This window comes from Stenotrophomonas sp. WZN-1, from assembly GCF_002192255.1.
Lineage (GTDB): Bacteria > Pseudomonadota > Gammaproteobacteria > Xanthomonadales > Xanthomonadaceae > Stenotrophomonas.
Genome location: NZ_CP021768.1, coordinates 1,792,736 through 1,848,554 on the forward strand (window position 1 = coordinate 1,792,736; position 55,819 = coordinate 1,848,554).

Sequence of the window (55,819 nt, forward strand, 5' to 3'; positions counted from 1 at the left end):
GAAACGCTGGGTGCCGGCAAGTCGTATCCGATTGCCGACAACAGCACCGATGCCGGCCGTGCCAAGAACCGCCGCGTCGAAATCCGCGTGATTCCCCTTAAGCAGTAACGCTACGCGTTACTGCTTGAGCCGGTCCGGCCATCGGCCGGAACGAAAATGCCGCCCTTGCAGGCGGCATTTTCTGTAGGTGCCGAGCTTGCTCGGCACGCCGATAGCCTCTGTAGAGTCGAGCCATGCTCGACTCCGCCAAGAGCAGTCGAGCATGGCTCGACTCTACAAAACCCGGCTACGCCGCCGAAGCGGCGACCTTCTCCAGGATGCGCTTGCCGCTGCTTTCCAGCGCGGCGTCTTCCTTTTCCTTCTGCTGCTGCGCCAGCTTCGCACCCGGGCACTGCGCCAGCATGTAGTTGGCGTCGAAGTTGAGCTTTTCCACCAGGAAATCGACGAACGCACGCACCTTCGGCGAGACCAGGCGGCCACCGGCGAACACGGCGTTGAAGTCCACTTCCGGGCCGGTCCAGCCGGCCAGCACGCGCCGTACCATGCCCGACTCGACGAACGGCTTGGCCATCACATCACCGGTCAGCAGCAGGCCTTCGCCACACACCAGTGCGCCATTCAATGCGGACATGTCGTTGGCGGTCATCAGCGGGGTGACCGGGAAGTCACGCAGTTCGCCGCCGTTCTCGCCCAGCTGCCAGGTGAAGCGCGGCGAATTGCCGGTGTGGTACGGCTTGCGCATTGCCAGGATGCGATGGAACTGCAGCTCTTCCGGATGCAGCGGCTCGCCATAGCGCTCGATGTAGGCCGGGCTGGCGAACACCTGCGTGCGCAGGCTGCCGAGCTTGCGCGCGACCAGGTTGGAATCGGGCAGGGCACCGACACGCAGCGCCAGATCCGCCTCACCGGCGATCAGGTCCAGCTTCTCGTTGCCCATGTGCATGTCCAGGCGGATCTCTGGATACTGCGCATGGAACTGGCCCAGCAGCGGGGCGATCCAGGTGATGCCGATCGAGTAGGGCACGGTGAAGCGCAGCCAGCCGCGCGGGCCGGACTGCAACTGGCTCACCGCGCTCTCGGCTTCTTCCAGCTCGCGCGCGATGCGCTGGCAATGCTCGTGGTAGATCGAGCCGGCTTCGGTCAGGCCGAGGCGGCGGGTGGTCCGGTGCAGCAGTCGCGCGCCCAGGCGCGTTTCCAGCTCCTGCACTTTGCGGCTGACCGTGGTCTTGGGCAGGCCGAGCGATTTGGCAGCGGCAATGAAACTGCCTTGCTCGACCACTTTGACGAAGATCAGCGTCTCGTTGAGATCGTGGGACATGGTCGGGGATCCTGGACGTCGGGGATGGGACAATCGTGACAGAACGATTGGACCGGGAGCGGGATGATTATTCCCCTTAATCAGGACTAATCAAGTAAAGGTTTGAGGTCTATCGTGGCGCCATTCGTGAAATGGAGCCCCCTCGCCATGAGCCTGCGCAACATTCTTGCCCGCTTCCGGCATGCCGGCCAGAACGCCCTGGACCTGGCGATGACCGTCGAAGCCCGTCCGAGTTCCTTGGTACACAAGGACTTTCGTGAGTTTACCGCGCCCATGCGTCAGCAGCGTGGCGGCGTCATCCGCCTGGTCCCGCACAAGGGCGACCGACTGCGCCGAATTGGGACTATCCCGGATTTGGGAGGAAATGTCCCGTGAATGGGATACTGACGCCCGAAGTTCTGGTCCTCGGTGGCACCGGTGCCGTGGGCCAGGGCGTGGTCGGCGCCCTGCTGGAGGCCGGCAGCCCGGTGCTGGTGGTCGGGCGCGATCCGGGCCGGCTGGCGGCGCTGCATGAGCAGTTCGCCGATGAGCCGGGCCTGGAAACCGTGCTGGGTTCGCTCAGCGATGACGGCTCGGCACGTGCGCTGGCCGAACGCATCGCGCAGCGGCCGCGTCCGTTGGCTGCAGTGATCGCCGCAATGGGCGGTCCCTACCGTCGCGGCCGCGTGGTCGACCGCAACGGCGACGAGCTGCTCGGCGCGCTGCAGGCCGACCTGATGCCGCACGTGCACGCAGTGCGTCATCTGCTGCCGCTGCTGCAGGACAACGTGCATGCGCGGCGCTACGTGATGATCGGCAGCCCGGCCGCGGTCAAGCCATGGGCCGGTTACGGCGAAAGCTCGATCACCGCCGCGGCGATGCGCATGTACGCGCAGGTGGTGCACCAGGAAGCGCAGGCGATTGGCGTGCGTGCGCAGATGCTGGAAGTCTGCAGCCCGGTGTGTACCCCGGCCAACGCGGCCAACGCCTGCATCGAGTGGCCCAGTTCGCTGCTGGTCGGCCGGCGCGTGGTCTCCCTGCTCGATGGGTGCCGCGACAACCGCGCCATCGTCCGTTGCGACAGCAGTGATGCCGAACTGCCGCGCGGCCTGCTGCACCTGGAAGTTCCTCCGCTTTGGCGCGACACCGCTGGCGTCGCTTGACCTCGACCATGGTTGAGGTCGCAGTATGCGCCGCCGATTTTCGCAACACGTTCTCATATAGCTGTACCACCCCTCCGTACGGATGCATGCCATGACTTCCCCCAACACCACCCCACATCGTTTCGGCCATCGCATCGCGATGGTCGGCGTGTCGATCCTCGCCGCGGCCGTGCTTGCAGCCTGCAGCGGCGGCCATGCCGAAGAAGCCGGTGCTCCGCCGCCGCCGCAGGTCAGCGCCGCGCCGGTGCTGGTCAAGCAGGTCAGCCAGTGGGACGAGTTCAGCGGCCGCGTCGAAGCGGTACAGAGCGTTGAACTGCGCCCGCGCGTGTCCGGCTACATCGACAAGGTCAACTACGTCGAAGGCCAGGAAGTGAAGAAGGGCGAAGTGCTCTTCACCATCGACGCGCGCAGCTACCAGGCCGAATACGATCGTGCCGCCGCCGAGTTGGCCCGCGCCCGCACCCAGGCCACGCTGGCTCGCAGCGAGTCCGAGCGTGCCAAGCGGCTGTCCGAGCAGCAGGCGATCTCCACCGAGACCGCCGAGCAGCGTCGCGCTGCCGCCGACCAGTCCGGTGCCGCCGTGCAGGCCGCGCAGGCCGCGTTGGATGCGGCCCGCCTCAACCTGGAGTTCACCAAGGTGCGCGCACCGATCGACGGCCGCGCCGGCCGCGCGATGGTCACCGCCGGCAACCTGGTCACCGCTGGCGACAGCGCCAGCGTGCTGACCACGCTGGTCTCGCTGGACACCGTGTTCGTCTACTTCGATGCCGACGAAAGCACCTTCCTGCGCTACGCACAGATGGCACGCAAGGGCGAGCGCCCGAGCGAGCGAGACAGCGAACTGCCGGTGAAGGTCGGCCTGTCGGGTGAGGAGGGCTACCCGCATGCGGGCAAGGTCGACTTCCTCGACAACCAGGTGGCGCGCAGCACCGGCACCATCCGCGTCCGCGCACTGCTGGATAACGCCGACCGCCAGTTCACCCCGGGCCTGTTCGCCCGCGTGCAGTTGCTCGGCAGCGGCCAGTTCCAGGCGCTGCTGATCGACGACAAGGCCGTGCTGACCGACCAGGACCGCAAGTACGTGTACGTGGTCGACAAGGATGGCAAGGCCCAGCGCCGCGACATCCAGCTCGGTCGTACCGCTGAAGGCCTGCGCATCGTCGAACACGGCCTGGCCGCCGGTGACAAGGTGATCATCGACGGTGTGCAGAAGGTCTTCATGCCGGGCATGCCGGTGCAGGCCAAGGCGGTGGCGATGCAGCCACAGGCTGCGAAGCCGGCACCGGGCCGCGATGCCACCGCCGCGCTGAACCACTGATCCGCCGTCTCCTGATCCGCGTCCCCGCTTAGCTGCCGGCGCCAGCGGCAGCCTTCCCTGCCTTCGTCATCCCGGCGAGGGGCAGGGTGGCTGTTGCCCGCCGAATGCCTTTCCCAGGAATTCCTCCATGGACTTTTCCCGTTTCTTCATCGACAGGCCGATCTTCGCGGCGGTGCTGTCGATCGTGATCTTCGCCGCAGGCCTGATCACGATTCCAATCCTGCCGATCAGCGAGTACCCCGAAGTGGTGCCGCCGTCGGTGGTCGTGCGCACGGTATATCCGGGCGCCAACCCCAAGGTCATTGCCGAGACCGTTGCCACGCCGCTTGAGGAGGCCATCAACGGCGTCGAAGGCATGATGTACCTGAAGTCGGTGGCCGGCTCGGACGGCGTGCTGCAGATGACCGTCACCTTCCGCCCGGGTACCGATCCGGACGCGGCGGCAGTGAAGGTGCAGAACCGCGTGGCGCAGGCGCAGGCGCGCCTGCCCGAGGACGTGCGCCGGCAGGGCGTGACCACGCAGAAGCAGTCGCCGACCTTCCTGATGGTGGTGCACCTGACCTCGCCGCAAGGCAAGTACGACACCCTGTACCTGCGCAACTACGCCCGCCTGCACGTCAAGGATGCGCTGGCGCGTATTCCGGGCGTGGGTGATGCACAGATCTTCGGTGGCGGTGACTACGCCATGCGCGCCTGGCTGGACCCGGACAAGGTGGCTTCGCGCGGCCTGACCGCCAGCGACGTGGTGCGCGCGATGCGTGAGCAGAACGTGCAGGTTTCGGCCGGCCAGCTCGGTGCCGAGCCGTTGCCGAACAGCCAGTTCCTGACCCTGATCAACGCGCAGGGCCGCCTGAAGACCGAAAAGGAATTCGGCGACATCGTGCTCAAGAGCGGCACCGATGGCGAGATCGTGCGCCTGGCCGATGTGGCCCGCCTGGAACTGGGCGCCGGCGACTACACCCTGCGCTCGCAGCTGGACGGCAAGAACGCGGTCGGTATCGGTATCTTCCAGTCGCCGGGTGCCAATGCACTGGAGATCCGTGACCAGGTCATCTCGACGATGGACGAGATGCAGAAGACCATGCCGGCCGACGTGAAGTACGAAGCGGTGTATGACACCACCATCTTCGTGCGCGACTCGATCAAGGCCGTGGTCTCCACGCTGCTGGAAGCCATCGCCTTGGTGGTGCTGGTGGTGATCCTGTTCCTGCAGACCTGGCGTGCCTCGATCATCCCGTTGATCGCGGTGCCGGTGTCGGTGGTGGGTACCTTCGCCGCGCTGTACCTGCTGGGCTTCTCGATCAACACGCTGAGCCTGTTCGGCCTGGTGCTGGCGATCGGTATCGTGGTCGACGACGCGATCGTGGTGGTGGAGAACGTCGAGCGCAACATCGAGGAAGGCCTGTCGCCCACCGCGGCGGCTCACCAGGCCATGCGTGAGGTGTCCGGCCCGATCGTGGCGATCGCGCTGGTGCTGTGTGCCGTGTTCGTGCCGATGGCCTTCCTGTCCGGTGTCACCGGCCAGTTCTACAAGCAGTTCGCGGTCACCATCGCCATCTCCACGGTGATCTCGGCGATCAACTCGTTGACCCTGTCGCCGGCCCTGGCCGCGCGCCTGCTGAAGGCCCACGGTGCGCCGAAGGATGGCCCGAGCCGCCTGATCGACCGCCTGTTCGGCTGGGTGTTCCGTCCGTTCAACCGCTTCTTCAAGTCCAGCTCGGAGAAGTACGAGCGTGGCGTGGCCCGCATCCTCGGCCGTCGCGGCGCGGTGTTCGTGGTCTACGCGATCCTGCTGGTCGGGACCGGCGTGATCTTCAAGCTGGTGCCGCCGGGCTTCATCCCGACCCAGGACAAGCTGTACCTGATCGCTGGTGTGAAGCTTCCGGAGGGTTCGTCGATCGCGCGTACCGATGAAATGCTGCGCAAGGTCGCCAAGATCGCCCAGGAAACCGATGGCGTGGCCCACACCATCTCGTTCCCGGGTTTGAACGCGCTGCAGTTCACCAATACGCCGAACACCGGTGTGGCGTTCATTCCGCTCAAGCCGTTCGCCGAGCGCCATGGCCGCACCGCCGCGCAGATCAATGCCGAGATCAACCAGAAGATCGCCGGCCTGCAGGAGGGCTTCGCGTTCGCGATGATGCCGCCGCCGATCCTCGGCCTGGGCAACGGCAACGGCTACCAGATGTTCATCGAGGACCGCGGCAACCTGGGCTACGGCGCGCTGCAGAACGCCGTGCAGGCAATGCAGGGTACCGTCGCGCAGACGCCGGGCATGGCCTTCCCGATCAGCAGCTACCAGGCCAACGTGCCGCAGCTGGATGCCGAAGTGGACCGCGTCAAGGCCAAGGCACAGGGCGTGCAGCTCACCGAGCTGTTCGACACCCTGCAGACCTACCTCGGTTCGGCCTACGTCAACGACTTCAACCAGTTCGGCCGTACCTGGCAGGTGATCGCCCAGGCCGATGGTCCGTTCCGCGAGACGGTCGAGGACATCGGCAAGCTGCGTACCCGCAACGACCGCGGCGAGATGGTGCCGATCGGTTCGATGGTCACCATCAAGCAGACCTTCGGCCCGGACCCGGTGCTGCGCTTCAATGGCTACCCGGCAGCGGACCTGGCCGGTGAAGCCGACCCGCGCCTGCTGTCCTCGGCCGAGGCGATGAACAAGCTGACCGAGATCGCCGGCAAGGTGCTGCCGGTGGGCATGACCACCGAATGGACCGACCTGAGCTACCAGCAGGCGACCCAGGGCAAGGCGGCCTTCATCGTGTTCCCGGTGGCGATCATGCTGGCCTTCCTGGTGCTGGCTGCGCTGTACGAGAGCTGGTCGCTGCCGCTGGCGGTGATCCTGATCGTGCCGATGACCCTGCTGTCCGCACTGTTCGGCGTGTGGCTGACCGGTGGCGACAACAACGTGTTCGTGCAGGTCGGCCTGGTGGTGCTGATGGGCCTGGCGTGCAAGAACGCGATCCTGATCGTCGAATTCGCCAGAGAGCTGGAGATGGGCGGCAAGGGCATCGTTGAAGCCGCGCTGGAAGCCTGCCGCCTGCGTCTGCGTCCGATCGTGATGACCTCCATCGCGTTCATCGCCGGCACCGTGCCGCTGGTGCTGTCGCACGGCGCGGGTGCCGAGGTGCGCTCGGTAACGGGTATCACCGTGTTTGCTGGCATGCTGGGCGTGACCCTGTTCGGCCTGTTCCTCACCCCGGTGTTCTACGTGGCCCTGCGCAAGTTCGTCACCCGCAACGGTGGCGGCCAACTGGTGCAGCACGGCGAGCCGACCATCCATCACTGACATGGAACTCCACCGGCACCGGTGCCCCAACCGGTGTCGGATTTCCCCCCTCCAAAGGCATGACTCCATGAACACCCATCAGAACAAGATCGCACTGGTCACTGGTGCCACCCGCGGCATCGGCGCCGAGACCGTGCGTCAGCTGGCACAGGCCGGCGTGCACACGCTGCTGGCCGGCCGCAAGCGCGAGACCACCGTGGAGCAGGCGCTGAAGCTGCAGGCCGAGGGCCTGCCAGTGGAAGCGCTGCAGCTGGACGTGACCGACGGTGCCAGCATCGCCGAGGCCGTGCAGCAGGTGCGCGAGCGCCATGGCCGTCTCGACATTCTGGTCAACAACGCTGGCGTGCTGCTGGAAAACCCGGCGCAGCGGCCCTCCGAGCAGTCGCTGGACACCTGGCGCCGCACCTTCGACACCAACGTCTATGCGCTGGTGGCGGTGACCCAGGCGTTCCTGCCGCTGCTGCAGCAGGCCAAGGCCGGCCGCATCGTGAATGTCTCCAGCATCCTCGGCTCGCAGACCCTGCATGCCGATCCGGCGTCCGGCATCTACGACATGAAGGTTCCGGCCTACAACGCCTCCAAGGCAGCGGTGAACAGCTGGACCCTGGCGCTGGCGCACGAACTGCGCAGCACGCAGATCAAGGTCAACACCGTGCATCCGGGCTACGTGAAAACCGACATGAACGGCGGCCACGGCGAGATCGAAATCGCCGAGGGCGCGCGTTCCAGCGTGCAGATGGCACTGATCGGCCATGAAGGCCCGAATGGCAGCTTCACCTACCTGGGCGAGGTGCTGCCATGGTGATCCGCACGTTGGCGATGGCCGTCTCCAGCCTGGTGCTGGCAGGCTGTGTCAGCGTCGGCCCGAACTACAAGGCCCCGGTGCAGGAACCGGTGGTCCTGCAGAGTGCACAGCAGCCGGTCTTCAGCACTGTCTCGCCGGTGGCCAGCTGGTGGGCGCAGTTCGATGATCCGGTGCTGGAACAGCTGGTGCATGGCGCACTGTCGGACAACCTGGACCTGCGCGTGGCCGTGGCCCGCGTCAGCCAGGCCCGCGCGGTGTTCGTCGAAAGCCGCTTCGACCAGGCTCCGCACATCACCGCTGGCGGCAGCTACGACCGCCGCAAGCAACCCGATCCGCAGCTGGGTGGGCAGCGGGTGTTCAGTGAAAGCTACCAGCTCGGCTTCGACGCCGGCTGGGAGCTGGATCTGTTCGGCCGCAAGCGCCGCGCTGCAGAAGCCGCGCGTGCCGACCTCGGTGCCGAGCAGGCCAACCTGGCCGACGCGCAGGTACTGGTCGCCGCCGAAGTGGCACGCAACTACTTCGAGCTGCGCGGCACGCAGAAGCGCATCGCGGTGGCCCAGCACACGCTGGAAAACCTGCGCGATACGCAGAAGCTGACCGAGGCGCGCTGGGAGCTGGGCGCCGGCAGCGAGCTGGATGTGCAGAGCAGCCGCGCCCGCCTGAAGGCGATCGAGGCCGACATTCCGCTGCTGGAAGTGGCCGAGGCGCAGTCGCGCAATCGCCTGGCCGTGCTGCTGGGCCAGCGCCCGGAAGTGCTGACCGACATGCTCGCGCCGCATGACGTGCCGGCCTTCGCCAAGGCACTGCCGCTGGGCGATACCCGCGAACTGCTGCGTCAGCGCGCCGACGTGCGCGTGGCCGAGCGTCGCCTGGCGGCCGCGACCGCACGCGTGGGCGTGGCCACCGCGGACCTGTTCCCGCGGCTGTCGCTGTCCGGCTTCGTCGGTTTCCTGGGTGGCGATGCCAGCGGCCTGGTCAATGGCAACAACAAGGCCTGGTCGCTGACCCCGTCGTTGAGCTGGGCCGCATTCGACTTCGGCACCGTGCGTGCGCGCCTGCGTGCCAGCAAGGCTGAAGCCGAAGGCGTGGCCGCGCAGTATGAGCAGGCGGTACTGCTGGCGCTGGAAGACACCGAGAACGCGCTGACCCGCTATTCCAAGCAGCAGGCGCGGCTGGCAATCGTGGTCGAGCAGGCGCAGGCGGCACGGCGTGCCGAATCGCTGGCACAGATCCGCTATCGCGAGGGCTCGGAAGACTTCCTGACCCTGCTGGATGCGCAGCGCACGCAGCTGGCGGCCGATGACGCATTGGCGGCGGCCGAGTCCGAAGTCAATGTCAGCGTGGTCGGCGTGTACAAGGCGCTGGGCGGCTGGGGACAATCACCGCAGCAACCGAGCGTGGCGCAGGTGCAGTAACCGCAGGGGACGGAGGCCGTGGCTTCCGTCCCCTTCTTCTTTCAGGGCCACTGATTGGCCGGCTCCTCGCGCTCGCGCATGCGCACGATGCAGAAGCGATGGCCGGTCGGTGCTTCCATCACCCACCAGCGTTTGACGAAGCCTATCCGGCGCGCGCCGAGCTTCTCCAGGCGGTCGGCCTCGGCGTCGATGTCGTCGCTCTCGATGTCCAGGTGCACCCGTGATGGGTGATCGACCCGCTGGACTTCCACGTTCAAGCCTGCCGGTGCACCCAGCAGGTCGGCATACTCGGCGCCCCCTTCGACACGCGCCGCCTGTGCCTGCAGGCCGAGCGCGGCGGCCCAGAAGCGGGCACCTTCGTCGGCGGGAATGTCCTGGCAGTCGATGATGAATCCTGCCAGCCGGCTCTGGTGTGCCATGTCCTGCTCCGCAGTTTGGGGTGCGAGGCAGGGTAACGCAGTACGTTCCGGGAGCATCTTCACGTCTGTGACGTTTCTGACTCTGCCGAAACTGGAGCCCGACGTGTAACTAGTGGGTCAGGCACTTGGGAGGACAGGCGATGGCGGACGGAAGGCGGGATACCCAACGGATGTTGTTCGGCGATCCGGGCCCGCCGGGCGCGGGACTGTCGGTGGCGGTCGTGGTGCTGCTGGTACTGGCAACGATGGCTGCCGCGGTCGGTTTCCTGCGCCTGCAGGATTCGATGCTGGGGCTGGGCCTGATCGGCGTCGCCGTGTTCCTGGCGATCGGCGCCCGCATCTGCCAGGCGCGCGATCAGCATCAGGCGTTGTATCGCCTGCTGTCACGGCAGCCGCCGCTGTAGCTGCGGCTGCCGTGAGGGGTCAGTGCTTCGGCCAGTCCAGTTCGACCACCAGCGGGAAGTGGTCCGATGGCAGCACGCCATCGATGCGGCGGTCATCGGTCAGGAAGCTGCGCGCATGGAAGCCGCGCACCAGCACCCAGTCCAGCTGCGCGGTGGCCTTGCCGGTGAAGTCGTGGAAGGTCAGTCGCGGGCCCTGCGGTGCCTTCACCTGGGTACGGGTGTCGTGCAGCAGATGGGTGAATGCCTTGTAGGTGTCACCGCCGGGCTCGCTGTTGAAGTCCCCGGTCAGCACCACCGGCAGGTCGGCAGGCAGGCTGGCCACGCGCTTGCCGATCAGCTCGGCACCCTTCACCCGGCGTGGTTCGTCCTCGTCACGGTAGGGCAGGTGGGTATCCATGAAATAGAAGCGGCGGCCGTCGTCGATGCGGCGGAACAGCGCCCAGGTGACCATGCGCGGGTACAGGTTGCCCCAGGTGATGCTGCCGGGCACATCGGGCGTATCGGACAGCCAGAAGTTGCCTGATTGCTCGACCGCCAGCACCGTGCTGTCGTAGAACACGCCCATGTGCTCATCGCCGCTGCCGCCGCGGCGGCCCTCGCCGAACCAGCGGTAGCCGGGCAGGTGTGCGGACAGGTACTCGGCCTGCTCCTGCACCAGTTCCTGGGTGCCGATCACCGCCGGGTGCGCATCGAGGATGACCTTCACCATCGCGTCGCGACGGTCGGGCCATCGCTTGCCGGGCTCGGTATCGGCCGGGGTGCGCACATTGAACGACATCACCTTCAACGGCGCGGGGGCCGCAGCCCATGCGCTGGTCACAGGCAAAGCAAGTGCCAGCAGTGCAGACATTACGGGGCGACGAAAACGCGACAACATCGTGGAATCCCTCCATTCCATGAAAACGGTTTCACGGAGCATCGCACGGATTGCCGGTTCATGGCTGTGCGTGCGTTGGCGGTATCCGCCGGTCGCCGCAGCGTATTCAGCAGGGCCTTGACGGCGCATTGACCCGCCCGCCCGGGCCTGCGTGCTAGAACGGCGCTGCCGGCCATTGAACCCGGCACCGCAGCAACCATCAACGGAACCACAAGGAGCTGTGCCATGTCACGATTGATTCGCGCCCTGCAGGTGTCGCTGAACCTGCGTTCGGACAATTCCACGCAGTGCATCCGTTCCAAGTATCGCTACTGGAATATCTTCTGACCGGAAGGACTCCACGTAATCGATGACATCGCCAGGGAAGGTCGATGATCTTCCCTGGCATTGGAGGCAGGGCATGGATGAGCGGGCAGCGGTTGCGGAAGTGGTTTCCATCGACGACCTGCTCGAACGCGTGCGTCGCGAAGGGCCGGTACTGCGCTTCAACAATGATGTTGTCGGCATCTTCGACCCGGCCCTGGCGGTCAGGATCGACAAGGCCAACACCGACCAGCACACCGTACCGGATTCACTGATTGATTTTCTCGGCCTACGCAGTGGCAGCGACCGGGTTGCGTGGCGCGAGGTGCGGGCATTGCTGAGTGAGCAGGCCGGGCGGCTTGCCAGTCCCGGCCACATGCGCGACCTTTACACGCGCATGCACGGCTTCCTTGCCCAGCGCGCGGACAGGCCGCACGACCTCAGCGAACTGAGCTGGTGGACGATCTCGCAATCGCTGTTGCCGCTGCTGATCGATGGCCTCAGTCGTTCCGATGTCGATGCGCTCATCGGTGAGCAGAAGACCCGATACAACGCGATCGTGCTGCAGAACTTCTCGTTCTGGCGGCGGATCATCGACTTCCATCTTTCCCGCCGTGCGGCCCGCACGGTGTCGCGGCACATCCGGCGTCGTGCGCGCGAGACCGTGCCGCGCGAGGACTTCCTGCAATCCCTGCTGCCGCTGGTGCAGCGGGTCGGGGTGGACCGTGTTGCCTATCTGGTGTCGATGGTGCTGGCCGGCATGTCGGGCCTGCCGGGCATCACCGCGGCCAGCCTGCTGTACGCGATGCACCGTTTTCCGCACTGGCACGTGCGCATCCGTGAGGAAACCTCGGCGCTGAGCCTGGAGCAGCTGTACGCGCTGCCGATCAAGTCACTGCCGTGCACGTCGCGCTTCGTCAAGGAAACTCTGCGGCTGTGGCCGGGACTGTTCGCCCTGCATCGTCCGGCCTCGCACGATATCGATATCGAGGGCGTGTGCATCCGCAAGGGCGGGGCGTACGAGCTGTCGTCCTACTTCCAGCATCACTCGCCGGAGTACTGGCAGAACCCGGACAGCTTCGATCCTGATCGCTGGTTGCCCGAGCGACGCCAGGCCAACAAGGGCGCCTACGTGCCCTTTGGATTCTCCTCGCGGGCCTGCATCGGCAGTGCGGTCGGCCACGCGCAGCTGTTGCTGTTCTGCGCGCTGGTGACCCGCGATTTCGAGTTGACGGTACAGGATGAGCCCACGCCGTGGATGCAGCTGGAAGGCTTTGCCATCCCGGTCGATTTCATCGGTACGTTGACGCCGCGGCACACCTGACAATATCTGTGCTGCTTGGTTCAGTCCTCAATCTCACCACGGCGGCCTGCCGCGCGCACCGCCTGCGCGGTAGTGGCCACGCCGAGCCGTTGCCGCGCTCGCCGTAGATGGTTTTCCACCGTGCGTGCGGACAGCCCCAGCGTGGCCGCGATTTCGGCCTGGCGCCGACCAGCAGCCACCCAGCGCAGCACCTCGCGTTCGCGTGCGCTCAAAGCGCCTGTGGGAACATCCGCCGGCGCTTCGGCAAGCCGCCGCGCGGCACGGAAGGCTGACGCGCCGACCATTTCCAGCCGCAGGTGCGCGCTGGCGGACGCATCAATCGAGGTGCCGGCGAAGCTGACCGCACCTTCCAGGCCGGTCGGGCCGAACACCGGTACCTGCAACCCATGCAGGCCATTGCCACGCGGCTGCTTCACCACCTGGTAGCGTTCGCCGCGCACGCCCTGGCGCTTGCTCCAGAAGAACGGCGCAGTGCTGTCCAGTACATGGCGGTTGACCGGACAGGCGTGCAGGTACCGGGTGAGATCGGTATCACTGCCGTTGCCGAACCAGTCACCCTCGATCCAGTACACGCGCTGCGCGTCGCGCTCCAGCCCGGTTCCGGTGGCGAACACCAGCAGGCGGTCGTAGCCCAGTGGCGAGGCGGCGGCGCGCAGCACGCTGCCGACCGCGGCCAGTGACCGCGCCTGTTCCAGTTCCAGCAGCGCGGGCACCAGCGCAGGCATTGGCTCAGCGCCCGGCCAGCGCGTCGAGCAGCGTGCGCGCGGCCAGCTTGCCCAGCGCATTGCCGGCCAGCGGGCTGTCGCCGGTCAGCAGCAGGCGATCCTGCAGCACGCTGCCATCAATGCCCTCGTTGACGATCTGCACGCCCTGCTGGGCCAGGCGTTCACCGAAGAACCAACGCAGCTGCCCCGGCATGTAGCCGATCTCCGGTGTCTGCCGGTCCATCGCGTCGGGGAAGGCACAGATGCGGTAGCCGCGGAACAGCGAGCCACCTTCGGCTTCATCGACGCCCGCTGCCAGCAGTGCTGCCGGGCCATGGCAGAGTGTGATGATGTGGCGCTGGCCAGCCATGGCCCATTGAAGCGCGGATTTCACTGCCGTGCTTTCAGGCAGGCCGATCAGTGCGCCATGGCCACCCGGAATGAAGATGGCGGCATAGTCCGAGTCGGCGCCCAGGCCAGCCACCACCTCGTCCAGCTGCAACGGCTGGCGGAAGCGCGCCTCGTAACGTTCGTACAGGGCGCCGATCTCGCGGTCCTCGCGCGGGAAGGCCCACCATTCGAACTTGACGGCGTTGCCGGACAGCGTCGCCACGTCGATATCGAAGCCAGCCTTGTCCAGGTGGTACATCGGCAGCAGGGTTTCCACCGGGTGGTTGCCGGTGGAGAACAGGTGGCCATTGGCGGTCGGCAGATAACGCTCGTCGGCGGCGATCATCAGCACCTTCCAGCGGCCATCGCGGCGCGCATCCGGATACTCGGCGCCGGACAGGTCGCTTTTGGGCGAGGTGAACTGCGACAGCGAATACGGAGACGGGAAGAAGGCATCGCGCTCGGCCGGATCGGGGCTGGGCTGGCGGCTGGGCTCTTGCGTGTTCATGCGGACCTCCGTTGGGGGAAAGTGAGCCCAGCATAGGAGGCCACGTGCGCAGGCGCGATGAGGGATTCCCCTCAATGGACCATCACCCGGATGCTGCATCGCGGCAGCGGCCCGGTTGGACAGCAGGATTATGTCGTGTTATCTAGCCGGTGCCGGGATAATCCCGGCATAACCACACAGCAAGCAAAGGAATGAAAATGAAAAGATTCGCCCGAGCATTGCGCGTCACTCTGAATATCCATCCGAACGAGAAGAGCAGTGTGTGGAATACTTGGCCGCTCTGGGTCGAGTTCTGATCCTGCGGGGCAACCCCGCGATTGAGCGGTAGCAAGACGAAGGGACTCGTCTTTCGAGTCCCTTCCTGCCGGAGACGCACTGCATGCAAGGGATGTCGAATGAAGGCAGCGCCATTGCTGCCGAGCGCCTGGCTGCGCGCGTGGAGCGCGAAGGACCGGTGCTGAAACTGGAAACCGGCGGCATCGGGGTGTTCTGCCCGGAGCTGGCTGGCAAGGTCGACAAGGAGAATTCCGAGCACCTGTTCGTGGTCGAGTCGCTGGCCGACCTGTTCCGCCGGCACGAACGCGTACGCTGGACCGAAGTGCGCAGCCTGATCGCCACGCGCAGTGCTGAGCTTACCGGAGCGCAGACCCTGGAGGCGCTGCAGTCGCGCATGCGGCGGGCGTTGGACGCACTGTGCGGGCGCGAGCTGGATGCCACGCCCGCCGTGTGGAAGGTGATGGCGCATCCGCTGGTGCCACTGGTGATCGACGGGCTCGACGCGCGCGGCACCGCGGCCATCGAACGCGCTCTGCATCTGCGCTACACCACCCAGGTCGAGCAGGTCATCCATCGGCGTCATCTGCTGCGCAACTTCCTCATCGGTCGTGGCGAATCGCGGGCAATCGCCGCCGAACTCAAGCGCCGGGTCCGCAGCGGACGTTCGCCGCTGGACTACGCGCAGTCATTGCTGAGCCTGCGCGAGCGCATCGGCCTGGACAAGGTCACCTACCTGGTCACCGTGCAGCTGATCGCCATTTCCGGCGTGCCCGGCATGATGGCCGCCTGCCTGCTGCTGGCGATGCAGATGCATCCGCACTGGCGCCAGCGCATCGAGGAGGAATTCGCACCGCTCTCGGATGCAGAGATCCATGCGCTGCCGATGGCCAGGATTCCCTGCACCATGCGCTTCCTGAAGGAAGTGATGCGGTTGTATTCCACGCCCTTCAACAACCGTCGCGTGGCCGCCTGCGATCTGCAGGTGGAAGGGCAGGCCATCGCCGAGGGCACGGTGTTCGAGCTGAGCTCGTTCATCCAGCATCGCTCGGCGAAGTACTGGGATGACCCGCTGCAGTTCGATCCCGATCGTTGGCTGCCGGAGCGGCGCAAGCGCACCGCCGGCATCTATGTGCCTTATGGCTTCCCCACGCGTTCCTGCGTGGGATCGGCGGTCGGCAACGCGCAGCTGGTACTGCTGTGCGCGCTGCTGGCGCGCGAATTCCGTTTCACGCCCAGTGCCGGCTACCGGCCCGAAGTGCGCATGGAGGGCTTCGCGATTCCCGCAGCACTGCACGGCACGTTCTCGCGGCGCACGGCAGGTGCCTGATCTGTCGGGGCCGGCGGCTTACTTTCCCGTTCGTCCGTGTTCCTGCATGTCCTCATGCAGGATCCGCCGCAGCTCGACGATGGCTGGCGTGGCTTCCTGCACGCTGTGCCCGGACACGATCACTTTCTCCGATTCCGCGTGCGGCAGGTGCGAGCTCCAATAGGGCACCAGCCCGTCGTCGGTCTTTTCCAGCGGGCCATCGGCCTTGGCGCGGGCGATGATCGAGTGGTAGTGCACCTTCGGTGACATCGGCAGGTCGGCCACGGCGCGGACGAACGGATCGTCCTTGTCCAGGTTCTGGATGCTGTTCATCTGGTAGCCGTGCTTGCCATCGTTTCGATCGATCTGGCCGTCGTTGGCCAGTGTCGCCACGTCTTCCAGCACCGTCAGTGGCAGCCGCACCAGGCGGCCGATCCAGCGGCCGAGGCGGGTGCCGGCCACGTCGGTGCCGCGATGCGGCGTGGCGATGAATACCACCCGCGATACTTCCGGTTCCGGCAGGAAGGTCAGCACCGGCGCGCCCTTGGTGCGCAGCAGCTCGCGCTGGGCGGGCGTCATCTGCGCGGTGGCGAGCAGGGTGTCGACCAGGTGGTCGCCGGAGGAGGACACCATCAACCGCGCGATCATCCCGCCCATGCTGTGCCCGACCAGCACCATGTCATGCGAGGCCTGCGCCTTGCCGCTGGGGTCGAAGTGCTTGAACACTTCGGCCAGCGTGTGGCGCATCGCATCGTGGCTCATCGCGATGGGCATGTTGGTCGGGTAATAGAACTGCCAGACCTGGAAGTCCTGGCGGATCTCGTCGTCGCGCATCAGTTCGTTGGCGACGTTGACCCAGGCCTCCGGACTGCTGGCCAGGCCATGGATCATCAGCAGCACGCGGCGGTTCGGGTCGTAGGGCTGCATCATGTACAGATGCGGCGTGTCGATGCCGCCCTTGCCACCAAACAACGAGCGCAGCGACTGGTGGCTGAAGTTGGAGCGTGCCAGCCACAGTGCATAGCCTGCAGTGAAGTTGGCCGCCAACGGCACCTGCTGGCCGTGCAGGGTCACTTCCGAGACCTGGTAGGGATCGTGGATCTCCAGTTCCGGCTCGTCGTCATGCAGCACTTCCCACAGATTCTTTCCCGAGAAGCGCAACAGCACCGTCATCGAAGGCGAGGGCATCTCGCTCCAGCTCTGGGTGGCCGAGGTGCTTGCCTGCGCGGTGGATGTCGTTGCTGAAGGCGTGGTGGCCACGCTGCCGGCCGGGTCATCCATCACCGCTACCAGTTCGGCGCCGAAGCCATCGCGTCGATGCACGCTGCGCAGCGTGCCGGTGAACGACAGCGAGGCGGCCGGCACCAGTTCGGTCGGGGTGCGCGTGTCCAGCGGCGATGCTTCGCCTGAAGGCGCCAGCACGAAGGTCCAGCGGCCCAGCTGGAAATGGCTGGCCTGGCCGTGCACGCGCCCGGTGGCATAGGCGTTGTACAGCTGCACCGAGGCTTCCTGCACCGCCAGGTTGTAGTAGTCGCGCACCTGGGTCTGGCGGTCTTCGAAACCACGCTGGTTGGCGGTGCGTTCGGTGAAGAACAGATAGGCATAGGCCTGGCGCGCGACCTGCATCCAGGCGTCCAGGCGCGGCTGGAAGTCGGCATCCAGCTCGGTGATCGCAGTCTTGGCGCGGCCGGATGCCGAGTACTCGCGCTTCGGCGCCGGCAGGGTCATCGCATACTGCAGCCACAGCTCGGCCAGGCTGGAGCGCTTGTCTTCCTCGCGCACCACGATGCTGCCTTCCATCGCCTCGATGCAGGGCAGGCCCGGCTTGGCGCAGACGCCTTCGTCGAGGCCCGCCACCCGCAGGGTCTCCATGGTCGCCGCGCTGAGCTTGCCGGACGTGAGAATGTCACCTCGCTTGAGCGCGATGTACTGGCCGGGCGTGACCGAGGCGACCTGCACCGACGGCCCGAACTGGCGCAGCGTCGCGCAGCCGCCCAGGGTGAGCAGAACGGTGATGATGAGGGTCGTGCGGCCGATGAAGCCCAAGCCCGTGGTAGCCATACGATGCTCCTGCGCGGTGGCGCCACTCTAGCGGCCGTCCTGTCAAAGCGGAATAGACTGGGCGTTCGGTCTGGGCCGGGCCGCCGTGGGCGATTCAGGCATTCCCGTGTGACACTGCGGTGAATGGTAGGAACACGGTGATCGCGATGGCCTGGCTGGAAACCCGCATTCCCCCGCCCGTGCTGATGCTGCTATGCGCCGCTGCAGGCTTTGCAGCACGCTGGCTGCTGCCGGGATTCCACCTTCGGCTGCCGGTCGCCGGTTCTACTGGCAGGCGTGACGATGATCCTTGGAGTGGTGCTCAACCTGCTGCCCAAGCTGTCCTTCCGGCGCGCCGGTACCACCGTCAATCCTCTGCGGCCTTCGGCGTCGAGCGTGCTGGTTATCAGCGGAATCTACCGCCGCACGCGGAATCCGATGTATCTCGGCCAGGCGTTGGTCCTGTTTGGTGCCATGGTGTACCTGCAGAACCTGATCGCGCTGCTGGTGGTGCCGCTGTTCCTGGTGTACATCACCTGGCAGCAGATCCTGCCGGAGGAGCGGGCACTGATGGCCCGCTTTCCCGAGGCGTACGCGCAGTACCGTCATCGCGTGCCGCGCTGGCTGTAGCGTCGGCTACGCCATCAGCGGCTGATCTGGCACTTCACCGCTGCCGAATAGCCCTCGTAGTCGTCGCCTGCGATCACGTGCAGGGTGTGGCGCTTGTCGATGCGCTTCACATACGACGGCTCTTCGGTGTTGGCATGCTCGTTGACCTCGGTCACCGACCAGGCCTTGGCCAGGCGCTTGGAATCGACGCCGTTCAAGTACACGAAGAGGCTCTTCTCGCCTTCGGCCACGTTTACATCGGCACTGCTGACCGTGCCGCCAAACAGCGCGACCGGCTTGTCTTCCGGCTCGAACGTGCCGCCTGGCTTTTTGGCCAGGCCGGCGGCCTGAAGTGCATCGATGGCCTCGGCGGCACTGAAGTTCGAGCCGGCCTTGCAGGCCAGCAGCGCTTCCAGCGTGGCGGTGCCGGGGGGCGCGATGGCCGGGGCCGCAGCGTGCGTGGCTGGGGCTGCGGCGAGGACGGAAAGGAACAGGGACATCGTGAGGCCAGCTTTCATGGCAGATCCTTCTGATGGGGGCAGGAGTCAGAACGCTGGTTCGATCACCGGGAACTCTTCAGCGGAGGAGTAGAGGCGATAGGCCTGTGTGGCGCCGGCGCGGACGTTGATTTCGGTCGAGCGCCGGCGGGAATTGTTGGTCTTCTCCGACTGCAGCACGCCGCACAGGCCCCGTCCCTGGACAGGCGTGGCGGTCAGTACGTGGCGCCCCTCGGCCAGGACAAGGGACAGGCGCTCGGCGGGGTCGAGATGTGCGGCCATCTTGCCGTCGACCATGACCCCCATGTAGCAGCCGCTGCCCACGAATCCAACGTCGCGGGTGACCGTGATGGTGCCCGTGGGTTCACCCTGCGCGTCGATCGGGAAAATGCGTGCGGCCGGAGCGTCCTTGATCTGCTCGGGGGATGCCTGCTTGGTAGGCATGCAGCCGGACAGTGCGGCAATCAGCAGGGCAGGGACGAGCAGCTTCTTCATCACAGTTCTTCCTTGGCGGAGATCGGGGTCTCGATGGCCGGAATGATGCAATGAAAAGGGTTTGGAGTTACAGCCTTCCAGACGGGCAGGCACAAAAAAGCCGGAACCCCATCGACAGGAGATCCGGCTTCTTGCGGCCTCGACAGGCCATACAGATGGTGGAGGTGGGCGGAATTGAACCGCCGTCCGAAGGCACTCCATCCCCAGCACTACATGCTTAGCTCACCGTTGGATCTCGTCCCCGAACAGCACGGTGCGCAAAGCGCATCCGGGAACCAGCCTGTTGTGTTCTAGTGCCGGACTGACAGGCAGCCACCCAGCGCGATTCCATGATAGTGACTCTACACCGCGAGCATGGACACAAGCGGTTTCGAGGCTTAGGCCTTAAGCGGCCAGAGCGTAGTTGTCGTCGTTGGCAACTAGAGTTTTGCAGCTGGATTTACGAGGAAAGCTACCCCCTCGGCATGCGCCAGGCGACTTCACAACCCCCGTCGAAACCAATGCACCCCCGGTTTCTACAGTGCTGCAAGGTACAGGGCCGATTCCGTGTCGCCACGGGCAGGGCCTGCCCAACGATGCGAATGGTACGGCAATCTTCCTGAACAGTCACGCGGTCGGGCTTCACGTAGAGGCAGCAGGCCGACCCCGATGAGCGAGGCTGGAAGTTCGCCCTGGCCGCGTTGATTGGTGGTGGCCGCGACCCGGCGGTACCGGCGCAGGTGTACATTCCCGGCCGCGCGGCGGGCCACCTGGCGCCCTGCCGTGCGTGGTCGACTCGAATCCGTGGGTGCTTCCCCAGGATTGCGCGATGAGCGTTTTCATCAGTGCCGGCAAGATGCGGTTGCGATGGATAGGGGTGCTGGCCGTGAGTGGCCTGGCACTGCAGGCAGGCGCTGCCGCAGCTGCGGATTCCCCGCGCGCGTCGGTGGGAGGGCGTACGGCCCCTCACTGGAGGTGCATCAGCGTTGGATGCTGCGGCCGGCGCGAGCACGGGTGATAGCATCGAGACTTCCGATCTGCAGCTTTATGGAAGGAAGCCATGTCGCTTGAAATCGCCGTAACGGATGAGCCCAGCGACGAGGCGCTGGACCTGATCGGCAGTGGTCTGGACCAGTTCAATCTGGACGCCGCCGGGTATGCAGATCGACGCACGCTGGCGGTACTGGTCACCGATCCAGCCAGTGGCAGGGTGGTGGGAGGCCTTACCGGGCGGACTTCGTTGGGCCTGTGGTTCGTGGATCTGTTTCATCTACCACCGGCATATCGCGGCAACGGGCTGGGTTCGCGCGTGCTGAAGGCTGCAGAAGATGAGGCGCGCCGGCGCGGTTGTCGTTCCGGAGTGCTCTACACCATCAGTTTCCAGGCGCCGGACTTCTATGTGAAACAGGGATGGGCTGTGTTCGGTGAAGTGCCATGCGATCCGCCGGGGACGCGCAGGATTTTCCTCAGCAAGGATCTGACGCGGTCGTGAACCACGCGCGGGCCGTCAATTTGCAACGTGTTGCAGTGCGCCGGTCATAGCGGATTGGTAACTTCATTGGCACGAATTTGCGACACACTGACAACCACCATCCGAGCCAGGGCAGACACGGAGACTCTGGGTGACCGAGGCAAGCCAACAACGCAGCCTGCGACAGCTGGTCGGACCCGTCGGGGCCGACTACCAGCGGCGGGCGTTGCCCCCCGGCTGGGTGTGGGCCGTGCTGGGCGTGTTGCTGGCGGCCACCTGGTTGAGCGAGCTGCCGGCCACGGCGGCCGCGGCCCTGGTGGCCAGCGCGGTGGTGGTGCATTGGCCGCAGCGCGGCCGTACCCACTGGCTGGGCTGGCGCCTGCCCGCACTGGCAGTGATGGCGGCCCTGCTGTGGGGGCCAGAGGTGCTGTCGCAGTGGTTTGAACATGGCCTGGCCGTGGTCCTGATGTCGCTGGCCAGTCTCAGCATCGGTGTGCATGTCTGGCAGTCGCGGCAGCTGGCGCGGCAGTTGCAGGGCGCGGCCGATTCGCTGGATGACGCCCAGTTGCTGGCCCTGTTGCCGGCCGACGCGGCCCGGATGGCGCAGCGGTGGCGCGCCGGCGATGACCGTCATGCGCCGGAACTGGCGGTGGTGATGCACCTGGCCGTGATGCACGCGGCGCTGGCACCACGCATGCGCGGGCGGGGCCTGCTGGCAGGCTGACCGGAAGGCAGCGCCAGCGCCAGCGCCGACGCGACTACGAGCCCGACAGCTGTTTGCGCAGGTAGATGCGCTCGTGCCCGGGCGGGCAATCGGGCAGCCGCCCATAGACGGTGTAGCCCTGCCGCAGGTAGAAGGCTTCTGCCTGCCAGTCGAAGGTATCCAGCATCACGTTGAAGGCGCCCTGCTGGCGTGCGGCGGCTTCTGCCTCCGCCAGCAGCCACTGGCCGATGCCTTGCCCGCGCAGTTCTGGATCCACCCACAGCACGTGCACCTGCAGCCAGCCGGCACAGACGTCGGCCAGCACGCCACCGCGCAGCGCGCCGTGCTGGTCATGCCAGGCCAGGCGGATTGGAATCTCATCGAACGCATCGCCGCCGTGGGCCTGGTTGAAGGCCAGCAGGCGCGCGCACAACGTGCGCGTTTCATCGGCGCTGGCAGTCACCATGGCGCCGATGGGGGTGGTCATGCGTCGCGGTTGCCGCGACGCATCACACGCTGCTTCTCGATCGCCCAGTCGCGGTCCTTGGCGGCATCGCGCTTGTCGTGGGTCTGCTTGCCCTTCGCCAGCGCGACTTCGAGCTTGATCTTGTTCTTGCTCCAGTACATCGCGGTGGGCACGATCGTGTAGCCATCGCGCTCGACCTTGCCGACCAGCTTGTCGATCTCGCTCCGGTGCAGCAGCAGCTTGCGCTCGCGCCGGTCATTGGCCACCACGTGGGTGGAGGCCTGGATCAACGGGGTGATCTGCGCGCCGATCAGGAAGATCTCGCCGTGCTTCACATAAGCGTAGGCGTCGATGATGTTGCCGCGGCCGGCGCGGATCGACTTCACCTCCCAGCCCTGCAGGGCCAGGCCGGCCTCGAAGCGCTCTTCGATGTGGTACTCGTGGCGGGCACGCTTGTTCAACGCGATGGTTTTGTTGGCCGTCGCGCTCTTTGCTTTATCCTTGCCGCTGTTCTTGCTCATTTCCGTATTGTCTCCGATTCGGGCCCGCCCGGTCGATTGCCGAAACGTCCTGTATTCATGCCTACTATCCGCCGCAGCGCCCTGGTCGAACATTCGGCCGCGCGCATGTTCGACCTGGTCAACGACGTCCAGGCCTATCCGCGCCGTTTCCGCTGGTGCTCGGCTGCCCAGATCCTGGAGCAGGGCGAGGACCGCCTGGTGGCGCGCCTGGACCTGGGCCTGGGCTCGTTCAGTACCTGGTTCCAGACCGAGAACACCCTGCAGCGCCCGCACAGCATTGATATGCAGCTGCGCGATGGCCCGTTCAAGCAGTTGCACGGCCGCTGGGAATTCCATGCACTGGCCGAGGATGCCTGCAAGGTCACCCTCACCCTGGAGTTCGAGCCCAGCTCGCGCCTGCTCGGTCCGGCCCTGGCGATCGGCTTCCAGGGACTGGCCGATCGCATGGTCAACGATTTCGTCCGCGTGGCCGACGAGGCCTGATCGATGATCGAGGTCGAGGTGGTACTGGCCTGGCCGCAGCGCGTGTTGGCGCGCCGCTTGCAGCTGGAAGAGGGGGCGACCGTGGCCGACGCCATCGCCGCTGCTGCATTGGAAGGCAGTGCCGACTGTCCGGCTGCAGCCGTGCATGGCGTGCTGGCACGTCCACAGCAGGTGCTGCTGGAGGGTGACCGCATCGAGCTGCTGCGCCCGTTGCTGGCCGATCCCAAGGACAACCGCCGGCGTCGCGCGCTCGGCGGTTGATCCCGGCAACCCGTCCTTGCGGACGGGCAGGGGCCTCAGCGGCCCTTCTTCTTCTTGTCCTTCGGCAGGTTACGGCCGAACTGGCGCACGGTCTGCTGGGCCAGGGCCTTGTCGTTACCCGGGAAGTAGTCGCCTTCCCAACGGGTCACGGCGTCATTCTCGAAGAACACCACGAAGTTCTTCACTTCGGTACGGCCCAGGCGGTTCACGCGCTGGCTGGAGGTGTAGTCCCAGCGCTGGGCGTGGAACGGGTCGGGAATGGACGGGGTGCCCAGCAGCGCGGTGACCTGCTGCTTGCTCTGCCCGACCTGCAGCTTGGCCACGGCATCTTCCCGGATCAGGTTGCCCTGATAGATGGGTTGCTTGTAGATGATGCCGCACCCGGTGGTGGACAGGGCGACGGCGGCGACCAACAGGAGATTGCGCATCGGGACTGGCGGTTGGGGAAATCAAACCGATGATACACTCCCGGCGTGCCACCGCGACCCAATCCGAGGCAGCTGGCGCTAAATCGCCAATGAACGGAGACCTATGGAAACCCACGACCTGCGTAAAGTCGGCCTGAAGGTGACCCATCCGCGGATGCGGATCCTGGCGCTGCTCGAGCAGCGCAATGCCCAGCACCACATGACCGCCGAAGACATCTACCGCCAGCTGCTGGAGCACGGCGACGAGATCGGCCTGGCCACGGTGTACCGGGTGCTGACCCAGTTCGAGGCCGCCGGCCTCGTGCTCAAGCACAATTTCGAAGGCGGCCAGGCCGTCTACGAGCTGGACCGTGGCGGCCACCACGACCACATGGTTGACGTGGACAGCGGCAAGATCATCGAGTTCGAAAGCCACGAGATCGAGGAGCTGCAGCGCAAGATCGCGGCCGACCACGGTTACGAGCTGGAAGAGCATTCGCTGGTGCTGTACGTGCGCAAGAAGCGCAAGTAAGCCGTTCCAGCCAGCTGGATGCGACGAAACCCCGGGCTTGCCCGGGGTTTTTCGTTGTTCACAGTAGATCCACGCCATGCGTGGAGGGCCCCATCACCACCTCCAGATCCACCGCCTCGGCCATGGCCCGGTTACCCGCATCGCCCGGATGCAGGTGGTCGCCGGAGTCGTAGGCGACGGCCATCCGTGACGGATCGGCAGGGTCGCGCAGCGCCGCATCCAGGTCGATCACCGCATCGAACGGGCTGTCGCTGCGCAGCCAGGTATTGAGCTGTTGGCGCAGGGCCTCCTTTTCCGGCTGGTAGTAGTTGTCCAGCGGTGTGCCGGGCAGGGCGCCGGCGAACGGCGTCAGGGTGGCGCCGAGGATGCGCAGGCCCCGCCGATGGGCCTGTTCGGCCAGGGCGCGATAGCCGGCCTGCAGTTCGGCCAGGCTGGGCCGGGGCTGCGCGCGGGCAAAGGCGGTGCCGGGCCAGCTGATGTCGTTGATGCCGATCAGCACGATCACACTGTCCACGCCGGGCTGATCCAGTGCGTCGCGCTGCAGGCGGGCCAGAACCGACTCGCCCATGCCGTCGCGCAGCAGCCGGCCGCCGGAGATGCCGGCGTTGACCACCGCCACGCCCCTCGGTGCCAGGCGTGCGGCCAGGTGGTCGGTCCAGCGCTGGTCCAGGTCGAGGCTGGCGGTGGCGCCGTCGGTGATCGAATCGCCGATCACCACCACACTGCGCGCGCTGGCGGCGGCCTCGACCTCGATCCCGGTCAGGAACAGGCGTGCGGTCGTGGAACTGGAACCCTGCAGGTTGCGCGCGCGGGTCTGGTTGCCGCTGGCGATCCAGCTGGTCTGGCGCCCCTCCCAATGGAAGGTCTGCAGTGGCGTCGGCCCCGGCACAAAGACATTGACCTGCAACGCCTGGCGATTTTCCGTGGCCAGCGCCAGTGGATCGCTCAGCCGCTCCTGTCCGGGCTCGATCGATACGCCGGGCTGGCCGTCGAAGCTGAGCGGCTGCGGGGAGGCGCCTGCGTGGGCGGCCACGCTGGCCGCGCCGATCCGCAGCGGTTGGGTGCCGTAGGCATTGCTCAGCCGCACCCGCAGCCGGGGCCCGCCCAGGCTGATGCGTGCGGTCTGGCGGAAGGTCTGGTCCTGCAGCGTGGCCGGGACCAGGGTCGGGAACAGGAAATCGGCGCCCCAGACCGGTTGCGGACTGGCCTGCCAGCTGGCGACCCAGTGCTGGTCCGGGGCGGCGCTGGCTGCGCTGGACAGGGCGATCAAGGCGGTCGCGGTGAGCTGGCTGAAGCGGTTCATCGGGCAATCCCGGGAGGAGGGAGGGCCATGGTGATTCCCCGTCCATCTGTGAACTAGACTGCGCATGGATAATCATCTGTGAACTGGATTCATCGCCATGGCGCGACCCGACATCAACCGATCCGGCGAACTGGAAGTGTTCGTGCGGGTGATCGAGACCGGTGGCTTCTCCGCCGCGGCCCGCACCCTGGACATGACGCCCTCGGCGGTCAGCAAGCTGGTGGCGCGGCTGGAGCAGCGGCTGGGTACGCGCCTGCTGCAACGCTCCACCCGCCAGTTGCAGCTGACCCCGGAAGGCTGCGCGTTCTACGAGCGCGGCCTGCGCGTGCTGGCCGACCTGGAGGAGGCCGAGCGCTGTGCCAGTGCCCATGCCGAGCCGCGCGGACGGTTGCGGGTCAACTCCAATGTGCCATTCGGCCAGCATTTCCTGTTGCCGCTGCTGCCGGCGTTCCTCGAACGCAACCCGCAGGTAGGCGTGGACCTGACCCTCAACGACGAGGTGATCGACCTGCTTGAGCAGCGCACTGACGTGGCGGTGCGGGCAGGCCCGCTGAAGAGCTCCAGCCTGGTGGCGCGGCGGCTGGGTGCGACGCGGATGATGATCGTGGCTGCGCCGGCCTACGCGCAGCGGCATGGGCTGCCGCGCACGGCCGAGGAACTGCAGTCGCACAACCGGCTGGACATCGGCCATGCGCGTGCGATGCAGGGTTGGCCGCTGTTGCAGGACGGTCGCGAACGCATGCTGCTGCCCAGTGGCAATGCGCGCGCCAGCAACGGCGATGCGCTGCGCCAGCTGGTGCTGGGTGGGCTGGGCATGGCGCGTTTGGCAGCGTTCCAGGTGCAGCAGGATATTGCCGCCGGGCGCTTGCTGCCGGTGCTGGAGGAAGCCAACCCCGGTGACCTTGAAGAGGTGCACGCGGTGTTCCTGGGGCAGGGCGGCTACCTGCCGCTGCGGGTGCGCGCCTTCCTCGATTTCCTGGTGGAGAACGTCGATCTGACGCAGCCACGGGGGTAGTGCCAGCCGCTGGCCGGCAACCTCACGATCTTCGCCGCCCCGCATCGGGCTGCCGGCCGGCGGCCGGCACTACCGCGCGGAAGCCGGGCCCATGCTCGGCTCGGCCGGCATCAGACCTGCAGCAGCTTGCGGGCGGCGGCGCGCGCTTCCTTGCTGACTTCCACGCCGCCGAGCATGCGCGCCAGTTCTTCCTCGCGCGCCTTGCTGTCCAGCTTTTCCACTGCGCTCTGGGTCATGCCTTCCACCGGGGCCTTGCTGACGCGGTAATGGGCATGGCCCTTGGAGGCGACCTGCGGCAGGTGGGTCACGCACAGCACCTGGCGCTTCTCGCCAAGTGCGCGCAGCTTCTGGCCGACGATGTCCGCCACCGCGCCACCGATGCCGGAGTCGACTTCGTCGAACACCATGGTCGGCACCGCATCCAGATCCAGCGCGGCCACTTCGATGGCCAGCGAGATGCGCGACAGTTCGCCACCCGAGGCCACCTTGCGCAGGGCGCGCGGCGGCTGGCCGGCGTTGGCCGCCACCAGGAATTCCACGCGCTCGGCACCCTGCGGGTCGGGCTTGCCGGCGTCCTGCGGTTCCAGCTCGATCAGGAACTGGCCGCCGCCCATGCCCAGCTCGGCGATGATGCCGGTGGTGGTGGCCGACAGCTCGGCAGCGGCCCTGCGGCGGCTGGCGGTCAGTACCTCGGCCTGCACGTGCCAGGCCGCAGCGGCCTTGTCGATCTCGCCGGCCAGGCGCTGCAGGCGTTCGTCAGCACCACGCAGCTGTTCCACTTCGGCATGCATGCGCTCGCGCTGGGCGCCCAGCTCGTCCATCGGCACGCGGTGCTTGCGGGCCAGGTCGTGCAGGCGGCCGAGGCGACGCTCGTTCTCCTCGAACTGCTCCGGGTCGGCGTCGAGGTCGTCATGCACGCGGTCCAGCAGCGACAGGGCTTCGTGCAGCTGGATCGAGGCGTTTTCGATCAGGCCGTCCACCTCGCCGAGGCGCGGGTCGTGTTCGATCAGGCGCGACAGTTCGTGGCGCACCTGCTGCAGCAGGTCCAGCGCGGAACTGCCGTCGTCACCATTGAGCTGGTTGCTGGCCGCCTGGCAGGCGCTCAGCAGGGCGCTGGCATGGGCCTGGCGGCGGTGGCTGGCACCGAGTGCGACGATCGACTCTGGTTCCAGGTCTTCGCGGTCCAGCTCGCGCAGCTGGTGTTCCAGGAAGCCGATCCGGTCACTGACGTCGCCCTGTTGCGACAGCGCCAGCGATTCGTCGACCAGCGCCTGCCATGCGGCAGCGGCGCGGCGCACCTGGCGGCGCTCGACCGCGTTGCCGGCATAGGCATCCAGCAGGGCCAGCTGCGATGGGCGCGCCAGCAGGGCCTGCTGTTCGTGCTGGCCATGGATCTCCACCAGCAGAGAGGCCAGGTCGCCCAGCTGCGCCAGGGTCACCGGGCGGCCATTGATCCAGGCCCGCGAGCCGCCGTCGGCACGGATCACCCGGCGCAGCTGGCATTGTTCCTCGTCGTCCAGCTCGTTGTCGGCCAGCCACTGGCGCGCAGCCTGCAGCTGCTCCAGCGCGAACTCGGCCGAAAGCTCGGCGCGCGCGGCACCGTGGCGGACCACGCCGCTGTCGGCGCGCAGGCCGGACAGAAAGCCCAGGGCGTCGACCATCAGCGACTTGCCGGCGCCGGTCTCGCCTGAAACCACGGTCATGCCTGGCCCGAACTCCAGTTCGGTGGCGCGGACGACGGCGAAATCCTTGATCGAAAGATGTCTGAGCATGGGTAAGGGGGTGTCAGCAGCCGCGCAAAGCTAGCACGCGGGCGCGGGAGGTCCAATGACTTGCCAAGGCGATGCGCCGCCATTATCTAGTGTCCGTGTCTCACAGGTTGATTCCATGCACGGTTCTCCCGACCAGCTTGCCCCGCGTGCGCGCCATCTGTTGCGCACGCTGATCGCGCGCTACATCCAGGACGGTGAGCCGGTCGGCTCGCAGACGCTGGCGCGCGTGGCCGGCCTGGAGGTCAGCCCGGCCACCATCCGCAACATCCTCGGTGACCTGGAAGACCTGGGGCTGCTGGCCTCGCCGCATACCTCGGCCGGGCGCATCCCGACCGCGCATGGTTACCGGGTGTTCGTCGACAGCCTGTTGCAGATGCAGCCGCCGGGCGAGGGCGAGCTGGCCAGGTTGCGCCAGGAACTGGCCGGCGGCGGCAGCACCCAGGCACTGCTCGGCAGCGCCTCGGAGCTGCTGTCGGCGATGAGCCACTTCGTCGGCGTGGTCAGCGCCCCGCGGCGCGAGCAGTTCGCCTTCCGCCAGATCGATTTCGTGGCGCTGGACGGGCGCCGGGTGCTGGCGATCCTGGTGTTTGCCGACAACGAGGTGCAGAACCGCGTCATCGAGACCCGCCAGGAGTTCGCGCCGGGGCAGCTGGAACAGGTGGCCAACTACCTCAATGCCCATTTCGCCGGCCTGCCGATGGCCGAGATCCGTACCCGCCTGCTGCTGGAGCTGCGTGATGCCCGCTCGGAGCTGGAGCAGCTGCTGGCGCACAGCATCGAACTGGCCGAGCAGGCCCTGCAGCCGGCGGCCGACGACATGCTGGTGGCCGGCCAGACCCGCCTGATGGGGGTGCAGGACCTGTCCGACCTGGAGCGCCTGCGCGAGCTGTTCGAGCTGTTCTCCAGCAAGCGCGAGATCCTGCAGTTGCTGGAGCGCACCATCCAGGCCCCAGGGGTGCGCATCTTCATTGGCGAAGAGACCGGGATGATGCCGTTGCAGGGCGTCTCGCTGGTCACCGCCCCCTATACCGCCAATGGCCAGGTGCTGGGCGTGCTGGGCGTGATCGGCCCCAAGCGGATGGCCTACGACCGCATGATCCCGCTGGTCCAGGCCACCGCCGATGTGCTTGGCGCGGCCTTTTCGCCGGCCGGGCGCACTCCCGGAACATCCGACGCTTGAAACGCAGCATCCCGCCCACACTAGGGTGGGTGGAGGCGGAGACTGACCGCCAGGGACCCAGACATGAACCACGAACATCCAGATATCGAATCCCAGCAGACTGCCGCCGATGCGGCCGCCGCCGCCGGCATCAACGACGAAGTGGAGCGCCTGCGCGGCGAAATCGAGCAGATCAAGGCCGATGCGCTGCGTGAGCGCGCCGACCTCGAGAACCAGCGCAAGCGCGTTGCCCGTGACATCGAGCAGGCCCGCAAGTTCGCCAACGAGAAGCTGCTGGGCGAGCTGCTGCCGGTATTCGACAGCCTGGATGCCGGCCTGAAGGCTGCCGGCGATGACCCGCATCCGCTGCGCGAGGGCCTGGAGCTGACCTACAAGCAGCTGCTGAAGGTTGCCGCCGACAATGGCCTGGTCCTGCTGGACCCGACCGGCCAGCCGTTCAACCCGGAGCACCACCAGGCGATCAGCCAGGTGCCGGCCCCGGGCGCCGCTCCCGGCACCGTGGTGACCGTGTTCCAGAAGGGCTACCTGCTCAACGAGCGCCTGCTGCGGCCGGCGCTGGTGGTGGTGGCCGCCGACTGACCCGGCCGGGCCAGCGACGGCCCACCGCGATCGGGTAGCGCCGGGCCATGCCCGGCGAACCTTGAACGGTTGAACACAGCGTTCGGGAGATGGCTTGAATGTTCCACGAGCCTCCCCCACATCGTATTCATCCGCCGGCCGAACGGCCGGACTGACCCCAACAAGCATCCTCAGGAGTCTCCCCCATGGGCAAGATCATTGGTATCGACCTCGGCACCACCAACTCGTGCGTGGCGATCATGGACGGCGGCAAGGCCCGCGTCATCGAGAATTCGGAAGGCGATCGCACCACCCCGTCGATCGTCGCCTACACCAAGGACGGCGAAGTCCTGGTGGGCGCCTCGGCCAAGCGCCAGGCCGTCACCAACCCGAAGAACACCTTCTACGCGGTGAAGCGCCTGATCGGCCGCAAGTTCACCGACGCCGAAGTGCAGAAGGACATCGCCCACGTCCCGTACGGCATCCTGGCCCATGACAACGGCGACGCCTGGGTGTCGACCAGCGACGGCAAGAAGATGGCCCCGCAGGAAATCTCGGCCAAGGTGCTGGAAAAGATGAAGAAGACCGCCGAGGACTTCCTCGGTGAGAAGGTCACCGAAGCGGTCATCACCGTGCCGGCCTACTTCAACGACAGCCAGCGCCAGGCGACCAAGGACGCCGGCCGCATCGCCGGCCTGGACGTCAAGCGCATCATCAACGAGCCGACCGCGGCCGCGCTGGCCTATGGCCTGGACAAGGGCGACAACAAGGATCGCAAGATCGTGGTGTACGACCTGGGCGGCGGCACCTTCGACGTCTCGGTGATCGAGATCGCCAACGTCGACGGTGAGAAGCAGTTCGAAGTGCTGGCCACCAACGGCGACACCTTCCTGGGCGGCGAAGACTTCGACAACCGCGTCATCGAGTACCTGGTTGAAGAGTTCAACAAGGACCAGGGCATCGACCTGCGCAAGGATCCGCTGGCCCTGCAGCGCCTGAAGGACGCTGCCGAGCGCGCCAAGATCGAGCTGTCCAGCGCCCAGCAGACCGAAGTGAACCTGCCGTACGTCACCGCTGACGCCTCGGGCCCGAAGCACCTGAACATCAAGCTGACCCGCGCCAAGCTGGAAGCGCTGGTGGACGACCTGATCAAGAAGTCGATCGAGCCGTGCCGCGTCGCCCTGAACGATGCCGGCCTGCGTTCGAGCGACATCAGCGAAGTGATCCTGGTCGGCGGCCAGACCCGCATGCCGAAGGTGCAGCAGGCGGTGACCGAGTTCTTCGGCAAGGAACCGCGCAAGGACGTCAACCCGGACGAAGCCGTGGCACTGGGTGCGGCGATCCAGGGCGGCGTGCTCGGCGGTGACGTCAAGGACGTGCTGCTGCTGGACGTGACCCCGCTGTCGCTGGGCATCGAGACCATGGGCGGCGTGTTCACCAAGATCATCGAGAAGAACACCACCATCCCGACCAAGGCCTCGCAGGTGTTCTCCACCGCCGAGGACAACCAGTCTGCCGTGACCGTGCACGTGCTGCAGGGTGAGCGCGAACAGGCCCGCTTCAACAAGTCGCTGGCCAAGTTCGACCTGTCCGGCATCGAGCCGGCCCCGCGTGGCCTGCCGCAGGTGGAAGTGTCCTTCGACATCGACGCCAACGGCATCCTGCACGTGTCGGCCAAGGACAAGAAGACCAACAAGGAACAGAAGGTCGAGATCAAGGCCGGTTCGGGCCTGTCCGAAGAAGAGATCGCGCGCATGGTCGCCGACGCGGAAGCCAACCGCGAAGAAGACAAGAAGTTCCAGGAGCTGGTGCAGGCCCGCAACCAGGCCGACGCCCTGATCCACGGCACCCGCAGCGCCATCACCGAACACGGCAGCAAGGTTGGCGGCGATGTGATCGGCAAGGTCGAGGCGGCCCTGGCCGACCTGGAAACCGCGATGAAGGGTGACGACAAGGCGCAGATCGAAGCCAAGTCGAAGGCACTGGAAGAAGCCGGTCAGTCGCTGTTCGCCGCTGCGTCTGCCGACCAGGGCGGTGCCCCGGGTGCCGACGCCGGCAACGCCGGCAAGGCGCAGGACGACGTGGTCGACGCCGAGTTCACCGAAGTCAAGGACGACAAGAAGTCCTGATCCGGACCGACACGGGACGCTGGCCATCAGCGTCCCGTTGTCGCATCAGGGTCCTGACCGCCCACCGGCGTGTCGGGGCGCCCGACGCAAGAGCGGACCTGGTTCCGCTCTTCCGCTTTGACGAATCCCGACTTTCCGGAACCAGATTCACGATATGAGCAAGCGCGATTACTACGAAGTGCTGGGCGTTGCCCGCACCGCCACCGACGACGAGCTGAAGAAGGCCTACCGTCGCTGCGCGATGAAGTTCCACCCGGACCGCAACCCGGGTGATGCGGCGGCCGAAGCCTCCTTCAAGGAGTGCAAGGAAGCCTACGAAGTGCTGTCCGACGGCAACAAGCGCCGCATGTATGACAGCCACGGGCACGCCGCGTTCGAACACGGCATGGGCGGCGGTGGTCCGGGCGGCCCGGACATGAACGATATCTTCGGCGATATCTTCGGCAACATCTTTGGCGGTGGCGGCGGTGGTCCGCGCCAGGCCCGTCGCGGCGCCGACATCGGCTACGTGATGGAACTGGACCTGGAAGAGGCCGTGCGCGGCGTCGAGCGCCGCATCGAGATTCCGACCCTGGCCGAGTGCGGCGACTGCGATGGCAGTGGCTCGGAGGATGGCAAGGTCGAGACCTGCAACGTGTGCCATGGCCGTGGCCAGGTGCGCATCCAGCGCGGCATCTTCGCCATGCAGCAGGCCTGCCACAACTGCGGCGGCCGTGGCCAGATCATCGCCAAGCCCTGCAAGACCTGCCACGGCAACGGCCGTGTCGAGGAAGACAAGGTGCTGTCGGTGAAGGTGCCGGCGGGCGTTGATACCGGCGACCGCATCCGCCTGCAGGGCGAGGGCGAGGCCGGTCCGGCCGGCACGCCGCCAGGCGACCTGTACGTGGAAGTGCGCGTGCGCGAGCACGCCATCTTCCAGCGCGATGGCGACGACCTGCACTGCGAAGTGCCGATCCGCATCTCGCAGGCCGCATTGGGCGACACCGTGCGCGTGGCCACCCTGGGCGGCGAGGCGGAGATCCGCATCCCGGCCGAGACCCAGACCGGCAAGCTGTTCCGCCTGCGTGGCAAGGGCGTACGTTCGGTGCGCAGCCGCAGCGAGGGCGACCTGTACTGCCGCGTGGTGGTGGAGACCCCGGTCAACCTCACCAACGAGCAACGCAAGCTGCTGGAGCAGTTCGAAGCCACCTTCGTCGGCGAGGAAGCGCGCAAGCATTCGCCGAAGTCGGCCACCTTCATGGATGGCGTGAAGGGCTTCTGGGACCGGATGACGTCCTGAGTTTTTCAACGGACGCGTTGAACGGTAGCGCCGGGCCAAGCCCGGCGTTTTCGTATGCGATCATCGGAAAAATGCCGCCGGGGTCTGTCCCAACTGGCGTTTGAACATGCTGGTGAACGCGCTCGGGCTGTCGTAGCCCATCGCCAGCGCCACATCGATGACCTTGTCGCCGACCGCCAGTCGCTCCAGGGCGGCCAGAAGCCGCGCCTGCTGCCGCCACTGCCCGAAGGTCATGCCCAGTTCGCTGGCGAAATGGCGCTGGATGGTCTTCACGTCCACCTGCAGCGCCTGCGCCCAGTCCTGCAGCGTGGCGTCGTCGCCGGGATGCTTCTGGATGTGCTGGCAGATCCGCTGCAGGCGTGGGTCGGTGGGCGAGGGCAGGTGCAGCGGCAGCACGTCCATGCGGTGCAGTTCGTCCAGCAGCAGGCGCACCACGCGGCCGTCACGGCTGTCGTCCACATGCGCGGACTCGATCAGGCTGGCGGCCAGCAGCAGTTCGCGCAGCAGTGGCGCCACCTGCACTGCGAACGCCCCATCCGGCAGCTGCGGTGCAAAGTCCGGTTCCACGTAGAGGCTGCGCATGTGCACTTCGGCAATGCAGTCCACCGCATGCGCCATGCCGGCCGGAACCCAGATCGCGCGGGTGGAGGGCACGACCCAGCGGCCGCCGTCCGCACGCACCACCATCAGGCCGGACATGGCGAACACCAGCTGGTGACGGCGGTGCCGGTGTGGCGCGATGTGGGTGCCGGGCTTGTAGTGGCGGGCGCGGCAGGTCACTGGGCGGTGCACCGGAACCTCGTTCCACGGCGCAGTCTCGCGGACCGGGCAGGGGATGTCCTTTTTGCGATATGCCATGACCCGAACGCGGCAGAAGGGAGGGGGAGGTCACCGTAGCATGCGTGGCTCGCCCCCAACCTGACTGTGTCCATGTCGACCCTGGCTTCTCCCGCAACGACCTCACGCCCGGTGGCTCCCGGCGTGCTGGCGGCCATCTCCACCTCGCATGTCGTCAACGACATGATGCAGTCGCTGATCCTGGCCATCTATCCGGTGATCAAGGGCGGCTTCAATCTCAGCTTCACCCAGATCGGCCTGATCACGCTGACCTACCAGCTCACCGCGTCGATCTTCCAGCCGTTGATCGGCATGGCCACCGACCGTCGACCGGCACCGTATTCGCTGCCGATCGGCATGGCCTCGACCCTGTGCGGCATGCTGCTGCTGGGCTTCGCACCGAACTACGCGGTGGTGCTGATGGCGGCGGCGATGGTCGGCATTGGTTCGGCCATCTTCCATCCGGAGGCCTCGCGCATTGCGCGACTGGCTTCTGGCGGCCGTCACGGCTTCGCGCAGTCGGTGTTCCAGGTCGGCGGCAACTTCGGTACCGCGCTGGGTCCGTTGATCGCCGCGGCCGTGATCGTGCCGTATGGCCAGCACGCCGCCTCGTGGTTCGCCGGCGCCGCCCTGATCGGCATCGGCCTGCTGACCTATGTCGGCCGCTGGTACGCGTTGCATCTGGGCGCGCCGCGCCCGGCCAGTACCGCTGCAATGGTGCCGCGGCATCCGCCGCGCACCGTGGCCAAGGTACTGGCGATCCTGCTGGTGCTGATCTTCAGCAAGTACTTCTACATGGCCAGCATCGGCAGCTACTTCACCTTCTACCTGATCCACCACTTCGGCATTCCGGTGGCGCAGGCGCAGCTGCACCTGTTCGCGTTCCTGGTGGCGTCCGCCGCTGGCGGCTTCCTCGGCGGCCCGCTGGGTGACCGCATCGGCCGCAAGCCGATCATCTGGACATCGATCCTGGGCGTGGCCCCGTTTGCGTTGATGCTGCCGCATGCGGACCTGCTATGGACAACGGTGCTGGCGGTGCTGATCGGCTTCGTACTGTCCTCGGCGTTCTCGGCGATCGTGGTGTATGCACAGGAAATGATGCCGCACCGCATCGGCATGGTGTCCGGCCTGTTCTTCGGCTTTGCCTTCGGCATGGGCGGGCTGGGTGCTGCCGTGCTCGGCCTGCTGGCGGACAAGACCAGCATTGAGTACGTCTACCAGCTGACCGCGTTCCTGCCGCTGCTCGGGATCGTCGCGGCGTGGCTGCCACCGTCGCGGCCTGCCGCTCACTGAGGGGTTTTTGGTTTGCAGGGCTTGCAGCCCTGCACCCGCAGAGGCAACGTCAACAGCAGAAGCGGGCTATCCGTGGGTGGGCGGGGTGGGTCCGGTTGACGGGGACGCTGCAAGTCCCCCTCCGGGGCCCGGCCCAGCCGCTGGCGGCTGTGCGTTCGGGCGCTTGCGAAGCGGTGCTTCGCAAGCAAAGCGCCCTCACCCATGTAAGCTCGGTCGCCGCTTGCTCGTGTGCGCGTTCCTGCGCACACGGCAAGACCGGGGTTGGGCGTCCTGCCCAACCCGCCCGAGGCATGCCTCGGGCCCATGCGGCTCACGCCCCCTCGACCGGACCCACCCCGCCTTCGACAGTTTTCCGTGATCTGTCGGAACAGCTCTTGGGGGTCAGATCCGTTTTCCGGAGGAAAACGGATCTGACCCCATTTTTGTATATCGATATCTCACAGATGTGTCGACCAAGGTCGTCACCTACCAACAGCCGCAGTTACCAGCAGCCGCGTGAATCTGTCAGAGGCGGGGCGGTGTGGGTGGGCAGGACCGTTGGCGCCATGGATGGCGCCATCGAGCCCCCATGGATGGGTTTACGGCGTGTCCTGCCCACCCACACCGTCCCGCCAACTCACGGAAGGCCGCTTTGGCTTTGCCGTTGCCGTTGCCGTTGCCGTTGCTTGAAGCTTCGGCAGGTGCAGGGCGCAGCCCTGCCGAACCCTCCACCGCGCGTAGAATGCGGGCATGAGCGAATCCCTCGATACCCACCTGGTCCACGGCCGCCGCCAGCGGCCCGACGGCCCGTCGCCGATCGATGTCATCTCGGTCCAGTCGCAACTTGTCTACGGTCACGCCGGCAACAGCGCCGCCGTACCGCCGATGCGTGCGCTCGGCGTGCGCGTCGCCGAAATCCCGACCGTGTTGCTGAGCAATGCGCCGTTCTACGTCACCACGCGCGGTCGGGTGCTGCCCGCCGACTGGTTCGCCGACCTGCTGCTGGGCACCCACGAGCGCGGCCTGCCGCAGCGGGCGAAGATGCTGGTGTCCGGCTACTTCGGCAGCACCGCCAACGGTGCCGCCTTCGCCGACTGGCTGGACGATATCCTGCCGGCCTGCCCGCAGCTTCGCTACTGCCTGGACCCAGTGATCGGTGACACCCACACTGGCCCCTACGTCGAACCGGGCTTGGAAGCGATCTTCGCCGAGCGCCTGCTGCCGCATGCCTGGCTGGTGACGCCGAACGCTTTCGAACTGAACCGCCTGACCGGCATGCCGGCGCTGGCCGAGGTCGATGCCATCGCCGCCGCGCGCACGCTGCTGGACCGCGGCCCGCACTGGGTGATCGCGCACAGCGTGGGCGGCAACCCGGGTGAACTGGTGACTCTGGCGGTCGGCCGCGAGGAGACCTGGCGCTGGACCTCGCCGCTGCTGCCGGTGGATGTGGCAGGTACCGGTGATGTGCTGATGTCGCTGGCGGTGTCGTTCCTGCTGCGCGGCGAATCGATGCAGCAGGCGATTTCGCGCGCGATTGCCGGCACCCATGCGGCGCTGGAGGCGACCCTGGACAACGGCTTCGAGGAGTTCGATGTGATCGCTGCCGCGCCGGCGGCGCTGGCCGAAGGAGCGCGCTTCCGCGCTGAACGCGTGGCATGAGCGGCCTGGACCCACGCACGCCGCGCATGGTCGGCATCATCGGCAGCGCCGGTGCCTATGGGCGCTGGCTGAGCCGTTTCTTCCAGCAGCACCTGCAGCTGCAGGTGATCGGCCACGACCCGGCGGACCCGGACTCGCACACGCCGGAACAGCTGCTGGCGCAGGCCGACGTGCTGGTGTTCTCGGCACCGATCCGGCACACGCCGGCGTTGATCGCCGAGTACGTGCGGCAATCGGCGGGCCGAGAGCAGGGCAGGCTATGGCTGGATGTGACCTCGGTAAAGGAGGCGCCGGTACAGGCGATGCTGGCCTCGCAGGCCGAAGTGGTCGGCCTGCACCCGATGACCGCGCCGCCGAAGGCGCCGACGCTGAAGGGCCGGGTGATGGTGGTCTGCGAAGCGCGGCTGCAGCACTGGCAGCCGTGGGTCGATACGCTGTGCACGGCGCTGCAGGCCGAGTGCGTGCGGGCTACGCCGCAGCATCACGACCAGATGATGGCGCTGGTGCAGGCGATGGTGCATGCCACCCACTTGGCCCAGGCCGGCGTGCTGCGCCAGTACCAGCCGCAGCTGGGTGATCTGGCCGCGATGATGCCGTACCGCTCGGCGTCGTTCGAGTTGGACACGGCGATCATCTCGCGCATCCTGTCGCTCAACCCGGCGATCTACGAAGACATCCAGTTCGGTAACCCGTACGTGGCGCCGATGCTGGAGCGGCTGGTCGGCCAGCTGCAGGCCCTGCAAGCGCAGGTCGGGCAGGGCGACGACCGTGCGCGCGGTGAATTCCGCGAACAGCTGCTGTCAGCCAATCGCAGTGCCTTCGGCGAGCAGGCGCTGGCGGATGGCAACTACACGTTCGAACGCGTGGGCTATCTGCTGGCTGACCTGACCGAGCGCAACGCGCTGTCGGTGCACCTGCCGGAGGACCGGCCTGGCTCGCTGCGCGAGCTGCTGAACGTGTTCGAGCAGCATGGCATCAGCCTGGCTTCGATCCATTCCTCGCGTACGCCCGGCGGTGAAGTGCACTTCCGCATCGGATTCGTGGCCGGCAGCGATCCGGCGGCGATCACCCGGGCGGCAGCCGACGTGGACGCCAGCGGCATCGGGCGGGTGCTGGGCTGAATCCATCCACAGGCGGTGTGGATGGATTCTGAGCAAACGTGTGGATAACCCTGCCCAGCCCTTGTCAGGCAAGGCTGTCAAGATGCTTGGCGAAAAATTGATCACGCCCTTTTTGTGCAGTCGAGCCATGCTCGACTGCCCTTGGCAAAAGGCGTGTCGACCAAGGTCGACACCTACCAGAGCGGGGTGATACGAAATCCGGTAGCGCCGGGCCATGCCCGGCGAACCTCAGATCGTCAGTCGCAGTTCGCCGCCGCTGGTAGTGAATTCGCGGCCATTGCGAACCAGATGACGCCCGTCATCCAGCTCGTAACGCGGCGTGGCTTCGGAGTGATGCCCGCTGCCATTCGCCTCGGGCTTGAACTCGATGATGATGTGGCTTTCGCCATTGCTGTCGACTGCAGGGAACTGACGGAACGACATCACGTACCTCCTTCAGCGGATGCTGCTGATGCGAGGCCAGCTTGGTCCGGCCGATGTTAGCCGGCCGTCATCAATCGATGAACTGCAGTCGTGCCAGTTCAGCGTACAGTCCGCCTTCGGCCAAAAGCTGGGCATGGGTGCCTTCGGCGACGATACGACCCTGGTCCATCACCACGATGCGGTCGGCCTTGAGCACGGTGGCGAGGCGATGGGCGATGACCAGCGTGGTGCGACCGGCCATCAGCCGCTCAAGCGCCTGCTGCACGCCATGCTCGCTCTGCGCATCCAGCGCGCTGGTGGCTTCGTCCAGCAGCAGGATCGGCGCATCCTTCAGCAATGCGCGGGCAATCGCCACGCGCTGCTGCTGGCCACCGGACAGGCGCGCACCGCGTTCGCCCAGCTCACTGTCGTAGCCCTGCGGCAACGCACGCAGGAAGCCATCGGCCTCGGCCGCACGCGCGGCAGCTTCGACCTCGGCGTCACTGGCCTGCAGGCGGCCGTATCGGATGTTGTCGCGCGCACTGGCCGCGAACAGCGTCGGCTGCTGCGGCACCAGCGCCAGCTGCGCGCGCAGCTCGGCCGGATCGACCTGGCGCACGTCGATGCCATCCACGCAGATGCGGCCGCTGGCCGGATCGTGGAAGCGCAGCAGCATCGACAGCACCGTGCTCTTGCCCGCGCCCGACGGGCCGACCAGGGCCACGGTCTCGCCAGGGCGCACGTGCAGGTTGAAGTGGTCCAGCGCGGCCTGGTCCGGGCGCTGCGGGTAGTGGAACACCACGTCGTCGAACTGGATGTCGCCGCGCAGCGGTTGCGGTAGTGCGTGCGGCTGCGCCGGCGCACGGATCTCGATGTCTTCCTGCAGCAGCTCGCCAATGCGGCCCATGCCACCGGCGGCACGCTGCAGTTCGTTCCACACTTCGGCCAGCGCACCCACCGAGCCACCGCCGATTAGCGCGTACAGCACGAACTGGCCCAGCGTGCCGGCACTGAGGCGCCCGTCGATGACATCGTGCGCGCCCAGCCACAGCACGCCAACGATGGCACCGAATACCAGCAGGATGGCGCTGGCGGTGACCAGTGACTGCGCACCGATGCGACGGCGCGCGGCACTGATGGCATCGCCCAGTGCCTTGTCGAAGCGTCCGCGCTCATAGGGCTCGCGTGCATGCGCCTGCACCGTGCGCACGGCGCCCAGCGTCTCGCTGGCCAGGCTGTTGGCATCGGCGATGCGGTCCTGGCTGCTGCGTGCAACCGTGCGCAGCTTGCGCGCGCCGATGATGATCGGCAGCACCGCCAGCGGGATGCCGAGCAGCGACCATGCCGCCAGCCGCGGGCTGGTGACGAACAGCATGGCCAGGCTGCCGACCACGGTGACGCTGCTGCGCAGGGCGACCGACATGGTCGAGCCGACCACGCTGCGCAGCAGTTCGCTGTCAGCGGTCAGGCGGGAGACCAGTTCGCCGCTGCGGCTGCGGTCGTGGAATCCAGCACCGAGCTGGATCAGGTGTGCGTACAGGCGGCTGCGCAGGTCGGCGACGACCTTTTCGCCCAGCAGCGACACGAAGAAGAACCGTGCGGCCGTGGCCAGTGCCAGCACCACCGCCACCAGCATCAGCAGGGCGAACGCACGGTTGATCTGGCCACCGCTGGTGAAGCCGTGGTCGATCATCTGCTTCACGGCGGGGGGCAGGCTCAGCGTGGCGGCTGAAGACACCGCCAGCGCCAGCAGCCAGGCGGTGAACAGCCCGCTGTGGCGGCGCACGAACGGCCACAACGTCCGCAGGCTGCCGAGGCGGCGCAGCGGTGGGGTCGAGGCGGGGGCGTCGTCCTTGTCAGTCATCCTGGTCGTCGTCTTGTATGCGGATACGGTCACGGGTGGCGTCGCGCAGGCGGATTTTCAATGCATCGACCTGATCGGCCGGCAATTCGACCCGCAGGCACACGCCATTGGCATCGAACTGTTCATCGCGCTTTTCGGCGCCGAAGGTGGGCAGGGTGGCGTGCAGGGTGCCCAGATCCTCGAAGCCGGCCAGCAGCTGCAGCCGGGCCATCGCCACCAGCGGCAAGCGCGGGGCGGTACGCAGGCATTCGGCGGCAGCGCCGCCGTAGGCGCGCACCAGGCCACCGGCGCCGAGCTTGATACCGCCGAACCAGCGCGTGACCACCACCATCACCCGGTCGAAGCCCTGGCCGTCGATCGCAGCCAGGATCGGCCGGCCAGCGGTGCCGGCGGGCTCGCCATCATCGCTGGAGCGGTAGTCCTGGCCGTGCCGGTAGGCCCAGCAGTTGTGGGTCGCATCGGCTACGGCCACCTGCTGCAGGAACGCCAATGCTGCCGCGGCGCCATCGATCGGCGCGGCATGGGCAATGAAGCGGCTGTGTTTGACTTCCAGCGTGTGGCTGACCGGCTGGGCGAGGGTATCGGGCATCCCCGCCATTCTACGGGGTTGCCGGAGGTCGCTGTCCGCTTCAGTCGTCCAGCAACGGGCGCAGGTCGCGCGGCAGGCGCGCTTCCGGATACTGCTGCACGTAGCGCTCCAGGCTGGCGCGGGCCAGGTCGCGCTGGCCGTCGTCGCGCCGCGCGCGGATTTTCTGCAGCCACTGCCGTCGCGGCAGCTGTGCATCCGCGTCCACCTCGGCCTGCACGGCATCCGCACTGAGCCCCGCGTCGGCACCGCGGCGCATGACGCCGGGAGCGGAGCGGCTCGGGGCCTGGCGCTTCATCGACGTGATCTCTACCCGATCCAGCGCTTGCGCCCGTTCGGCATCGGCAGCGTTGGCCACTGGCGCCTCGGCAGTGCGTGCTTTCAATGCCCCTGCCGGGGCTGGCGCCAAGGCCGGTGCAGGTGCCGAGTAGGCAGCCGGTGCAGGAGGTGCGGGCGGTGCCGCTGCCGGTGCGGGAGGCAGCGCGGCAAAGGAGGTGTCGGCGGCCACTTCTGCAACCCTCGATCGTGCTGCCGATGGTGCCGTCGGAGGCGCAGCAGCAGTGGCCTCGGCCGGCGCCGGTGCCGGCGCGCGCGCGATGGCCGGGGCGGCAGCGGCGGGTGCCGGCGCAGCAACCGGGGCAGTCGGAGACGCTGCCGGGGCAGGGGCCGGTTCTGCGGCCGCAGCGGCGCTGTCTGCAGCATTGCTGTCATCGGCCGCACTCCTTTCCGCCATCTGCGCCGTGGCCGCGTCATCGGCCACGGCTGGAGCTGCCGCCACCTGGGCCTCGCCTGCCGGAACCGGTGGCGGTTCCGGGCGCAGCTGCCAGGCGATGCCGATGGCGAACACCATCGAGGCGGCGATGCCGAATACCGCCGGCCAGCGTGGGCGCGTGCGCTGCGTGCGTGGCGCGTCCGGCGAGGCGACGGCCTCGGCAGCCGGTGCGTCCACGGCAGCGCGCGCCGCGGCCAGGATGGTGGCGTCCAGTGTGGCCGGTGGGGCCTGTTCGACGCGACGGCCGAGCAGGCGCGCCAGCTCGCGTTCTTCCGGCGTCAGCGGTTCGTCTCGGTTCATGCGTTCAGTCCCGCACGCAGCTTGTCCATCGCATAGCGCAGCCGCGATTTCACGGTTTCCCGGCCTACGCCGGTGATCTGGCCGATCTCCTCCAGGCTCAGTTCCTGATCCAGCCGCAACTGCAGCACTTCGCGCTGCTCGGGCGGCAGTTGCTCCATCGCCAGCTGGATGCGGCGACGTTGTTCGAATTCGGAAAGCTCGGCTTCCGGGGTCTGCCCGTCCTCGATCGCGGCCAGGCGCAGGTCGGCGTCGGCCGGTGCGGCGGGGCGATGGCGGGCGGCGCGCCAATGGTCGTTCAGGCGGTTGTGGGCGATGCGGAACAGCCAGGTGCTGAATGCAGCTTCAGGCTGCCAGCCCGCGCGGGCGCTGATCACCCGTTGCCAGACATCCTGGAAGATCTCCTCGGCCAGCGCGTTGTCGCGCAGTTGCCGCAGCAGGAAGCCGAACAGGCGCTTGCGATGGCGCGCATACAGGCTTTCGAACGCGCGCAGGTCGCCACCGGCCCAGGCCAGCATCAAGGCTTCATCGGTTGGCAGTGCGCTGGCTTCCACGGCGTACAGGGTAAGGCCTGCAGGCGGTGGCGCATAGCCGGTGACGGGGGCGGGCAGGGCGAGGTTCATGGCGTGGAAGCGGCTACGGACAGCAGGAAAAACGTACGGGCGCACGATTCGGGGTTTACGGGCTTCCATTGCCCCCCGGGTGGCGCGCTATGCTCGGCGGCTCAGGGGAGGCGACGCACAGACGGCGCCAAGAGATTGTCATTTGTCCACGCACGTTGAACCGGCGGAAGAGCCACCACACGAGGCCGTGCTGAGCACGGCGCTGGTGCGCGCATTGCATGCGCTGCTGCCGGAATCCGCCGTGGTCCGCGTTGGCTGGGACGACCCGCAGCTGGGCCGCGGCCAGGGCGGCTGGCCGGCTGTCCTGGCGGCTGGGGCGGTCACGGCGCCGGGCGCCGGCGACGGTTGCCATGGCTGGGAATACGACGGTGCCCGCCTGCAGTTGTCGGTGGAAGGCGCCGTGCCTTCCGCAGCGTGGTGGGGACTGGCCCGGCAGGCCATGGAGCTGGCGTTGCAGCGCGGTCGCCAGGCCGGGCAGATCAAGGCGCTGGAAGAGGCTGAACGGCTGCAGCAGGCGCTGTTCCAGATCGCCGATCTGGCCGGCGCCGACCTGGAGATGCCGGAGATGCTGCGCCACGTGCACGGCGTGCTCGGCACGCTGATGTATGCGGAAAACTGCTACATCGTCGAGTACGACGACGTTCGCGACCAGATCCGCTTCCTGTACTTCGCCGACCAGGTCGACGACTTCGTCGCCGATCCGTCGCAGAGCCATGATGCCGGCGAGATGCCGCGCAGCCTGACCGTGGCGTTGCTGCGCCACGGCAAGCCGCTCAGTGGCCCCTCGCGCGAGCTGCTGGCGCGCGTGGTCGAGCAGGAGCACGACCCGCAGCGTGGCCCGGAGAGCCTGGACTGGCTGGGCGTGCCGATGCTGCGCGATGGCCGGGTCTGCGGCGCCATCGTAGTGCAGAGCTATGAGCTGGCGGCCCGCTATGGCGAGGCCGAGCGGGCGCTGCTGGGCTTTGTCGCGCAGCATGTGCAGACCGCGATGGACCGGCGCCAGGCGCAGGTCCGGCTGGAACAACAGGTGGAGCGGCGCACGCTGGAGCTGCAGCGCGCCAATCGCAGCCTGCAGGATGAAGTGGCCGAGCGCCGCCGCGCCGAGCAGCTGCAGACCGCGCTGTACAACATCGCCGAGATGGCGATGTCGGCCGACAGCCTGGCCCAGTTCTACGGGCAGGTGCATGGCGTGGTCGGGCGCCTGCTTGACGCGCGCAATTTCTACATCGCGCTGGTGAACGGGGCCGGCAACGGCCTGGACTTCGTCTATTCGGTGGACGAACACAACGCCAGCCGCGCGCCACGCGCGTTCAGCCGCGGCCTGACCGAGTACGTCGTGCGCAACCGGCGCCCGTTGCTGGCTTCGCGGCAACAGATCGACGCACTGCTGGCCAGCGGCGAAGTGCGCGAATCGGGCGCACGTTCGCATTGCTGGTTGGGCGTGCCGCTGCTGCGCGACGACGAGGTGGTCGGCGCGATCGTGGTGCAGAGCTACAGCGAGAACAGCACGTTCAGCGTGCACGATCAGCGCTTGTTGACCTTCGTTGCACAGAACATCGGAACCGGGCTGGCGCGCCAGCGCGACCAGCAGCAGTTGCGCTCGGCGCATGCCGAGCTGGAAAAGCGCGTGGAGGAACGTACCCGCGAGCTGGCCGAAGTCAACGAAAAATTGCTCGGGCAGATCGGCGAGCGCCTGCGTGCCGAGCAGCGCCTGACCCATCAGGCCATGCACGATGCACTGACCGGCCTGCCCAACCGCCTGCACCTGCTTGATCGCCTGCAGGATGCGCTGGCGCTGGCCAAACGCGAGGGTGGGCCGGTGTTCGCCGTGCTGTTCCTCGATCTGGATCGCTTCAAGCTGGTCAACGACAGCATCGGCCACGCCGCCGGTGATCGGATGCTGGTGGAGGTGGCCAAGCGCATCGTATCGATGGCTGGCACCGAGGACGTGGTGGCGCGGCTGGGCGGTGATGAGTTCGCGGTGCTGCTGCAGTGTCCGCAGGGATTGGCACAGGCGCTGGATTTCGGCCAGCGGCTGTTGCTGGCACTGCAGGAATCGATGTGGATCGCCGGGCGCGAGCTGTTCCCGTCCGGCAGCCTGGGCATCGCCTTGTGGAATCCGCGCTACCGCACCGGTGAAGAGCTGTTGCGCGACGCCGACGCGGCGATGTACCGGGCCAAGGCGCAGGGCCATGACCGCTGCGCGATCTTCGACGAAGACATGCGCGAGCAGGCCATGCGCAGCCTCGATCTGGAAGCCGACCTGCGCCGTGCGATCAACAACCGCGATTTCGTCCCGTTCTATCAGCCCATCGTGCGCCTGTCCGATGGCGAGGTGGTGGGGCATGAGGCCTTGCTGCGCTGGCAGCACGAGCGTCGTGGCCTGCTGCTGCCCGGGGCGTTCCTGGAACTTGGCGAGGAAAGTGGCCTGATCGAACAGGTCGACTGGCTGATCTACGAACAGGTCATCGCGGGACTGGCCGAAGGCGGCCACGGCTATGTCTCGGTGAACGTATCGCCACGCCATTTCCGTTCGGCCGAGTTCAGTGGTCGCCTGTTCGGTCTGCTCGATGCATGCGGCGCCGATCCGCGCCGGCTACGCCTGGAGATTACCGAGGTGGCGCTGCTGGATGATGGCCCGCACACGCTGCGCATCCTGCAGGGCCTGCGCGAGCGTGGCATCCAGGTACAGCTGGACGATTTCGGTACCGGCTTCTCGGCGCTGTCCTACCTGCACCGTTTCCCGATCAGCACGTTGAAGATCGACCAGAGCTTCATCGCTGGCCTGCATGGGCCGGAAGTGCAGAGCACGCGCGCGCTGGTTGAGGGCGTGCTGTCACTGGCCCGCACCCTGGGCATTGAAACCATCGGCGAAGGCATCGAGACCGAGGCGCAGCGGCAGACGCTGCGCGAACTCGGGTGCGACTACGGCCAGGGCTACCTGCTGGGCCGTCCGGCACCGTGGGAGCGTGCGGTGGCCTGAGCCACCGCGCCGGGGTGCCTCAGCGCAGGGCGGAGCGACGCTTCTCGTCGATCCACTTCGAGGCCTGGGCCGGCTGGTAGTTCTGCATCCACTCCAGCATTTCCTCGATGTCCGAGCCGTACCACAGGTCCTGGCGCTGGTCCGGATGCAGGAAGCGCTCCTCCACCATGCGATCGATCATGCCGATCAGCGGGGCGTAGAAGCCTTCCACGTCGAGGAAGGCGCACGGCTTGTTGCCGATGCCCAGCTGGCGCCAGGTCAGCATCTCGAAGATCTCTTCCATGGTGCCGAAGCCGCCGGGCAGGGCGACGAAGCCATCGGCAAGGTCGAACATGCGCGACTTGCGCTCATGCATCGAACCGACGATCTCCAGCTCGGTCAGGCCGCGGTGGGCCACTTCCCAGTCGGCCAGCTGGCGCGGGATCACGCCGGTCACCTCGCCGCCGGCGGCGAGCACGGCATTGGCCACGGTTCCCATCAGGCCGACGTTGCCCCCGCCATACACCAGGCGCAGGCCGTCACGGGCGATGCGATCACCCAGGGCAATGGCGCGTTCGGTGTAGGCGGGCTTGCTGCCAGCGTTGGAACCACAGTAGACGCAGATCGACTTCATGGGGGGGCTTGTCTCTTGGTGCGGAAACGAAAACGCCCCGCCGGCAACCGGGTCAGCGGTTGCGGGCGGGGTGCGGGTGGATTATCCCTTTCTGTAGCGCCGAAGCGAAGCGGCCGCTTACGCCGCCGCAGCCTGCTCGCGGCGCGGGCCCTCACGCAGGGCGCGGCCCACCATGCCGACCAGCAGGTCCAGCTCGTCGCTGTCCATGCCGAAGTGCGGGGTGAAGCGCAGCGAGTTCTCGCCACCATGGATCACGTTGATGCCGTGTTGGCGCAGCCATTCCTCGGTGGAGTTGGCGCCGTAGCACTTGAACTGCGGGGCCAGCTCGCACGAGAACAGCAGGCCGGTACCCTGCACCTTGGTGATCAGGCCGCCCAGCTCGCTCTTGAGCTGTTCCAGCTTGCGCACGGCCTCGGCACCTCGGTCGGCGATGTTGGCACGCACCTGCGGGGTCAGCTGCGCCAGGGTGGCGCAGGCCACGTCCAGCGCGCGCGGGTTGCTGGTCATGGTGTTGCCGTAGATGCCCTTGCGGTACAGCTGCGCGGCATGCTCGGTCACCGCCAGCACCGACAGCGGGTACTGCGCGGCGTTGAGCGCCTTGGAGTAGGTCTCCATGTCCGGCGGATCCAGACCTTCGAAGCCCGGGTAATCGACTACCGACAGCACGCCATGCGCGCGCAGGCCAGCCTGGATCGAATCCAGCAGCAGCAGGCTGCCGTGCGCATGGGTCAATTCACGGGCCACGGCATAGAACGCCGGCGGCACCGAACGGCCCGGGTCGCCTTCGCCCATTACCGGTTCCAGGAACACCGCCTCGATGAACCACTGGTTGCGTGCAGCGTCCTCGAACACCTTGCGCAGGCCGGCCTCATCGTACGGCGCCACGGTGATCACCGAATCCTCACCGCGGTAGCTGGCCAGGTGCTGCATGTAGCTCTTGCGGCTGGAATCGGAATACAGGGCGGGGCGGTCGGTACGGCCATGGAAGCTGCCCTTGACCACCACGCGCTTGATCGTGGCGCCGGCGTGGCGGGCGCCCGGGTCGGTCTGCAGCTTGGCGTTGACGTCGGCGATGCGTGCGGCCAGGCCAACCGCCTCGGAGCCGGAATTCAGGCACATGAAGCGCGCGAACGGGCAGCCGCCACGGCGGTGGCCGATCTCGGCCTGCAGGGCGGTGACGAAGCGCTGCTGCGACAGGCTGGGGGTCATGATGTTGGCCATCACCTGTGGGCGTGCCATCGCCTCCAGCACGGCATCCGGGGTGTGCCCGAAGCCGAGCATGCCGTAGCCGCCGGCGTCGTACAGCACGGCGCCCTTCAGGGTGACCACCCAGGGGCCGCGCGCGGCCAGTGCCACGTATGGGGTGACTGCATCATCGGCATAGAAATTGACGAAGCCGTCCTGCATCGCGTCGATCTGCGCCTGTTCGTCCTGCGCCAGCAGCGGCCCCAGGTCGGCCTGCACGCGCGCGAATTCCCCGGCGGCGGCGTCCACCGCGGCGATCAGCTGCGGGTGGTTGGCGGACAGGGCGGTCAGGGTGGCATCGTCCAGACCGGAGGTGAGGCGGGTGCCGGGCTGGTTGCGCAGGGGGGCGAGGCGTTCGATGAAGCTCATTGCAGATCTCCTGAAACGATGGGTCGCACGGGCCTTCAAAAGCAAAACGCGCGTCATCACGCGCGCTTGGGGGCAGGCTCGTGCAGCGGACTTCCGACTCGATGCTAGCACTTGTTTTTTTGCGCGATAACCCCGCAGAAACCTGCTGCATAGCAGCATTTTGCGCGACGTTCGCCGCGAAGCGCGCCGGCTCGCAGACGCTGGACGTACAATGCGCGCCATTGTCGACCCGTTGCCGCCCACTGCCTTGAAGAAGTCCGATTTCAACTACGACCTGCCGGCCGAACTGATCGCGCAGGCGCCCTTGGCCGAACGTTCCGCCAGCCGCCTGCTGCTGGTGCCTCCGGCGCCCGATGCTTTCACCGATCTGCAGGTGCGCGACCTGCCGTCGCTGCTGCAGCCGGGCGATCTGCTGGTGTTCAACGACACCCGGGTGATCCCGGCGCGCCTGTTTGGGCAGAAGGCCAGTGGCGGCCGCGTCGAGATCCTGATCGAGCGCCTGCTCGGTGGCCAGCAGGCCCGCGCGCAGGTGGGGGCCAGCAAATCGCCGAAGGCCGGCAGCCGCATCGCGTTGGACGCCGGCGGTGAAGCCGAGGTGCTGGGCCGTGATGGCGAGTTCTACGTGCTGCAGTTCCATGTGCCCGAGTCGCTGGAGCAGTGGCTGCTGCATGCCGGTCGCCTGCCGCTGCCGCCCTACATCCAGCGCGAGCCGGGCGTGGATGACCGCGAGCGCTACCAGACTGTGTTCGCGCGTGAAGTGGGGGCGGTGGCCGCACCGACCGCAGGCCTGCATTTCGACGAACCGTTGCTGGCCGCGCTGAAGGACAAGGGCGTGGACTTCGGCCACGTCACCCTGCACGTGGGGGCGGGTACCTTCCAGCCGGTGCGTGCCGATGACCTGAAGGACCACGTGATGCACCGCGAGTGGCTGAACGTCGGTGCCGAACTGGTGCAGCAGGTGCGGCGCACGCGCGCCGCGGGCGGCCGCGTGATCGGCGTTGGAACGACCGTGGTGCGCGCGCTGGAAAGCGCGATGCGCGATGGTGAGCTGCTGCCGTTCGCGGGTGAAACGCAGATCTTCATCACCCCGGGCTACCGCATCCGCAGCGTCGACGCGATGGTGACCAACTTCCACCTGCCGGAAAGCACGCTGCTGATGATGATTTCCGCGTTCGCTGGCAAGGAGCGCGTGTTCGAGGCCTACCAGCACGCGATCGAGCAGCGCTATCGCTTCTTCAGCTACGGCGACGCGATGCTGCTGTTCCCGCAGGCGGGGTGAGGCGGCAGGGTAGCCCGGGAGGGCAGGGGCCCCTGTGGGTGCGCACCTTGGTGCGCACGCCTTCTTGGGAGACAATGGGCGACTATTTGCCTGAATGACCGCTCCATGTCCCGACTGCAGTTCCAGCTCCAGACCCGCGACGGCCGTGCCCGCCGTGGCCGCCTGACCTTCCCGCGTGGCACGGTGGAAACGCCGGCCTTCATGCCGGTGGGGACCTATGGCTCGGTCAAGGGCATCCTGCCGGATCAGGTGCGTGCGCTGGGCGCCGAGATCATCCTCGGCAACACGTTCCACCTGTACCTGCGCCCGGGCCTGGACATCATCGCCGACCACGGCGGCCTGCACGGCTTCTGCCGTTGGGATGGCCCGATCCTGACCGACTCGGGCGGTTTCCAGGTGTTCTCGCTGGCCCACCGCCGCAAGATCACTGAGCAGGGCGTGACGTTCGCCTCGCCGACCGACGGCGCCCGGGTGTTCCTGGGCCCCGAGGAGAGCATGAAGATCCAGAAAGTGCTCGATTCGGACGTGGTGATGATCTTCGACGAGTGCACCCCGTACCCGGCTACCGAGGATGTTGCCCGCCATTCGATGGAGCTGAGCCTGCGCTGGGCCCAGCGCAGCCGCAACGCGCATGACGAGCTGGGCAACGACGCGGCCCTGTTCGGCATCGTCCAGGGCGGGGTGCACACCGACCTGCGCAGCCGCTCGGCCGAGGCCCTGCAGGCGATCGGCTTCGACGGCTACGCCATCGGCGGCCTGGCCGTGGGCGAGCCGGAGCACGAGCGCAATGCCATGCTCGACCACCTGGACCCGGAACTGCCGGGCGACCGCCCGCGCTACCTGATGGGCGTGGGCCGGCCGGAGGACCTGGTCGAGGGTGTCGCACGTGGCGTGGACATGTTCGACTGCGTGATGCCCACCCGCAACGCCCGCAACGGCCACTATTTCACCTCGTTCGGCACCGTCCGCATCCGCAACTCCCAGTACGCGCGCGACATGGACCCGATCGAGCCGGGCTGCGGCTGCGTGGCCTGCACCGGCGGCTACACCCGTTCCTACCTGCGCCACCTGGACCGCTGCAACGAGATGCTGGCGCCGATGCTGGGCACCCTGCACAACCTGTTCTATTACGAAAAGCTCATGGCCGACATCCGTGCGGCCATCGAGGCGGGAACCTTCCTGGCCTTCCGTGAGTCCTTCTACGCAGCACGCGGGGCGGTACCCCCGCCGCTGTAACCCGAACGCCCCCTGCCAAACGGCCCAAGGACGAACGCCCGGGGCCGTGGCATACTTCAAGGCTGACCCAGATCCGCGGTCGCGACCGTGGCACCTGATGGTGCCGGGGCGCCGCCCAACCAAAGGACCAACGATGAACCTGCTTGCCTTCCTGATTCCCGCCGCCCACGCCCAGGCCGCCGGCGGCCAACCGCAGGGCATGGGCCTGACCACGCTGCTGTTCCCGATCATCCTGATCGCCATCATGTACTTCCTGATGATCCGCCCGCAGATGAAGCGGCAGAAGGAGCACAAGGCCATGCTGGAGAAGATCAAGCGCGGCGACGAAGTGCTGACCAACGGTGGCATCGCCGGCAAGGTCACCGACATCGGCGACAACTTCATCACCATCGAAGTGGCCGAGAACGTGCGCATCCGCGTGCAGAAGGGCGCTGTCGGCAGCGTGCTGCCGACCGGCACCCTGGATTCGGCCAAGTAAGCCACTCCCTTTCCGAAGCACAACCGCGGCGCCGGGGATGGCGCCGCGCGGGACCCAAGCAATGCTCGAATTTCCACGCTGGAAGTACGTCGTCATCCTGATCGTACTGGCGCTCAGTGCGCTGTACGCGCTGCCCAACATCTACCAGAAGGACCCGGCCCTCCAGATCACCGCCAACCGTGGCGGCCAGATCGACGATGCGCTGCGCGACCGTGTGCTGGCCGACCTGAAGACGGCCGGTATCGCCACCATCGGTGTCGAGAAGGAAGGGGAGAGCCTGATCGTCCGCCTGCCGGACCTGAAGGCGCAGTCCGCTGCCAGCGACGCCCTGCGTGACACCGTCGGCGAGAAGTACACCGTGGCCCTGAACCTGGCCTCGACCGTGCCGGACTGGCTGGCCAAACTCGGTGGCCGCCCGATGGTGCTGGGCCTGGACCTGCAGGGTGGTGTGCACTTCGTGCTGCAGGTCGACCAGAAGGCCGCCCTCGACAAGCGCCTGGATGCCTACACCGAAGACGTGCGCAGCACCCTGCGTGACGCGCGCATTGCCTACCAGTCGGTGGAACGACGCGCTGACAACAGCATCGTGGCCAACCTGAGCCCGTCTGCCGGCGATGACGCCGCGCAGCGTGCCCGTACCGCCCTGGTCAAGGCGCAGCCGACCCTCGGCTACGACGTCAGCGGCAACCGCATCACGGTCACCGTGCCCGATACCGAGATCGCGCAGATCTCCAATGGCGCCATCGAGCAGAACATCAACACCCTGCGCAACCGCGTGAACCAGCTCGGCGTGGCCGAGCCGATCATCCAGCGCCAGGGTGCCGACCGCGTGGTCGTGCAGCTTCCGGGCGTGCAGGACACTGCCGAAGCCAAGCGCATGATCGGCGCCACCGCAACCCTGGAATACCGTGCGGTGGTTGAAGGCAATGCGCAGGACGCCATCAACTCCGGCCGCATCCCGCCGGAAGCGAAGGTCTACCAGCAGCGTGACGGCCGCGGCCCGATCCTGCTGAACAAGCGCGTGATCGTCACCGGCGACCAGATGGTCGGTGCGCAGGCGGTGACCGATTCGAACAGCGGCTCCCCGGCCGTCAGCGTGACGCTGAACAACGTCGGTGGCCAGCGGATGTTCGACTTCACCAGCGCCAACGTGAACAAGCCGATGGCGGTGGTCTACACCGAGCGCGTGCCGACCGTGACCGTCGTCGACGGCCAGGAAGTGCGTGGCTTCAAGGTCAACGAGGAAGTGATCTCGGTGGCCAACATCAACGGCGTGTTCGGCAAGAACTTCCAGACCACCGGCCTGCAGAAGAAGGAAGCCGAGGACCTGGCCAAGCTGCTGAAGTCGGGCTCGCTGGCCGCGCCGATGGACTTCGTCGAAGAGCGCGTGGTCGGCCCGAGCCTGGGCGCCGAGAACGTCAAGAACGGTATGCGCGCGGTGGTGTTCGCGTTCCTGTTCACCCTGGTGTTCTTCAGCGTCTACTACCGCATGTTCGGTGTGATCACCTCGATCGCGATGCTGTTCAACCTGCTGATCGTGGTGGCGGTGATGTCGCTGTTCGGAGCGACCATGACCCTGCCGGGCTTTGCTGGCCTGGCATTGTCGGTCGGCCTGTCGGTGGACGCCAACGTGCTGATCAACGAGCGTATCCGTGAAGAGCTGCGTGCCGGCGTGCCGGGCAAGACCGCGATCGTGACCGGTTACGAGCGTGCCTCGGGCACCATCCTCGACGCCAACCTGACCGGCCTGATCGTCGGTGTGGCGCTGTTCGCATTCGGTACCGGTCCGCTGAAGGGCTTCGCGCTGACCATGATCATCGGTATTTTCGCCTCCATGTTCACCGCGATCACCGTGTCGCGTGCGCTGGCGACGCTGATCTACGGCCGCCGCAAGAAGCTCCAGAACGTGGCCATCTGACGGGACGACACGCACATGAAACTGTTTCCGCTGCACATCCTCCCGAACGACACCAAGATCGACTTCATGCGCTGGCGCCATGTCGCGATGGTCGTCACGGTCATCGTGTTCCTGGCCTCGGTCGCCATCATCGGCGTCAAGGGCTTCAACTACGCCCTGGACTTCACCGGTGGCACCCTGATCGAAGCTCGCTTCGACAAGGCAGTGGACGTCGAGCAGGTCCGCACCAAGCTCGAGCAGAGCGGCTTTGAAGGCGCGCAGGTACAGAGCGTCGGTGGCAACACCGACCTGCTGATCCGCCTGGCCCCGCATGGCGAGCACGCGGCCGGTACCGGCGACGCCGCGCACGAGGACAAGGCCACCGCCGCCGCCGTGGTGAAGGCACTGTCCACCGCCGACAACCAGGCCACCGTGCTCCGCAACGAGTTCGTGGGCCCGCAGATCGGCAAGGACCTGGCGATGAATGGCCTGTACGCCACCATCTTCATGCTGGCTGGCTTCCTGATCTACATCGCGGCGCGCTTCGAATGGAAGTTCGCGGTCACCGCCAGCATCGTGGCGATGTTCGACCTGATCGTGACGGTGGCTTACGTGTCCCTGCTGGGCCGTGAGTTCGACCTGACCGTGCTGGCCGGCCTGCTGTCGGTGATGGGCTTTGCGATCAACGACCTGATCGTGGTCTTCGACCGCGTCCGCGAGAACTTCCGCAGCCTGCGCGTGGACTCGATGGAAGTGCTGAACCGTTCGATCAACCAGACGCTGTCGCGTACGGTGATCACTGCGGTGATGTTCTTCCTGTCCGCGCTTGCCCTGTACATGTACGGCGGCAGCTCGATGGAAGGCCTGGCCGAGACGCACATGATCGGTGCGGTGATCGTGGTGCTGTCCTCGATCCTGGTGGCGGTGCCGATGCTGACGATCGGTTTCCTGCGCGTCAGCAAGCAGGACCTGCTGCCGAAGGCGAAGGACGTCGAGGCCCTGGCCCGTCGCCCGTAAGCAACTGCTGCACGCAGCACACAGAGAACCCCGCGCAAGCGGGGTTTTTTGTTGGCAGGGCTTGCAGCCCTGCACCCGCTCAATGCAACGGCAACGGCAACGTCAAAGGCCGGAGCTGGCTTTCTGCTGGTTGGGCGGGGCCATGTGGGTTGGTAGGACACGCCGTAAACCCGTCCTTGGGGCTCGATGGCGCCATCCATGGCGCCAACGGTCCTGCCAACCCACATGGCCCCACCTCCGACAGATTCCGGCGGCTGTTGGTGGGTGCCGACCTTGGTCGACACATCTGCCGGATATCGATAATCAAACTGGAATCAGATCTACCGTGTCGACCAAGGTCGACACCCACCAGAGCAGAATGCGGTCCTGACAGATCGCGGAAGTCTGTCGAAGGCGGGGTGGGTCCGGTTGAGGGGGCGTGAGCCGCATGGGCCCGAGGCATGCCTCGGGCGGGTTGGGCAGGACGCCCAACCCCGGTCTTGCCGTGTGCGCAGGACTGCGCACACGAGCAAGCGGCGACCGAGCTTACATGGACGTACTTGCAGCGTCCCCCTCAACCGGATCCACCCCACCGACCCGCAGGAAACCAGCTTTTGCTGTTGCTTCGGCACTGGCTTTTAGCGGGTGCAGGGCGCAGCCCTGAAAAAAGAAACCCCACCCTACGCCAGCGTCGGTTGTGCAATCTTCCCCCGCGCACTACGATCCTGCGGTTCGCGCGCGCAGGCGCGCACCCGTATTCCTGCTGAGCGCCCCGTGCGCCGCATCTGCCAACCCGAGGTATCCATGGTCATCAAACCGCGCGTCCGCGGCTTCATCTGCGTCACCACCCACCCGACCGGCTGCGAGGCCGCGGTCAAGCAGCAGATCGACTACATTCGCGCGCGCCCGCCGATCCAGAACGGCCCCAAGCGCGTGCTGGTGATCGGCGCCTCGACCGGCTACGGCCTGGCTGCGCGCATCACGGCCGCCTTCGGCAGCGGCGCTGCCACCCTCGGCATCTTCTTCGAACGCCCGGGCAGCGAAACCAAGCCGGGTACTGCGGGTTGGTACAACTCGGCTGCGTTCCACAAGTATGCCGAGGAAGCCGGCCTGTACGCCAAGAGCATCAACGGCGATGCCTTCTCCGATGAAGTGAAGGCGAAGACCATCGAAATGATCAAGGCCGATCTCGGCCAGGTCGACCAGGTCGTCTACAGCCTGGCCGCGCCGCGCCGCAAGCACCCGAAGACCGGCGAGATCATCAGCTCCACGCTGAAGCCGATCGGCGAGCCGATCACGCTGCGAGGCCTGGATACCGACAAGGAAGTGCTGACCGAAACCCATCTGCAGCCGGCGACCCCGGAAGAAATCGCCGGCACCGTCGCGGTGATGGGCGGCGAGGACTGGCAGATGTGGATCGATGCGCTGGCCGATGCTGGCGTGCTGGCCAACGGCTGCACCACCACCGCCTTCACCTACGTGGGCGAAGAAATCACCCAGGCGATCTACTGGAATGGCTCGATCGGTGCCGCCAAGAAGGACCTGGACACCAAGGTGCTGGGCCTGCGCGAGAAGCTGGCCAAGATTGGTGGCGACGCACGCGTATCGGTGCTGAAGGCGGTGGTCACCCAGGCCAGCTCGGCCATTCCGACCATGCCGCTGTACCTGTCGCTGCTGTTCAAGGTGATGAAGGAAAAGGGCACCCACGAAGGCTGCATCGAACAGCTCGACGTGCTGTACGACATCCTCTACGGCGGCAAGGCAGATGGCGTCGCGGTCGATC

General features: G+C 66.9%; 51 protein-coding genes, 1 other RNA gene and 1 pseudogene (2 of these 53 cut by a window edge). 31 read left to right on the forward strand and 22 right to left on the reverse strand.

Features of this window, described 5'->3' with window-relative positions; translation table 11 throughout:
- Positions 1–108, forward strand: the 3' end of a protein-coding gene (locus tag CCR98_RS08545) for an OmpA family protein (protein WP_087922255.1). It extends 588 nt beyond the left edge of the window; only the last 108 of its 696 coding nucleotides appear in the window; the start codon falls outside the window, past its left edge; its stop codon occupies positions 106–108.
- Between the two features lie 178 nt (positions 109–286).
- Here CCR98_RS08545 and CCR98_RS08550 read toward each other — a convergent pair whose 3' ends face one another.
- Positions 287–1,318 (reverse strand): LysR family transcriptional regulator, encoded by a 1,032-nt coding sequence (locus CCR98_RS08550; protein ID WP_005409107.1) that lies wholly within the window; start codon positions 1,316–1,318, stop codon positions 287–289.
- A gap of 147 nt (positions 1,319–1,465) precedes the next feature.
- Here CCR98_RS08550 and CCR98_RS08555 point away from each other — a divergent pair, with 147 nt between their 5' ends.
- The 6 genes from CCR98_RS08555 to CCR98_RS08580 all read left to right on the forward strand — a co-directional run bounded on the left by CCR98_RS08555 (position 1,466) and on the right by CCR98_RS08580 (position 9,296).
- On the forward strand, positions 1,466–1,693 hold the full coding sequence (locus CCR98_RS08555; RefSeq protein WP_014036825.1) for a hypothetical protein: 228 nt from the start codon (positions 1,466–1,468) through the stop codon (positions 1,691–1,693).
- Complete coding sequence (locus CCR98_RS08560; RefSeq protein WP_014036826.1) at positions 1,690–2,460, forward strand: SDR family oxidoreductase; 771 nt, start codon at positions 1,690–1,692, stop codon at positions 2,458–2,460. The genes CCR98_RS08555 and CCR98_RS08560 overlap by 4 nt, the downstream gene beginning before the upstream one ends.
- Positions 2,461–2,551: 91 nt before the next feature.
- Positions 2,552–3,778: an efflux RND transporter periplasmic adaptor subunit gene (locus CCR98_RS08565; RefSeq protein WP_087922256.1), complete on the forward strand. Its 1,227-nt coding sequence runs from the start codon at positions 2,552–2,554 to the stop codon at positions 3,776–3,778.
- A gap of 127 nt (positions 3,779–3,905) precedes the next feature.
- Positions 3,906–7,076: a multidrug efflux RND transporter permease subunit gene (locus CCR98_RS08570; RefSeq protein ID WP_087922257.1), complete on the forward strand. Its 3,171-nt coding sequence runs from the start codon at positions 3,906–3,908 to the stop codon at positions 7,074–7,076.
- A gap of 67 nt (positions 7,077–7,143) precedes the next feature.
- Positions 7,144–7,881 (forward strand): SDR family oxidoreductase, encoded by a 738-nt coding sequence (locus tag CCR98_RS08575; protein WP_014036829.1) that lies wholly within the window; start codon positions 7,144–7,146, stop codon positions 7,879–7,881.
- On the forward strand, positions 7,875–9,296 hold the full coding sequence (locus CCR98_RS08580) for an efflux transporter outer membrane subunit (protein ID WP_014646790.1): 1,422 nt from the start codon (positions 7,875–7,877) through the stop codon (positions 9,294–9,296). Before CCR98_RS08575 ends, CCR98_RS08580 begins: the two co-directional genes overlap by 7 nt.
- Positions 9,297–9,337: 41 nt before the next feature.
- Here CCR98_RS08580 and CCR98_RS08585 read toward each other — a convergent pair whose 3' ends face one another.
- Positions 9,338–9,715 carry a VOC family protein gene (locus CCR98_RS08585; protein WP_087922258.1) on the reverse strand — a complete coding sequence of 126 codons (378 nt, stop codon included), beginning with the start codon at positions 9,713–9,715 and terminating at the stop codon, positions 9,338–9,340.
- Between the two features lie 140 nt (positions 9,716–9,855).
- Here CCR98_RS08585 and CCR98_RS08590 point away from each other — a divergent pair, with 140 nt between their 5' ends.
- A complete protein-coding gene (locus CCR98_RS08590) occupies positions 9,856–10,119 on the forward strand; it encodes a hypothetical protein (RefSeq protein WP_049414598.1) in 264 nt (87 codons plus the stop codon).
- Positions 10,120–10,138: 19 nt separating this feature from the next.
- Here CCR98_RS08590 and CCR98_RS08595 read toward each other — a convergent pair whose 3' ends face one another.
- Entirely contained in the window at positions 10,139–10,996 is an 858-nt protein-coding gene (locus tag CCR98_RS08595) for an endonuclease/exonuclease/phosphatase family protein (protein ID WP_087922259.1), read from the reverse strand.
- Between the two features lie 400 nt (positions 10,997–11,396).
- Here CCR98_RS08595 and CCR98_RS08600 point away from each other — a divergent pair, with 400 nt between their 5' ends.
- Positions 11,397–12,623: a cytochrome P450 gene (locus tag CCR98_RS08600; protein ID WP_087922260.1), complete on the forward strand. Its 1,227-nt coding sequence runs from the start codon at positions 11,397–11,399 to the stop codon at positions 12,621–12,623.
- A 20-nt stretch (positions 12,624–12,643) separates the two neighbouring features.
- On the opposite strand, the gene CCR98_RS08605 is transcribed toward CCR98_RS08600, so the two are convergent.
- Together CCR98_RS08605 and hchA are read right to left on the reverse strand one after the other, a co-directional pair.
- The gene (locus CCR98_RS08605) at positions 12,644–13,348 is read right to left on the reverse strand and encodes a PA1136 family autoinducer-binding transcriptional regulator (protein ID WP_087922261.1); all 705 of its coding nucleotides are present in this window, start codon (positions 13,346–13,348) and stop codon (positions 12,644–12,646) included.
- 4 nt (positions 13,349–13,352) lie between these two features.
- Positions 13,353–14,225: a glyoxalase III HchA gene (hchA, locus tag CCR98_RS08610; RefSeq protein ID WP_087922262.1), complete on the reverse strand. Its 873-nt coding sequence runs from the start codon at positions 14,223–14,225 to the stop codon at positions 13,353–13,355.
- A gap of 379 nt (positions 14,226–14,604) precedes the next feature.
- Here hchA and CCR98_RS08615 point away from each other — a divergent pair, with 379 nt between their 5' ends.
- Entirely contained in the window at positions 14,605–15,828 is a 1,224-nt protein-coding gene (locus tag CCR98_RS08615; RefSeq protein WP_232463101.1) for a cytochrome P450, read from the forward strand.
- 18 nt (positions 15,829–15,846) lie between these two features.
- Here CCR98_RS08615 and CCR98_RS08620 read toward each other — a convergent pair whose 3' ends face one another.
- On the reverse strand, positions 15,847–17,868 hold the full coding sequence (locus tag CCR98_RS08620) for an alpha/beta fold hydrolase (protein WP_087922264.1): 2,022 nt from the start codon (positions 17,866–17,868) through the stop codon (positions 15,847–15,849).
- Positions 17,869–18,014: 146 nt separating this feature from the next.
- Here CCR98_RS08620 and CCR98_RS08625 point away from each other — a divergent pair.
- Positions 18,015–18,477 (forward strand): annotated as a pseudogene (locus CCR98_RS08625) (isoprenylcysteine carboxylmethyltransferase family protein).
- Positions 18,478–18,491: 14 nt separating this feature from the next.
- Here the strand turns inward: CCR98_RS08625 and CCR98_RS08630 are convergent.
- The 3 genes from CCR98_RS08630 to ssrA form a co-directional block, all read right to left on the reverse strand.
- Positions 18,492–18,974, reverse strand: a complete 483-nt coding sequence (locus CCR98_RS08630) for a hypothetical protein (RefSeq protein ID WP_087922265.1) — start codon at positions 18,972–18,974, stop codon at positions 18,492–18,494.
- 27 nt (positions 18,975–19,001) lie between these two features.
- Positions 19,002–19,448, reverse strand: coding sequence for a lipoprotein (locus CCR98_RS08635; RefSeq protein WP_075076051.1), 447 nt, complete (start codon positions 19,446–19,448; stop codon positions 19,002–19,004).
- Positions 19,449–19,604: 156 nt separating this feature from the next.
- Positions 19,605–19,958: a transfer-messenger RNA gene (ssrA, locus tag CCR98_RS08640) on the reverse strand.
- Positions 19,959–20,487: 529 nt separating this feature from the next.
- Between ssrA and CCR98_RS08645 the strand changes: the two genes are divergently transcribed.
- Together CCR98_RS08645 and CCR98_RS08650 are read left to right on the forward strand one after the other, a co-directional pair.
- Positions 20,488–20,919: a GNAT family N-acetyltransferase gene (locus tag CCR98_RS08645; protein ID WP_087922266.1), complete on the forward strand. Its 432-nt coding sequence runs from the start codon at positions 20,488–20,490 to the stop codon at positions 20,917–20,919.
- A 130-nt stretch (positions 20,920–21,049) separates the two neighbouring features.
- Complete coding sequence (locus CCR98_RS08650) at positions 21,050–21,622, forward strand: hypothetical protein (RefSeq protein WP_087922267.1); 573 nt, start codon at positions 21,050–21,052, stop codon at positions 21,620–21,622.
- Positions 21,623–21,656: 34 nt separating this feature from the next.
- Here CCR98_RS08650 and CCR98_RS08655 read toward each other — a convergent pair whose 3' ends face one another.
- Together CCR98_RS08655 and smpB are read right to left on the reverse strand one after the other, a co-directional pair.
- The gene (locus tag CCR98_RS08655) at positions 21,657–22,088 is read right to left on the reverse strand and encodes a GNAT family N-acetyltransferase (RefSeq protein WP_087922268.1); all 432 of its coding nucleotides are present in this window, start codon (positions 22,086–22,088) and stop codon (positions 21,657–21,659) included.
- Positions 22,085–22,588: an SsrA-binding protein SmpB gene (smpB, locus tag CCR98_RS08660; RefSeq protein ID WP_005409231.1), complete on the reverse strand. Its 504-nt coding sequence runs from the start codon at positions 22,586–22,588 to the stop codon at positions 22,085–22,087. The genes CCR98_RS08655 and smpB overlap by 4 nt, the downstream gene beginning before the upstream one ends.
- A gap of 57 nt (positions 22,589–22,645) precedes the next feature.
- On the opposite strand from smpB, the gene CCR98_RS08665 reads away from it, so the two are divergent.
- Entirely contained in the window at positions 22,646–23,071 is a 426-nt protein-coding gene (locus tag CCR98_RS08665) for a type II toxin-antitoxin system RatA family toxin (protein WP_087922269.1), read from the forward strand.
- A 3-nt stretch (positions 23,072–23,074) separates the two neighbouring features.
- Positions 23,075–23,332, forward strand: a complete 258-nt coding sequence (locus CCR98_RS08670) for an RnfH family protein (RefSeq protein WP_087922270.1) — start codon at positions 23,075–23,077, stop codon at positions 23,330–23,332.
- Between the two features lie 35 nt (positions 23,333–23,367).
- Here CCR98_RS08670 and bamE read toward each other — a convergent pair whose 3' ends face one another.
- A complete protein-coding gene (gene bamE / locus CCR98_RS08675; RefSeq protein ID WP_014036847.1) occupies positions 23,368–23,760 on the reverse strand; it encodes an outer membrane protein assembly factor BamE in 393 nt (130 codons plus the stop codon).
- A 103-nt stretch (positions 23,761–23,863) separates the two neighbouring features.
- Here bamE and fur point away from each other — a divergent pair, with 103 nt between their 5' ends.
- The gene (fur, locus tag CCR98_RS08680) at positions 23,864–24,271 is read left to right on the forward strand and encodes a ferric iron uptake transcriptional regulator (protein ID WP_005409235.1); all 408 of its coding nucleotides are present in this window, start codon (positions 23,864–23,866) and stop codon (positions 24,269–24,271) included.
- A gap of 58 nt (positions 24,272–24,329) precedes the next feature.
- Here the strand turns inward: fur and CCR98_RS08685 are convergent, their stop codons facing one another.
- Entirely contained in the window at positions 24,330–25,574 is a 1,245-nt protein-coding gene (locus tag CCR98_RS08685) for an SGNH/GDSL hydrolase family protein (RefSeq protein ID WP_087922271.1), read from the reverse strand.
- Between the two features lie 97 nt (positions 25,575–25,671).
- Between CCR98_RS08685 and CCR98_RS08690 the strand changes: the two genes are divergently transcribed.
- Positions 25,672–26,589 (forward strand): LysR family transcriptional regulator, encoded by a 918-nt coding sequence (locus CCR98_RS08690; protein ID WP_014036849.1) that lies wholly within the window; start codon positions 25,672–25,674, stop codon positions 26,587–26,589.
- A gap of 110 nt (positions 26,590–26,699) precedes the next feature.
- On the opposite strand, the gene recN is transcribed toward CCR98_RS08690, so the two are convergent.
- A complete protein-coding gene (gene recN / locus CCR98_RS08695) occupies positions 26,700–28,361 on the reverse strand; it encodes a DNA repair protein RecN (RefSeq protein WP_087922272.1) in 1,662 nt (553 codons plus the stop codon).
- Between the two features lie 115 nt (positions 28,362–28,476).
- Here recN and hrcA point away from each other — a divergent pair, with 115 nt between their 5' ends.
- The 4 genes from hrcA to dnaJ all read left to right on the forward strand — a co-directional run bounded on the left by hrcA (position 28,477) and on the right by dnaJ (position 33,507).
- The gene (hrcA, locus tag CCR98_RS08700) at positions 28,477–29,541 is read left to right on the forward strand and encodes a heat-inducible transcriptional repressor HrcA (protein ID WP_008266321.1); all 1,065 of its coding nucleotides are present in this window, start codon (positions 28,477–28,479) and stop codon (positions 29,539–29,541) included.
- 63 nt (positions 29,542–29,604) lie between these two features.
- Positions 29,605–30,120, forward strand: coding sequence for a nucleotide exchange factor GrpE (gene grpE / locus CCR98_RS08705; RefSeq protein WP_087922273.1), 516 nt, complete (start codon positions 29,605–29,607; stop codon positions 30,118–30,120).
- A gap of 185 nt (positions 30,121–30,305) precedes the next feature.
- Complete coding sequence (gene dnaK / locus CCR98_RS08710) at positions 30,306–32,228, forward strand: molecular chaperone DnaK (RefSeq protein ID WP_087922274.1); 1,923 nt, start codon at positions 30,306–30,308, stop codon at positions 32,226–32,228.
- A 154-nt stretch (positions 32,229–32,382) separates the two neighbouring features.
- Positions 32,383–33,507 carry a molecular chaperone DnaJ gene (gene dnaJ / locus CCR98_RS08715; RefSeq protein WP_014036853.1) on the forward strand — a complete coding sequence of 375 codons (1,125 nt, stop codon included), beginning with the start codon at positions 32,383–32,385 and terminating at the stop codon, positions 33,505–33,507.
- 60 nt (positions 33,508–33,567) lie between these two features.
- Here the strand turns inward: dnaJ and CCR98_RS08720 are convergent, their stop codons facing one another.
- Positions 33,568–34,365, reverse strand: a complete 798-nt coding sequence (locus tag CCR98_RS08720) for a helix-turn-helix transcriptional regulator (RefSeq protein WP_087922275.1) — start codon at positions 34,363–34,365, stop codon at positions 33,568–33,570.
- A 72-nt stretch (positions 34,366–34,437) separates the two neighbouring features.
- Here CCR98_RS08720 and CCR98_RS08725 point away from each other — a divergent pair, with 72 nt between their 5' ends.
- The 3 genes from CCR98_RS08725 to CCR98_RS08735 all read left to right on the forward strand — a co-directional run bounded on the left by CCR98_RS08725 (position 34,438) and on the right by CCR98_RS08735 (position 38,396).
- Positions 34,438–35,637 (forward strand): MFS transporter, encoded by a 1,200-nt coding sequence (locus CCR98_RS08725; RefSeq protein ID WP_087922276.1) that lies wholly within the window; start codon positions 34,438–34,440, stop codon positions 35,635–35,637.
- Positions 35,638–36,366: 729 nt separating this feature from the next.
- On the forward strand, positions 36,367–37,275 hold the full coding sequence (gene pdxY, locus CCR98_RS08730) for a pyridoxal kinase (protein WP_087922277.1): 909 nt from the start codon (positions 36,367–36,369) through the stop codon (positions 37,273–37,275).
- On the forward strand, positions 37,272–38,396 hold the full coding sequence (locus CCR98_RS08735) for a prephenate dehydrogenase (protein ID WP_087922278.1): 1,125 nt from the start codon (positions 37,272–37,274) through the stop codon (positions 38,394–38,396). Before pdxY ends, CCR98_RS08735 begins: the two co-directional genes overlap by 4 nt.
- A gap of 228 nt (positions 38,397–38,624) precedes the next feature.
- Here CCR98_RS08735 and CCR98_RS08740 read toward each other — a convergent pair whose 3' ends face one another.
- The 5 genes from CCR98_RS08740 to CCR98_RS08760 all read right to left on the reverse strand — a co-directional run bounded on the left by CCR98_RS08740 (position 38,625) and on the right by CCR98_RS08760 (position 42,835).
- A complete protein-coding gene (locus CCR98_RS08740) occupies positions 38,625–38,819 on the reverse strand; it encodes a hypothetical protein (RefSeq protein ID WP_049466425.1) in 195 nt (64 codons plus the stop codon).
- A 70-nt stretch (positions 38,820–38,889) separates the two neighbouring features.
- Entirely contained in the window at positions 38,890–40,662 is a 1,773-nt protein-coding gene (locus CCR98_RS08745) for an ABC transporter transmembrane domain-containing protein (protein ID WP_087922279.1), read from the reverse strand.
- Positions 40,655–41,251 carry a YigZ family protein gene (locus CCR98_RS08750; RefSeq protein WP_014036860.1) on the reverse strand — a complete coding sequence of 199 codons (597 nt, stop codon included), beginning with the start codon at positions 41,249–41,251 and terminating at the stop codon, positions 40,655–40,657. The genes CCR98_RS08745 and CCR98_RS08750 overlap by 8 nt, the downstream gene beginning before the upstream one ends.
- A gap of 40 nt (positions 41,252–41,291) precedes the next feature.
- Positions 41,292–42,320, reverse strand: coding sequence for a hypothetical protein (locus CCR98_RS08755; protein ID WP_087922280.1), 1,029 nt, complete (start codon positions 42,318–42,320; stop codon positions 41,292–41,294).
- Positions 42,317–42,835: an RNA polymerase sigma factor gene (locus tag CCR98_RS08760; RefSeq protein ID WP_229298213.1), complete on the reverse strand. Its 519-nt coding sequence runs from the start codon at positions 42,833–42,835 to the stop codon at positions 42,317–42,319. The genes CCR98_RS08755 and CCR98_RS08760 overlap by 4 nt, the downstream gene beginning before the upstream one ends.
- A 247-nt stretch (positions 42,836–43,082) precedes the next feature.
- On the opposite strand from CCR98_RS08760, the gene CCR98_RS08765 reads away from it, so the two are divergent.
- Positions 43,083–45,923, forward strand: a complete 2,841-nt coding sequence (locus CCR98_RS08765; RefSeq protein WP_087922281.1) for an EAL domain-containing protein — start codon at positions 43,083–43,085, stop codon at positions 45,921–45,923.
- Positions 45,924–45,942: 19 nt separating this feature from the next.
- Here the strand turns inward: CCR98_RS08765 and CCR98_RS08770 are convergent, their stop codons facing one another.
- Positions 45,943–46,536, reverse strand: coding sequence for a TIGR00730 family Rossman fold protein (locus CCR98_RS08770; protein WP_014036864.1), 594 nt, complete (start codon positions 46,534–46,536; stop codon positions 45,943–45,945).
- Between the two features lie 117 nt (positions 46,537–46,653).
- On the reverse strand, positions 46,654–48,150 hold the full coding sequence (locus CCR98_RS08775; protein WP_087922282.1) for an aminotransferase class III-fold pyridoxal phosphate-dependent enzyme: 1,497 nt from the start codon (positions 48,148–48,150) through the stop codon (positions 46,654–46,656).
- A gap of 211 nt (positions 48,151–48,361) precedes the next feature.
- Here CCR98_RS08775 and queA point away from each other — a divergent pair, with 211 nt between their 5' ends.
- From queA to fabV, 6 genes are all read left to right on the forward strand, one after another.
- Entirely contained in the window at positions 48,362–49,429 is a 1,068-nt protein-coding gene (gene queA, locus CCR98_RS08780) for a tRNA preQ1(34) S-adenosylmethionine ribosyltransferase-isomerase QueA (RefSeq protein ID WP_087922283.1), read from the forward strand.
- A 105-nt stretch (positions 49,430–49,534) separates the two neighbouring features.
- The gene (gene tgt / locus CCR98_RS08785; RefSeq protein WP_087922284.1) at positions 49,535–50,665 is read left to right on the forward strand and encodes a tRNA guanosine(34) transglycosylase Tgt; all 1,131 of its coding nucleotides are present in this window, start codon (positions 49,535–49,537) and stop codon (positions 50,663–50,665) included.
- Positions 50,666–50,798: 133 nt separating this feature from the next.
- Positions 50,799–51,143 carry a preprotein translocase subunit YajC gene (yajC, locus tag CCR98_RS08790; RefSeq protein WP_087922285.1) on the forward strand — a complete coding sequence of 115 codons (345 nt, stop codon included), beginning with the start codon at positions 50,799–50,801 and terminating at the stop codon, positions 51,141–51,143.
- 61 nt (positions 51,144–51,204) lie between these two features.
- The gene (gene secD, locus CCR98_RS08795) at positions 51,205–53,061 is read left to right on the forward strand and encodes a protein translocase subunit SecD (protein ID WP_198361071.1); all 1,857 of its coding nucleotides are present in this window, start codon (positions 51,205–51,207) and stop codon (positions 53,059–53,061) included.
- Positions 53,062–53,076: 15 nt separating this feature from the next.
- Entirely contained in the window at positions 53,077–54,057 is a 981-nt protein-coding gene (gene secF / locus CCR98_RS08800; protein ID WP_087922287.1) for a protein translocase subunit SecF, read from the forward strand.
- A 783-nt stretch (positions 54,058–54,840) separates the two neighbouring features.
- Positions 54,841–55,819, forward strand: partial view of an enoyl-ACP reductase FabV gene (fabV, locus tag CCR98_RS08805; RefSeq protein ID WP_087922288.1) — the 5' portion only. The gene runs 281 nt beyond the window's last position; only the first 979 of its 1,260 coding nucleotides appear in the window; the start codon lies at positions 54,841–54,843; the stop codon falls past the right edge of the window.

Excerpts from the sequence above, each read along its gene's own strand:
- CCR98_RS08550 (WP_005409107.1), bottom strand. The coding sequence starts at position 1,318 with ATGTCCCACGATCTCAACGAGACGCTGATCTTCGTCAAAGTGGTCGAG.
- CCR98_RS08555 (WP_014036825.1), top strand. The coding sequence starts at position 1,466 with ATGAGCCTGCGCAACATTCTTGCCCGCTTCCGGCATGCCGGCCAGAAC.
- CCR98_RS08565 (WP_087922256.1), top strand. The coding sequence starts at position 2,552 with ATGACTTCCCCCAACACCACCCCACATCGTTTCGGCCATCGCATCGCG.
- CCR98_RS08570 (WP_087922257.1), top strand. The coding sequence starts at position 3,906 with ATGGACTTTTCCCGTTTCTTCATCGACAGGCCGATCTTCGCGGCGGTG.
- CCR98_RS08575 (WP_014036829.1), top strand. The coding sequence starts at position 7,144 with ATGAACACCCATCAGAACAAGATCGCACTGGTCACTGGTGCCACCCGC.
- CCR98_RS08580 (WP_014646790.1), top strand. The coding sequence starts at position 7,875 with ATGGTGATCCGCACGTTGGCGATGGCCGTCTCCAGCCTGGTGCTGGCA.
- CCR98_RS08585 (WP_087922258.1), bottom strand. The coding sequence starts at position 9,715 with ATGGCACACCAGAGCCGGCTGGCAGGATTCATCATCGACTGCCAGGAC.
- CCR98_RS08590 (WP_049414598.1), top strand. The coding sequence starts at position 9,856 with ATGGCGGACGGAAGGCGGGATACCCAACGGATGTTGTTCGGCGATCCG.
- CCR98_RS08595 (WP_087922259.1), bottom strand. The coding sequence starts at position 10,996 with ATGTTGTCGCGTTTTCGTCGCCCCGTAATGTCTGCACTGCTGGCACTT.
- CCR98_RS08600 (WP_087922260.1), top strand. The coding sequence starts at position 11,397 with ATGGATGAGCGGGCAGCGGTTGCGGAAGTGGTTTCCATCGACGACCTG.
- CCR98_RS08605 (WP_087922261.1), bottom strand. The coding sequence starts at position 13,348 with ATGCCTGCGCTGGTGCCCGCGCTGCTGGAACTGGAACAGGCGCGGTCA.
- hchA (WP_087922262.1), bottom strand. The coding sequence starts at position 14,225 with ATGAACACGCAAGAGCCCAGCCGCCAGCCCAGCCCCGATCCGGCCGAG.
- CCR98_RS08615 (WP_232463101.1), top strand. The coding sequence starts at position 14,605 with ATGCAAGGGATGTCGAATGAAGGCAGCGCCATTGCTGCCGAGCGCCTG.
- CCR98_RS08620 (WP_087922264.1), bottom strand. The coding sequence starts at position 17,868 with ATGGCTACCACGGGCTTGGGCTTCATCGGCCGCACGACCCTCATCATC.
- CCR98_RS08630 (WP_087922265.1), bottom strand. The coding sequence starts at position 18,974 with ATGAAAGCTGGCCTCACGATGTCCCTGTTCCTTTCCGTCCTCGCCGCA.
- CCR98_RS08635 (WP_075076051.1), bottom strand. The coding sequence starts at position 19,448 with ATGAAGAAGCTGCTCGTCCCTGCCCTGCTGATTGCCGCACTGTCCGGC.
- CCR98_RS08645 (WP_087922266.1), top strand. The coding sequence starts at position 20,488 with ATGTCGCTTGAAATCGCCGTAACGGATGAGCCCAGCGACGAGGCGCTG.
- CCR98_RS08655 (WP_087922268.1), bottom strand. The coding sequence starts at position 22,088 with ATGACCACCCCCATCGGCGCCATGGTGACTGCCAGCGCCGATGAAACG.
- smpB (WP_005409231.1), bottom strand. The coding sequence starts at position 22,588 with ATGAGCAAGAACAGCGGCAAGGATAAAGCAAAGAGCGCGACGGCCAAC.
- CCR98_RS08665 (WP_087922269.1), top strand. The coding sequence starts at position 22,646 with ATGCCTACTATCCGCCGCAGCGCCCTGGTCGAACATTCGGCCGCGCGC.
- CCR98_RS08670 (WP_087922270.1), top strand. The coding sequence starts at position 23,075 with ATGATCGAGGTCGAGGTGGTACTGGCCTGGCCGCAGCGCGTGTTGGCG.
- bamE (WP_014036847.1), bottom strand. The coding sequence starts at position 23,760 with ATGCGCAATCTCCTGTTGGTCGCCGCCGTCGCCCTGTCCACCACCGGG.
- fur (WP_005409235.1), top strand. The coding sequence starts at position 23,864 with ATGGAAACCCACGACCTGCGTAAAGTCGGCCTGAAGGTGACCCATCCG.
- CCR98_RS08685 (WP_087922271.1), bottom strand. The coding sequence starts at position 25,574 with ATGAACCGCTTCAGCCAGCTCACCGCGACCGCCTTGATCGCCCTGTCC.
- CCR98_RS08690 (WP_014036849.1), top strand. The coding sequence starts at position 25,672 with ATGGCGCGACCCGACATCAACCGATCCGGCGAACTGGAAGTGTTCGTG.
- recN (WP_087922272.1), bottom strand. The coding sequence starts at position 28,361 with ATGCTCAGACATCTTTCGATCAAGGATTTCGCCGTCGTCCGCGCCACC.
- hrcA (WP_008266321.1), top strand. The coding sequence starts at position 28,477 with ATGCACGGTTCTCCCGACCAGCTTGCCCCGCGTGCGCGCCATCTGTTG.
- grpE (WP_087922273.1), top strand. The coding sequence starts at position 29,605 with ATGAACCACGAACATCCAGATATCGAATCCCAGCAGACTGCCGCCGAT.
- dnaK (WP_087922274.1), top strand. The coding sequence starts at position 30,306 with ATGGGCAAGATCATTGGTATCGACCTCGGCACCACCAACTCGTGCGTG.
- dnaJ (WP_014036853.1), top strand. The coding sequence starts at position 32,383 with ATGAGCAAGCGCGATTACTACGAAGTGCTGGGCGTTGCCCGCACCGCC.
- CCR98_RS08720 (WP_087922275.1), bottom strand. The coding sequence starts at position 34,365 with ATGGCATATCGCAAAAAGGACATCCCCTGCCCGGTCCGCGAGACTGCG.
- CCR98_RS08725 (WP_087922276.1), top strand. The coding sequence starts at position 34,438 with ATGTCGACCCTGGCTTCTCCCGCAACGACCTCACGCCCGGTGGCTCCC.
- pdxY (WP_087922277.1), top strand. The coding sequence starts at position 36,367 with ATGAGCGAATCCCTCGATACCCACCTGGTCCACGGCCGCCGCCAGCGG.
- CCR98_RS08735 (WP_087922278.1), top strand. The coding sequence starts at position 37,272 with ATGAGCGGCCTGGACCCACGCACGCCGCGCATGGTCGGCATCATCGGC.
- CCR98_RS08740 (WP_049466425.1), bottom strand. The coding sequence starts at position 38,819 with ATGTCGTTCCGTCAGTTCCCTGCAGTCGACAGCAATGGCGAAAGCCAC.
- CCR98_RS08745 (WP_087922279.1), bottom strand. The coding sequence starts at position 40,662 with ATGACTGACAAGGACGACGCCCCCGCCTCGACCCCACCGCTGCGCCGC.
- CCR98_RS08750 (WP_014036860.1), bottom strand. The coding sequence starts at position 41,251 with ATGCCCGATACCCTCGCCCAGCCGGTCAGCCACACGCTGGAAGTCAAA.
- CCR98_RS08755 (WP_087922280.1), bottom strand. The coding sequence starts at position 42,320 with ATGAACCGAGACGAACCGCTGACGCCGGAAGAACGCGAGCTGGCGCGC.
- CCR98_RS08760 (WP_229298213.1), bottom strand. The coding sequence starts at position 42,835 with ATGCTGGCCTGGGCCGGTGGCGACCTGCGCGCGTTCGAAAGCCTGTAT.
- CCR98_RS08770 (WP_014036864.1), bottom strand. The coding sequence starts at position 46,536 with ATGAAGTCGATCTGCGTCTACTGTGGTTCCAACGCTGGCAGCAAGCCC.
- CCR98_RS08775 (WP_087922282.1), bottom strand. The coding sequence starts at position 48,150 with ATGAGCTTCATCGAACGCCTCGCCCCCCTGCGCAACCAGCCCGGCACC.
- queA (WP_087922283.1), top strand. The coding sequence starts at position 48,362 with ATGCGCGCCATTGTCGACCCGTTGCCGCCCACTGCCTTGAAGAAGTCC.
- tgt (WP_087922284.1), top strand. The coding sequence starts at position 49,535 with ATGTCCCGACTGCAGTTCCAGCTCCAGACCCGCGACGGCCGTGCCCGC.
- yajC (WP_087922285.1), top strand. The coding sequence starts at position 50,799 with ATGAACCTGCTTGCCTTCCTGATTCCCGCCGCCCACGCCCAGGCCGCC.
- secD (WP_198361071.1), top strand. The coding sequence starts at position 51,205 with ATGCTCGAATTTCCACGCTGGAAGTACGTCGTCATCCTGATCGTACTG.
- secF (WP_087922287.1), top strand. The coding sequence starts at position 53,077 with ATGAAACTGTTTCCGCTGCACATCCTCCCGAACGACACCAAGATCGAC.